The organism is Streptomyces spinoverrucosus, assembly GCF_006539505.1.
In the GTDB taxonomy this organism is placed as follows: domain Bacteria; phylum Actinomycetota; class Actinomycetes; order Streptomycetales; family Streptomycetaceae; genus Streptomyces; species Streptomyces spinoverrucosus.
The window spans coordinates 1-48,959 of record NZ_BJND01000010.1 but is presented as its reverse complement, the minus strand read 5'-3'; the positions used below and the strand labels follow the sequence as shown (position 1 = coordinate 48,959).

The 48,959-nt window shown below is 71.3% G+C and carries 42 protein-coding genes and 1 pseudogene; 26 read left to right on the top strand and 17 right to left on the bottom strand.

Annotation, left to right across the window (positions count from 1 at the left end):
* Positions 1-94 precede the first annotated feature (94 nt).
* Positions 95-436 (top strand): hypothetical protein, encoded by a 342-nt coding sequence (locus SSP24_RS08165; protein ID WP_141308371.1) that lies wholly within the window; start codon positions 95-97, stop codon positions 434-436.
* Positions 437-504: 68 nt separating this feature from the next.
* Here SSP24_RS08165 and SSP24_RS08160 read toward each other — a convergent pair whose 3' ends face one another.
* Positions 505-1,245 (bottom strand): GntR family transcriptional regulator, encoded by a 741-nt coding sequence (locus tag SSP24_RS08160; protein ID WP_141308369.1) that lies wholly within the window; start codon positions 1,243-1,245, stop codon positions 505-507.
* A gap of 226 nt (positions 1,246-1,471) precedes the next feature.
* On the opposite strand from SSP24_RS08160, the gene SSP24_RS08155 reads away from it, so the two are divergent.
* The 6 genes from SSP24_RS08155 (at position 1,472) to dacB (ending at position 8,504) form a co-directional block, all read left to right on the top strand.
* The gene (locus tag SSP24_RS08155) at positions 1,472-2,629 is read left to right on the top strand and encodes an ABC transporter substrate-binding protein (RefSeq protein WP_141308366.1); all 1,158 of its coding nucleotides are present in this window, start codon (positions 1,472-1,474) and stop codon (positions 2,627-2,629) included.
* Positions 2,626-3,522, top strand: a complete 897-nt coding sequence (locus tag SSP24_RS08150; protein ID WP_141308364.1) for an ABC transporter permease — start codon at positions 2,626-2,628, stop codon at positions 3,520-3,522. The genes SSP24_RS08155 and SSP24_RS08150 overlap by 4 nt, the downstream gene beginning before the upstream one ends.
* Positions 3,510-4,322, top strand: a complete 813-nt coding sequence (locus SSP24_RS08145) for an ABC transporter permease (protein WP_141308362.1) — start codon at positions 3,510-3,512, stop codon at positions 4,320-4,322. Before SSP24_RS08150 ends, SSP24_RS08145 begins: the two co-directional genes overlap by 13 nt.
* Positions 4,323-4,324: 2 nt before the next feature.
* Positions 4,325-5,401: an ABC transporter ATP-binding protein gene (locus SSP24_RS08140; protein ID WP_141308360.1), complete on the top strand. Its 1,077-nt coding sequence runs from the start codon at positions 4,325-4,327 to the stop codon at positions 5,399-5,401.
* A 40-nt stretch (positions 5,402-5,441) separates the two neighbouring features.
* Positions 5,442-6,923: an HAD-IA family hydrolase gene (locus tag SSP24_RS08135; protein WP_141308358.1), complete on the top strand. Its 1,482-nt coding sequence runs from the start codon at positions 5,442-5,444 to the stop codon at positions 6,921-6,923.
* Positions 6,924-7,223: 300 nt separating this feature from the next.
* Complete coding sequence (gene dacB / locus SSP24_RS08130) at positions 7,224-8,504, top strand: D-alanyl-D-alanine carboxypeptidase/D-alanyl-D-alanine endopeptidase (protein WP_141308356.1); 1,281 nt, start codon at positions 7,224-7,226, stop codon at positions 8,502-8,504.
* 132 nt (positions 8,505-8,636) lie between these two features.
* Here the strand turns inward: dacB and SSP24_RS08125 are convergent, their stop codons facing one another.
* The 3 genes from SSP24_RS08125 to SSP24_RS08115 are packed head-to-tail and all read right to left on the bottom strand — an operon-like array spanning position 8,637 to position 11,337.
* A complete protein-coding gene (locus tag SSP24_RS08125; protein WP_141308354.1) occupies positions 8,637-9,509 on the bottom strand; it encodes a metal ABC transporter permease in 873 nt (290 codons plus the stop codon).
* Entirely contained in the window at positions 9,506-10,384 is an 879-nt protein-coding gene (locus tag SSP24_RS08120; RefSeq protein WP_229864874.1) for a metal ABC transporter ATP-binding protein, read from the bottom strand. The genes SSP24_RS08125 and SSP24_RS08120 overlap by 4 nt, the downstream gene beginning before the upstream one ends.
* An 11-nt stretch (positions 10,385-10,395) precedes the next feature.
* The gene (locus SSP24_RS08115) at positions 10,396-11,337 is read right to left on the bottom strand and encodes a metal ABC transporter solute-binding protein, Zn/Mn family (RefSeq protein WP_141308352.1); all 942 of its coding nucleotides are present in this window, start codon (positions 11,335-11,337) and stop codon (positions 10,396-10,398) included.
* Positions 11,338-11,602: 265 nt separating this feature from the next.
* Here SSP24_RS08115 and SSP24_RS08110 point away from each other — a divergent pair, with 265 nt between their 5' ends.
* The 5 genes from SSP24_RS08110 to SSP24_RS08090 all read left to right on the top strand — a co-directional run bounded on the left by SSP24_RS08110 (position 11,603) and on the right by SSP24_RS08090 (position 16,390).
* Positions 11,603-11,917: a DUF1490 family protein gene (locus tag SSP24_RS08110; protein ID WP_229864875.1), complete on the top strand. Its 315-nt coding sequence runs from the start codon at positions 11,603-11,605 to the stop codon at positions 11,915-11,917.
* 12 nt (positions 11,918-11,929) lie between these two features.
* The gene (locus tag SSP24_RS08105; RefSeq protein WP_141308350.1) at positions 11,930-14,146 is read left to right on the top strand and encodes a heavy metal translocating P-type ATPase; all 2,217 of its coding nucleotides are present in this window, start codon (positions 11,930-11,932) and stop codon (positions 14,144-14,146) included.
* A 142-nt stretch (positions 14,147-14,288) separates the two neighbouring features.
* Positions 14,289-14,789 carry a Fur family transcriptional regulator gene (locus SSP24_RS08100; protein ID WP_141308348.1) on the top strand — a complete coding sequence of 167 codons (501 nt, stop codon included), beginning with the start codon at positions 14,289-14,291 and terminating at the stop codon, positions 14,787-14,789.
* A gap of 42 nt (positions 14,790-14,831) precedes the next feature.
* Positions 14,832-15,245 carry a YciI family protein gene (locus tag SSP24_RS08095; protein ID WP_141308346.1) on the top strand — a complete coding sequence of 138 codons (414 nt, stop codon included), beginning with the start codon at positions 14,832-14,834 and terminating at the stop codon, positions 15,243-15,245.
* Complete coding sequence (locus SSP24_RS08090; RefSeq protein WP_141308343.1) at positions 15,245-16,390, top strand: RNA polymerase sigma factor; 1,146 nt, start codon at positions 15,245-15,247, stop codon at positions 16,388-16,390. Before SSP24_RS08095 ends, SSP24_RS08090 begins: the two co-directional genes overlap by 1 nt.
* Positions 16,391-16,445: 55 nt before the next feature.
* Here the strand turns inward: SSP24_RS08090 and crcB (SSP24_RS08085) are convergent, their stop codons facing one another.
* From crcB (SSP24_RS08085) to crcB (SSP24_RS08075), 3 genes are read right to left on the bottom strand one after another with little or no spacing between them, the layout of a single operon-like run.
* A complete protein-coding gene (gene crcB / locus SSP24_RS08085; RefSeq protein ID WP_141308341.1) occupies positions 16,446-16,820 on the bottom strand; it encodes a fluoride efflux transporter CrcB in 375 nt (124 codons plus the stop codon).
* Entirely contained in the window at positions 16,817-17,164 is a 348-nt protein-coding gene (locus SSP24_RS08080) for a DUF190 domain-containing protein (protein WP_141308339.1), read from the bottom strand. Before SSP24_RS08080 ends, crcB (SSP24_RS08085) begins: the two co-directional genes overlap by 4 nt.
* On the bottom strand, positions 17,161-17,646 hold the full coding sequence (crcB, locus tag SSP24_RS08075) for a fluoride efflux transporter CrcB (RefSeq protein ID WP_141308337.1): 486 nt from the start codon (positions 17,644-17,646) through the stop codon (positions 17,161-17,163). The genes SSP24_RS08080 and crcB (SSP24_RS08075) overlap by 4 nt, the downstream gene beginning before the upstream one ends.
* Positions 17,647-17,995: 349 nt before the next feature.
* Between crcB (SSP24_RS08075) and SSP24_RS08070 the strand changes: the two genes are divergently transcribed.
* From SSP24_RS08070 to SSP24_RS08055, 4 genes are all read left to right on the top strand, one after another.
* Entirely contained in the window at positions 17,996-19,264 is a 1,269-nt protein-coding gene (locus SSP24_RS08070) for an EfeM/EfeO family lipoprotein (RefSeq protein ID WP_141308335.1), read from the top strand.
* Positions 19,261-20,484, top strand: coding sequence for an iron uptake transporter deferrochelatase/peroxidase subunit (gene efeB, locus SSP24_RS08065; RefSeq protein ID WP_141308333.1), 1,224 nt, complete (start codon positions 19,261-19,263; stop codon positions 20,482-20,484). Before SSP24_RS08070 ends, efeB begins: the two co-directional genes overlap by 4 nt.
* 183 nt (positions 20,485-20,667) lie before the next feature.
* A complete protein-coding gene (locus SSP24_RS08060) occupies positions 20,668-22,539 on the top strand; it encodes a phospholipase C (protein WP_167529537.1) in 1,872 nt (623 codons plus the stop codon).
* Positions 22,540-22,820: 281 nt separating this feature from the next.
* Positions 22,821-23,825, top strand: coding sequence for a substrate-binding domain-containing protein (locus SSP24_RS08055; protein ID WP_141308331.1), 1,005 nt, complete (start codon positions 22,821-22,823; stop codon positions 23,823-23,825).
* Positions 23,826-23,831: 6 nt separating this feature from the next.
* On the opposite strand, the gene SSP24_RS08050 is transcribed toward SSP24_RS08055, so the two are convergent.
* Positions 23,832-24,836, bottom strand: a complete 1,005-nt coding sequence (locus tag SSP24_RS08050; RefSeq protein ID WP_141308329.1) for a LacI family DNA-binding transcriptional regulator — start codon at positions 24,834-24,836, stop codon at positions 23,832-23,834.
* A gap of 248 nt (positions 24,837-25,084) precedes the next feature.
* Between SSP24_RS08050 and SSP24_RS08045 the strand changes: the two are divergent.
* From SSP24_RS08045 to SSP24_RS08030, 4 genes and pseudogenes are all read left to right on the top strand, one after another.
* A pseudogene (locus SSP24_RS08045) lies at positions 25,085-25,720 on the top strand (TIM barrel protein); the annotation flags it as partial.
* A 9-nt stretch (positions 25,721-25,729) separates the two neighbouring features.
* Positions 25,730-27,154, top strand: a complete 1,425-nt coding sequence (locus SSP24_RS08040) for a sugar porter family MFS transporter (protein ID WP_141308325.1) — start codon at positions 25,730-25,732, stop codon at positions 27,152-27,154.
* Positions 27,155-27,195: 41 nt separating this feature from the next.
* Positions 27,196-28,215, top strand: a complete 1,020-nt coding sequence (locus SSP24_RS08035; protein WP_141308323.1) for a Gfo/Idh/MocA family oxidoreductase — start codon at positions 27,196-27,198, stop codon at positions 28,213-28,215.
* On the top strand, positions 28,212-29,081 hold the full coding sequence (locus tag SSP24_RS08030) for a sugar phosphate isomerase/epimerase family protein (RefSeq protein WP_141308321.1): 870 nt from the start codon (positions 28,212-28,214) through the stop codon (positions 29,079-29,081). The genes SSP24_RS08035 and SSP24_RS08030 overlap by 4 nt, the downstream gene beginning before the upstream one ends.
* A 15-nt stretch (positions 29,082-29,096) precedes the next feature.
* Here the strand turns inward: SSP24_RS08030 and SSP24_RS43935 are convergent, their stop codons facing one another.
* On the bottom strand, positions 29,097-32,234 hold the full coding sequence (locus SSP24_RS43935) for a SpoIIE family protein phosphatase (protein ID WP_244951791.1): 3,138 nt from the start codon (positions 32,232-32,234) through the stop codon (positions 29,097-29,099).
* Between the two features lie 160 nt (positions 32,235-32,394).
* On the opposite strand from SSP24_RS43935, the gene SSP24_RS08010 reads away from it, so the two are divergent.
* Together SSP24_RS08010 and SSP24_RS08005 are read left to right on the top strand one after the other, a co-directional pair.
* Complete coding sequence (locus SSP24_RS08010) at positions 32,395-34,461, top strand: SpoIIE family protein phosphatase (protein WP_141308318.1); 2,067 nt, start codon at positions 32,395-32,397, stop codon at positions 34,459-34,461.
* 47 nt (positions 34,462-34,508) lie between these two features.
* Positions 34,509-35,435, top strand: coding sequence for a polysaccharide pyruvyl transferase family protein (locus tag SSP24_RS08005; RefSeq protein WP_141308316.1), 927 nt, complete (start codon positions 34,509-34,511; stop codon positions 35,433-35,435).
* A 167-nt stretch (positions 35,436-35,602) separates the two neighbouring features.
* Here the strand turns inward: SSP24_RS08005 and SSP24_RS45110 are convergent, their stop codons facing one another.
* The 3 genes from SSP24_RS45110 to SSP24_RS07995 form a co-directional block, all read right to left on the bottom strand.
* Entirely contained in the window at positions 35,603-35,800 is a 198-nt protein-coding gene (locus SSP24_RS45110) for an HAD hydrolase-like protein (RefSeq protein ID WP_308793813.1), read from the bottom strand.
* Between the two features lie 20 nt (positions 35,801-35,820).
* On the bottom strand, positions 35,821-36,015 hold the full coding sequence (locus SSP24_RS45105) for an HAD family hydrolase (RefSeq protein WP_308439602.1): 195 nt from the start codon (positions 36,013-36,015) through the stop codon (positions 35,821-35,823).
* A 744-nt stretch (positions 36,016-36,759) separates the two neighbouring features.
* Positions 36,760-37,761 carry a glycosyltransferase family 2 protein gene (locus SSP24_RS07995; protein ID WP_141308314.1) on the bottom strand — a complete coding sequence of 334 codons (1,002 nt, stop codon included), beginning with the start codon at positions 37,759-37,761 and terminating at the stop codon, positions 36,760-36,762.
* Between the two features lie 93 nt (positions 37,762-37,854).
* Here SSP24_RS07995 and SSP24_RS07990 point away from each other — a divergent pair, with 93 nt between their 5' ends.
* Complete coding sequence (locus SSP24_RS07990) at positions 37,855-38,730, top strand: polysaccharide deacetylase family protein (protein WP_141308312.1); 876 nt, start codon at positions 37,855-37,857, stop codon at positions 38,728-38,730.
* A gap of 42 nt (positions 38,731-38,772) precedes the next feature.
* Positions 38,773-39,213, top strand: a complete 441-nt coding sequence (locus SSP24_RS07985) for an SRPBCC family protein (RefSeq protein ID WP_141308310.1) — start codon at positions 38,773-38,775, stop codon at positions 39,211-39,213.
* 11 nt (positions 39,214-39,224) lie between these two features.
* On the opposite strand, the gene SSP24_RS07980 is transcribed toward SSP24_RS07985, so the two are convergent.
* From SSP24_RS07980 to SSP24_RS07960, 5 genes are all read right to left on the bottom strand, one after another.
* Positions 39,225-40,379 carry an XdhC family protein gene (locus SSP24_RS07980; protein WP_141308309.1) on the bottom strand — a complete coding sequence of 385 codons (1,155 nt, stop codon included), beginning with the start codon at positions 40,377-40,379 and terminating at the stop codon, positions 39,225-39,227.
* Between the two features lie 45 nt (positions 40,380-40,424).
* Positions 40,425-41,882 (bottom strand): NCS2 family permease, encoded by a 1,458-nt coding sequence (locus tag SSP24_RS07975; protein ID WP_141308307.1) that lies wholly within the window; start codon positions 41,880-41,882, stop codon positions 40,425-40,427.
* A 183-nt stretch (positions 41,883-42,065) separates the two neighbouring features.
* On the bottom strand, positions 42,066-44,450 hold the full coding sequence (locus tag SSP24_RS07970; RefSeq protein WP_141308305.1) for a xanthine dehydrogenase family protein molybdopterin-binding subunit: 2,385 nt from the start codon (positions 44,448-44,450) through the stop codon (positions 42,066-42,068).
* A 2-nt stretch (positions 44,451-44,452) separates the two neighbouring features.
* Complete coding sequence (locus SSP24_RS07965) at positions 44,453-45,025, bottom strand: (2Fe-2S)-binding protein (protein ID WP_141308303.1); 573 nt, start codon at positions 45,023-45,025, stop codon at positions 44,453-44,455.
* Positions 45,025-45,915, bottom strand: coding sequence for an FAD binding domain-containing protein (locus SSP24_RS07960; RefSeq protein WP_141308301.1), 891 nt, complete (start codon positions 45,913-45,915; stop codon positions 45,025-45,027). The genes SSP24_RS07965 and SSP24_RS07960 overlap by 1 nt, the downstream gene beginning before the upstream one ends.
* A 366-nt stretch (positions 45,916-46,281) precedes the next feature.
* On the opposite strand from SSP24_RS07960, the gene SSP24_RS07955 reads away from it, so the two are divergent.
* Entirely contained in the window at positions 46,282-47,955 is a 1,674-nt protein-coding gene (locus SSP24_RS07955) for a PucR family transcriptional regulator (protein ID WP_141308299.1), read from the top strand.
* 143 nt (positions 47,956-48,098) lie between these two features.
* Complete coding sequence (locus tag SSP24_RS07950; protein ID WP_141308296.1) at positions 48,099-48,866, top strand: hypothetical protein; 768 nt, start codon at positions 48,099-48,101, stop codon at positions 48,864-48,866.
* Positions 48,867-48,959 lie beyond the last annotated feature (93 nt).

Below are 48,959 nucleotides of genomic sequence, written 5' to 3'. Positions count from 1 at the left end.
CACCGGCCTTCGACCTGCACCACCCCGATATCGCCCAACTCGAGCACAAAGGCGCGGCGGCGCGGAGCGTAAGCGGCCCGGGCAAGGAACTGCGGTGAGCCGTCCGTCCCCTGACGATCCAGTCCAGGGTGGGCTGCGCCGGCTCGACGGCTACCTCTATTGGCAGGCCGAACTGGCCGAAGCACGCAAGGAAGCCACGGCATTCTGCGACAGGCTGCCCTGGCTCACCGCCGGCGAGCGCCGCGATCTCGAAGAGGAGTACACCCGCGCCCGCGTGGACATGGCCAAGGCCGCCATCCGCCGCATCGCCGACCGGCGCACCGAACTGCGCGCCGAGTACGAGGCCCGCTACCAGCACCTGCGCCGACGCACCATCGCACTCACCCTCGGCACGGCATCTTGCATCCTCACGGTGTGGGAACTGCTACGTCAGTGACCAGTACGCACCTCCTCCCCCTCCTACATGCCGGTGATCCTGTCCCACCATCACCACCGACGGCCTTGCTACTCCGCCGTGTTGCGCGCCAGCGCGTTGTTCCCGGTCGAGTTGTGCACGCTGAAGCTCACGGCGTCCGAGCGGTAGCGGTCGTCCGACCACTCCACCGGGCGCCCTTCGCGGGTGGTCGTGACCCGGCGGACCCTGAGCAACGGGCTCGTACGGCGGATGCCAAGCAGTTGGGCGTCCTGGGCGCCGGCCGCGACCGCGTCGATGACGTGCTCGCCGTAGGCGAAGACCAAGCCGGTGTCGTCGTAGAGGCGCTGAGTCACGGAGGGGCAGTCCGGCTCGATGGCTTCGACTGCCGGGGAGATCCAGTCCGCGTACACCGTGCGTTCCAGCAGCACCGGTTCCCCGTCCAGGCCCCGCACCCGCAGGACGCTCAACACGGGCGTGCCCTTGCCCAGTTGCAGACGTACGGCGTCCTCGGCCGTCGCCGGCCGGTATTCCTGCGCGATCACCTGCCCCGTTGCCTCGCGGCCCATCGCCCGCGCCCACTGGGCGAAGCTGCGCAGTTCGGCGAAGCTCTGGCTGCGGCGGCTGGCCAGCACCACCCGGCGCGCGCCCTGGCGGGAGCCGATGAGGCCCTCGGCGGTGAGGGCCGCGACGGCCTGGCGGACCGTGCCGCGTGAGACGCCGTAGTGGGCCGCGAGCTCGGTCTCGGAGGGCAGCCGGTTGCCGACGGTGTACTCCTCGCGGTCGATCGCCCGCCGCAGTTCGTCGGCGATCTGCTCGTGTCGCGCCGTCATGCTTCCCCTCTGAGTCGGCCGCTGTGCACAGCGTGAGCAGCCTAGTCGAGATCCGGCAGGTCGCTGTGCCGGGTGGGAGTGCACAGCAAATCTAGGGAAAACCTTGTGCCGGAGTTCACGGGCCGGACATCTGCGGCGGGCCTACTTGGGGCCGACTTGTTCAGACAAGTTCTTCAGACAAGTTCTCCACGCCTTCTGATCCCTCGTGCGTCCCCCTGGAGCAGCCGTGTCCGTGTCCCTGCCGAGAACAGCCGTCCTTGGCGGTTCCCTCGCCGTCGTCGCCGCGCTCGCCCTGAGCGCCTGCGGCGCCGCTCCCGACAACGCGTCCACCACCGCCGACGGCAAGAGCGCCGCGACCGCCACCTCCGCCGCCGACTTCGGCGGCATGGACAAGCTGGTCGCCGCGGCGAAGAAGGAGGGCACGCTGCACGCCATCGCGCTGCCCCGCGACTGGGCCAACTACGGCGCCCTCATCGACGGATTCGAGAAGAAGTACGGCATCAAGGTCGAGGTCGAGAACCCGGACGGCTCCAGCCAGGACGAGATCAACGCCGTGACCTCGCGCAAGGGCCAGGACCGCGCCCCAGACGTCCTGGACCTCGGCAGCTCCTTCGCACTGAGCGCGGCCCAGCAGGGGCTGCTCGCGCCGTACAAGGTGCAGGGCTTCGCCGACATCCCCGAGGGGCAGAAGGACGCGCAGGGCCGTTGGTACAACGACTACGGCGGCTACATCTCCATCGGCTGCGACGCCAAGCGGGTCAAGCAGTGCCCGACCACCTTCGCCGACCTGCTCAAGCCGCAGTACAAGGGCCAGGTCGCCCTCAACGGCAACCCCACCAAGTCGGGTTCGGCCTTCGCCGGCGTGTACGCGGCGTCGCTGGCGAGCGGCGGCTCCTTCGACGACATCCAGCCCGGCCTCGACTTCTTCGCCAAGCTGAAGAAGAACGGCAACTACACGCCCGTCGAGTCCACCCCGGCCACCGTCGAGAAGGGCGAGACGCCCATCAGCATCGACTGGGACTACCTCAACGCCGGGTACGCCGACGAGTTCAACTCCAAGGGGCTGGACTGGAAAGTGACGGTGCCGAGCGACGGCAAGTTCGCCCAGTACTACTCCCAGGCCATCAACAAGGACGCCCCGCACCCGGCGGCGGCCCGTCTGTGGGAGGAGTACCTCTACAGCTCCGAGGGCCAGAACCTGTGGCTCAAGGGCTACGCCCGCCCGGCCCTGATGGCGGCGATGGAGAAGGCCGGCACTCTCGACAAGGCGGCCGCCGCCAAGCTGCCGAAGGTCTCCGGTACGCCCGCCTTCCCGACCGAGGCCCAGCAGAACAAGGCCAAGACGGTCCTCGCGGAGGGCTGGGGGAAGGCCGTCGCCGGATGACCGCCACCCTCCCGAGGGCCGGTGCGGTGCCCGTCGCTTCGGTGAAGCGACGGGGCCGCGCCCCCGGGCTCCTCGCCGTCCTTCCGCTGCTCGTCTTCACGGCGATCGCCTTCGGTCTGCCCGCGCTGGCCATGCTGAACGGTGCCTTCACCGTCAAGGACCAGGCCACCGGGGCGGCCTCGTACACCGCGCAGAACATGACGGCCTCGCTGCAGGGGCCGTATCTGATCGCCCTGCTCGGCAGTGTGAAGCTGTCCGCCGTATCGGCCGGGATCGCCACGGTGCTCGGGCTGCTCCTGGCTCAGGCCGTGGTGACCTCCCGGTTCCGGGCGCTGCGCGAGGCCGTGCTCACCGCCTCCGGGGTGCTCGCCAACTTCGGCGGCGTCCCGCTCGCCTTCGCCTTCGTCGCCACGCTCGGCAACTCCGGCGTCCTCACCCAGCACCTCGGCCTGAAGGACAAGGGCTGGGATCTGTACGGCTTCTCCGGTCTGACCTTGGTCTACCTGTATTTTCTCATCCCGCTGATGGTCCTCACCATCACCCCCGCCCTGGAGGGCCTTCGCGTCCAGTGGCGGGAGGCCGCCCAGAACAACGGTGCCAGCCAGGCCCAGTACTGGCGGCACGTGGCCCTGCCGGTGCTCACGCCGTCCCTGCTCGGCGGGTTCGTGCTGCTCTTCGGCAGCGCCTTCGCCGCGTACGCCACGGCCGCCGCCATGGTCGGCAGCTCCGTCCCGCTGGTCACCCTGCAGATCGCCGACGCACTCTCCGGGAACGTCCTCGTCGGACAGGAGAACGTGGCGCTGGCCCTCAGCCTGGACATGGTGCTGGTCGCGGGCCTGGTGATGGCGGTCTACCTGCCCCTGCAACGACGGAGCGCGCGATGGCTCGCCTGAACCTGTGGCGGTGGGGCGTGCTCGGCCTCGCCGGACTGTACTTCCTCGTCCCGCTCGCCGCGTCCGTGGTGTTCTCGGTCGACGTGAACGGCCGGATCACCTTCGACGCCTACAGCAGCATCGTCGGCACCGGCGGCTTCGTCACCAGCCTGCTGCTCTCGCTCGAACTGGCCGTCGCCACGATCGCCGTCGTGCTGCTGCTGATGGTCCCCGCGACGGTCGCGCTGCGGCTCGGCGCGTCCAGGCTGCGGCCGGTCGTCGAGGTCGTCTGCTCACTGCCGCTGGTCGTGCCGCCGATCGCGTTCGTCGCCGGGATCAGTACGGTGCTGAAGTGGGGGCCCGAGTACCTGTCCCGCACCCCGTTCTTCCAGACGATCGTGGCGATCCAGAACCCCGACTTCCCCGTGGTCCTCGTGCTCGCCTACGTCGTCATGGCCCTGCCCTTCGTTTACCGGGCCCTGGACGCCGGGCTGCGCGCCATCGACGTACGCACCCTCGTCGAGGCGGCCCGCAGCTGCGGCGCGAGCCGGTCGCAGGCGCTGTTCCAGGCCGTTCTGCCCAATCTGCGCGGGGCCCTGCTGAACGCCTCCTTCCTCACGCTGGCGTTGGTCCTCGGCGAGTACACCGTCGCCCAGCTGCTCGGCTTCCAGCCGTTCGCCGTGTGGATCGTGAACATCAGCGGCTCCCAGGCGCAGATGTCCGTCGCCGTCGCCGTGCTCAGCCTGCTCGTCACCTGGGCACTGCTTCTCGCGCTCACCGTGTTCGGCGGGCGCTCCCGAACCGTTTCGTCCCGGGGATGAACATGACCGCCACCACCCTTGAGAAGGCAGCCGTCACGGACCAGGCCGCCGCCACCGTCGAATTCCGGGCGCTGCGCCGGGAGTTCGGGCCGACCGTCGCCCTCGACGGACTCGACCTGAGCGTGCGCCCCGGTGAGTTCCTCGCCCTGCTCGGCCCGTCCGGCTGCGGCAAGACCACCGCCCTGCGCATGCTCGCTGGGTTCGAACAGCCGGACTCCGGCGAGGTATTGGTGGACGGCCAGGACATCACCCGTGTCCCGGCCCACCGCCGTGACGCCGGGATGGTCTTCCAGTCGTACAGCCTCTTCCCGCACCTCAGCGCCCTCGACAACGTCGCCTTCGGACTCCGCATGCGCAAGGTGCGTACGGCCGAACGGCGTTCCCGGGCCGCCGAGTTGCTCGACCTGGTGGGCCTGGGCGACAAGGGCGACCGCTTCCCGCACCAGCTCTCCGGCGGGCAGCAGCAGCGCATCGCCCTCGCCCGCGCGCTCGCCCTGCGCCCACGCGTGCTGCTGCTCGACGAACCGCTGTCGGCGCTGGACGCCAAGGTGCGCCTCACCTTGCGCGAGGAGATCCGCCGCCTCCAGCAGGAACTCGGCATCACCACCCTGTTCGTCACGCACGACCAGGAGGAGGCCCTGTCCATGGCCGACCGGGTCGCGGTCATGCGCGCCGGGCGGCTCGAACAGTGCGCTCCTCCTGCCGAGTTGTACGGCCGTCCCGCCACCGCCTTCGTCGCCGAGTTCGTCGGCACGATGAGCCGGATCCGCGGGCGACTGCACGGCACGACGGTCGAGGTGCTCGGGCAGCGGCTCCCGGTCGACGGGGAGGTACCGGTGACGGCGGAGGTGGACGTGCTGGTGCGGCCCGAAGCGGTCGTCGTGACGGCGGACGAGCGCGGCGACGCCCGCGTGGTCACCGCGGCCTTCCTCGGCGCGGCCACCCGCCTCACCGTACGGCTCGCGGACGGCACCGAGGTCAAGGCCGACCTGACCACCCACGAGGCCGCCGCGCTCGGCGCCGGGACCGCCGTACGCGTATCGCTGCCGGAGCGTCCGGTACTGGTGGCCGAACGCTGAGCCTCCTCGCATCGGAACCCCCCACGTGAAAGAGAGAACCGTGACTCGACTCCCGCTCCAGGCTGTCCTGTTCGACATGGACGGCACGCTCGTCGACACCGAGCGGCTGTGGTGGGAGGCGGTGGAAAAGGTCGCCGGGCGAGCGCTGACCGAGGTGGACCAGCCGGAGGTGCTCGGCCGGCCGGTCGAGCACACCGCCGCGTGGCTGGCCGCGGCCACCGGCCGGTCGGCCACCGAGCTCGCCGCGGCGCTGCACCGGGAGTTCACCGACCGCGTCCGCACCGGCATCGTCCCCCGCCCCGGCGCCCTGGACCTCCTCGACGCCCTCACCCGCGACGGCATCCCGACCGCCCTGGTCACCGCCTCTCCCCGAGCCGTCGCGGACACCGTCCTCGCCGCCCTCGGCACCCACCGCTTCGCGGTCTCCGTCACCGCCGACGACACCCAGCGCACCAAGCCCGCCCCCGACCCCTACCTCGCCGCCTGCCACGCTCTCGGCGCCGACCCCGCCCGCTGCGTGGCCGTCGAGGACACCCCGACCGGCGTCACCTCCGCCGAGGCCGCCGGGTGCGCGGTCCTCGCGGTGCCCTCCTTGGCGCCGATCGCCACGGCGCCCGGGCGGACGGTGGTGGACAGCCTCGAAGGGGTCACTCCGGAGCGGCTGTGCGCGATGCTGCCCCGCGAGCTGCGCGTGCTGAGCTGGAACCTCTGGCTCGGCGGGACGAAGGTGGACGACCACCGGGCCAAGCAGCTCAAGGTCATCCTGGACACCGAGGCCGATGTCGTGGGCCTGCAGGAAACAGGCGGCACCGCGGCCCGGGAACTCGCCGAGGCCCTCTCCTGGCACCATCACACGGCGGGCGAGAACCTCGGCATCATCAGCCGCCACCCGATCACCGCCGGCCTCGGCGACCCCGACGTCGGCTTCTACGGCGCGGCCGGCGCCCGCATCCGTATCGGCGAGGCCTATGAGGTCGATGTCTGGACAGCCCACCTGCACTACACGCCGTACGGCCCCTATGAAGCTACTTTCGACGGGCTCCCGGCAGCCGAACTGATCGCCCACGAGGAGCTCCGGCTCGCACAGATGCGGGACACCCTGCGATGGATCGCCCAAGCGGCCGACGCCACCACGCCCGTGATTCTCACCGGCGACTTCAACACCCCCTCGCACCTCGACTGGCCGGACGTGCAATGGCCGGTGACGAAGGCCGCCGAGGAGGCCGGCCTGCGCGACTCCTACCGCGAGGCCCACCCCGCCCCGGCCGCCGCCCCCGGCCACACCTGGTCCCCCATCCACCCCGAACACGAAGACGGCAGCGGCCGCCCCGAACCCCAGGACCGCATCGACTACGTCCTGCACAACGGACAGGGCCTCAAAGTCCTCGACTCACGCACCGTCGTCAGCGGCACCCCGCGCCCGTGGCCCGACGTCGCCGACAACGACTGGCCCTCGGACCACGCCGCGGTACTCACCACCTTCACCCTGCAGCAGCAGCGTGCGTCGTCACGCCGCGGGTGAAGCGTTCATCCATGCACGCGGCCCTCAAGGGCGCGGAACATTCCGGCACATCACCTGACGGGAGTTCAGGGGCCGAGCATTCTCGCGCAGTGCACCATTCCTTGCCCGAAGGCGCAGAGGTCTTCGCCGTCGTCTTGACGCATTCCTTCACAAGTACTTGGCAGTAGCCCCGCCCACCCTTGGTACTTTCATCTTCAAGATCTTGCACCTCGCTCGTCCACCGAACCCAATACCGAGGCTCCCCACGTGCCCAGAACCTCAACTTCCGCCGTCGGCGGACGTCACCGCAAGCCCAAAGCGATGAGCCCGGCGGTCCGGCGAACGCTCGTGATCGCGACAACCGGCCCCATCGCGGGGGCGATCCTGGCCTCCCCGTCGGCCTTCGCCGCCGACAAGGCCGTCTCCAAGACCTCCGTCGCCGAACTCGACCCCGCCGAGCAGAAGATCGCCGACAACCTGAACGCCCGCAGCCAGGACCCGCGCCTCGGCAGCACGCTCGGCGGTGTCGTGATCGACGCCAAGACCGACAAGGTCGTCTGGGGCCACAACGCGACCACCGCGCTGATGCCCGCGTCCAACACCAAACTCGCGACCGCCACCGCCGCGTTGACCGTGCTCGGCCCCGATCACCGGTTCACCACCAAGGTCGTCTACGGCGACGGCACACTCACCCTCGTCGGCGGCGGGGACCGCACCCTCACCACCGACGACCTCGACGCGCTCGCCAAGACCGCCGTCGCGGGGCTGAACAACGCGGGTCTCACGTCGGTGAAGGTCCAAGTCGACGACAGCCTCTTCCCCGAGCCCACACTCGCCACCGGCTGGAACACCGGCTACTACCCGAACGAGATCGCGCCGGTGCGGTCCCTCGTGGTGGACGGACACGCCGTCACGGACACCGCCCTGGACGCGGGACAGGTCTTCGCCAAGCTCCTCACCGACCGGGGTGTCACCGTCACCGGCGACGTCACCCGAGGCGTGGCCGGGGCAGGCAACGTCCCCGTGGCTCAGCACCAGTCCGACAAGCTGTCCAAAATCGTGAAGCACATGCTCAAGGTGAGCGACAACAACATCGCCGAGACGCTGCTGCGAATGACCGCGCTCGGCGCCGGCCGCCCGGCCACGTTCGAGGACGGGACGGCGGTCGTACGGGCCGTACTCGGCCAGAGGTACGGCGTGTCGCTGGACCACTTCGAGATGTACGACGGCAGCGGGCTGTCCCGCTCCAACCGGATCCCGGCCCAGACCCTGGCCGACATCCTCGACCTGACCACCGACCCCCGCTACCGCCAGACCCTGAAGTACATCGCGGACGGCCTGCCCGTCGCGGGCGAGGCGGGGGCGACCCTTGGGCCCGAGTGGGGCCGCTTCGACACTCCCGACTCCCAGTGCGCCGTCGGCAAGGTCAAGGCCAAGACCGGCACCCTCACCGGCGCCATCGCGCTGAGCGGCATGACGAAGGCACAGGACGGGCACTGGAAGGTCTTCTCCTTCGTCGAGAACGGCTCCACCGCCAACGGGAACGACATCAAGGACGCCCTGGACGGCCTCGCCGCCACGGTCAACGGCTGCTGGGCGTGACCCGAGACGCGTTGCTGTGAGGACGGCGACCTGCAGCGCATCGGCCCGCAGGCCGACCGGTCATCGGCGAGGCAGCCGACGGCGCCGGGGATTCGGCCTGCAGGCCGACCCCGGCCGCCCGTAGCCGTGTTGCTAGCTCGATGACCTCCTTGCCCCCCACTGCCGGGCCCGGTACGTGCCCGCTGCCCGGCAGACCAGGTAGATCGTGAACGAGATGGTGGTGACGTACGGGCTGATGGGGATGCTGCTGCCCAGGGCGAGCAGGATCCCGCCCTCGATCGAGGCGACCGCGAAGACCACGCTCAGCACGGGCAACAGCACCGGCGACGCGGTCACCCGGGCCGCGGCGGCCGCGGGTGTGACGACCAGGGTGAGGACCAGCAGCGCCCCCACGATCTGCACGGACAGCGCGACCGCGAGGCCCAGCACGAGCATGAAGGCGAACGACAGCACACGGACCGGCACCCCGCGTGCCTCGGCCACCTCCGGGTCGGCGCTGGAGAACGCGAGCGGCCGCCACATGACCGCCAGCGCGGCCAGCACCACGGCTGACGTACCGAGCAGCCAGGACGTCTGCGGGGTGTCCACGGCGACGATCTGCCCGGTGAGGATGCCGAACTTGTTCGCCGCCCGGCCCTCGTACAGGGCGAGGAAGAGCACACCAAGGCCGAGGCCGAACGGCATGATCGTGCCGATCACCGAGTTGCGGTCCCGGGCGCGTGAGCCGAGCAGGCCGATCGTGCCGGCCGCGATCAGCGATCCGACGATCGAGCCCGCCACGATGTTCACCCCCAGCAGCAGCGCGGCCGAGGCCCCGGCGAACGACAGCTCACTGATGCCGTGTACCGCGAACGGCAGGTCCCGCATGATCACGAAGACCCCGACCAGCCCACCGACCAGGCCGAGCGCGGCGCCGGCGATGAGGGAGTTGCGGACCAGGGCGAGCAGTTCGCCGTAGTTGTCGAAGTTGAAGATCTGCTGCCAGATCCCCTCGGCGAGGGTCATGGCCGTACTCCGTGCGGCAGTTCGGGGTGATGCGGCGGCTCGGCCACCTCGTCGGGCACGCCCACCACCGTGATCCGGTCCCGGACGCGGATGACGTCGACCTGCGTGCCGTACAACCGCGACAGCGACTCGGAGGTCAGCACCTCGTCCGGCGTGCCGACGCGGTGGCCGCCGCGGGCGAGGTACAGCACGCGGTCCACCAGGCCCAGTACGGGGTTGATCTCGTGGGTCACGAACACCACCGCCGTGCCGTGGGAGCGGCGCCGGGCGTCCACCAGTTCCGTCACGGCCCGCTGGTGGTGCAGGTCGAGGGAGAGCAGTGGCTCGTCGCACAGCAGGATCCGCGGGTCGGTGGCCAGCGCCTGCCCGATGCGCACGCGCTGCCGTTCGCCGCCGGAGAGCAGGCCGAGGGGTACGTCCCCGAACGCGGCGGCACCGACCGACGCGAGCACCTCGTCGACCCGTTGCCGTACGGCGCCGGTGCGCAGCCGGGGTCCGAAGCCGTGTCCGTCGATGCCGAAGCGGACCAGGTCCCGGGCGCGCAGCATCGCGTGCGCGGACAGCGTCGCCTGCTGTGGGACGTAGCCGATGTGCCGACTGCCCTTGCGGGGCGGGTGGCCCAGGACCGTCAGCGTGCCGGCGGACAGCTGCCGTTGGCCGAGCAGGGCGCGTACGAAGCTGGTCTTGCCCGATCCGTTGGGCCCGAGCACGGCCAAGAATTCGCCCGGTTGTACGTCGAGATCGAGGTCGTGCCACAGCACGCGCTCGCCGTAGGAGAGGGCCGCTCCGCGCAGGCTGATCACCGGGCCGTCGGTGCCACGGTCGTCGTCGGTCGTCCCGCGGTCGCGGGTGCGGGCGTGGGGCACGGCGGCCATGGTGGACCGCCTCACTTGGCCAGCGCGCTCGCGAGCGCGTCGACGTTGGCGGTCATCCAGCCGATGTAGTCCTTGCCCTCGGGCAGGGTTTCGGTCACGGGGACGACGGGAATTCCGGCGGACTTGGCCGCCTGCTCGGCCTTCTCGGTCTGCGGGCCGGTGGTCTGCTCGTTGTAGACCAGCGCCTTGACCTTGTTGTCGGTGAACAGCGCCAGCGTGGCCTGCAGGGTCCTCGGGGAGACGTCGTCGCCCTCCTCGATGGCCTCGCTGAACTCCTCCGGCGTCGCGTTCTTCAGGCCGCTGGCCTCGATCATGTACAGCGGCACGGGTTCGGTGACGGCCACCTCCTCGCCGCCGTGGTCGGCCTTGATCTGCGCTTCCTTCTCCTGAAGCGGCTTCAGTCGCGCCTTGAAGGCGTTGGCGTTCTTGGTGAAGGTCCCGGCGTCGTCCGGGTCGGCCTTGCCCAGGGCGGTGGCGATGCTGTCGGCGAGCTTGGCCACGGTGGGGAAGTCGTACCAGACGTGCTCGTTGAGTTCGCCGCCCGCCGGGGCGGTCTTCCCGGAGATCTTGACCGCGTTGATGACCTCGGCGGACGAGTTGTCGCTGCTCTTCAGCATGCGGTCGATGAAGTCGTCGTAGCCGCCGCCGTTTTCGATGACGACCTTCGCCTTGGACAGCTCCAACTGGTTCCGGGTGTTCGCCTCGTAGGAGTGCGGGTCCTGCTCGGGGTTGCTGATGATCGAGGTGACCTTCACCTGCCCGCCGCCGATCTGTTCGGCCATGTCGCCGTAGACGTTCGTCGAGGCCACCACCGGAATGGCGGACGAGGAGACGGGGGTCTGTGAGGCGTCGGCGTCACTGCCGGAGCCCGACGAACTGCCGCAGCCCGCCAGGGTGATCAGGCAGACGCCGGTTATGAGCGGCACCGAACGCCGGGACAAGGACGCACGCATGGGGATCCTCCGCGATGAAGTGAGTTGTCCGCCGAGCTCAGCCTGTCCCGGCTTGGCCCACGCTAGATGGAAACGGATGTCAAGACCGTCTTCCAGCCATCCGATATGGAAATCCTTACCAAGAACCTAACTCTGGTCGCCTCGGCCTGCGCGGTCACGACGGCTGCCGCGATTCTGCGCAACGGCTGATGCGCGACGCCCATCACGGGACGAGAATGGACTTACCGCGTCGAAGACGGAGGAATCCGCTCCGCGGAAGGAGATCATGATGCATCCCGCCGCTTTCGCCAGTGCGGTCGTGGGCCGCGTCACGCACTACGCCTTGTCCGGAGCCGCGGGCGCGCTGGTGCTGCGGGGAGCCGCCAAGGCCGCTCCCAAGGCGAAGCCCGCGGCTCGCAGGCTTCTGGTCAGCGGGATCGCCGGCGGCATCACGACGGGGCGACGGCTGGGTGCGGCCGCCGAAGAGGCCCGTCTGAAGGCAGGGGACCTGCTGGCGGAGGCCAGGGAGCAGTTGGGTGAGGAGGCGCCGCCGCCGTCGGCGGTCGGTGTCGAGGGACACGCCCACGACCACGAGCACTGAGAGGCGGTCGCCATGCCCGACCCTGTGGCCCCTCCCGCCTCCGGCTCCGGCGTGGTGGTGCGCTCCGCCGCCGCCGGGCGCGTACGGCTCCTGGTCCCGTGGCTGCGGGCGCGGCCCGGCTGCGCCGGGATCGTCGACGAGCGGTTCACCGATCTGCCGGGTTTCCGGGCGCTGCGGATCTTCCCGCGTACCGGTGCCGTGATCGTCTGGGTGCAGCCCGACCTGGTCGACGTCAACCGCCTGGTCGCCGCCCTCGACGAGGCGCCGCCGCCGGGGGCGCCCTCCCGGGCCAGCCGGTCCGTGCCCGACTCCTCCACCGGAGAGGTGGCGCGACTGGTGGTCGGCGGCGCGGTACTCGCCCTCGTGGGGCTGCGGCGACTGTTCGGCCGACCCCCGTGGGCGCCGGGGGGCTCGGCCGGTTTCCTCGGCGCGGTCACCGTGTTCACGGGGCTGCCGTTCTTCCGCGGCGCCGCCCGCACGCTCGGCGGCAGACGACACGCGGGCACCGATCTGCTGGTGACGACGGCGACCGTGATCTCGCTCGTGCTGCGGGAGAACGTGGTCGCGCTGATGGTGCTGTGGCTGCTCAACATCGGCGAGTTCCTGCAGGCCATCACCCTGCGCCGGACCCGGCGCGCCATCGAGGAGCTGCTCTCCATCGGCGAGGAGCGCGTCTGGCTGGTCCGCGACGGCGTGGAGGTGGAGGTCGATCTCACCGAGGTCCGGGCCGGGGACGTGGTCGCGGTCTACGAGCACCACCGCATCCCCGTCGACGGCACCGCCGAGTCCGGCGAGGCACTCGTGGACCAGGCGGCCATCACCGGTGAGGCGCTCCCGGTGTACGTGCGGCCGGGCAGCGATGTGTACGCGGGCACCCTCGTCTCCACCGGCTCCCTGACCGTACGGGCCACCTCGGTCGGACAGGACACGGTCGTCGGGCGGATCATCACCCGGGTCGAGGAGGCGCAGGCCGACCGGGCCCCGATCCAGACCGTCGCCACCGCCTTCACCCGCCGCTTCGTACCCGTCTCGTTCGCCCTCGCCGGGATCACCTACGTGCTGACCCGGGATGCCCGGCGGGCGATGACCATGCTGCTGATCGCCTGCCCCTGCGCCGCGGGCCTGGCCACCCCCACCGCCATCAGCGCGGCCATCGGCAACGGCGCCCGCCGGGGCACCCTCATCAAGGGCGGCACCCACCTGGAGGGCGTCGGCCGGGTCACCGCCGTGGTCTTCGACAAGACCGGCACGCTCACGCTCGGCCGCCCCCTGGTCACCAGCGTGGTCACCCTCGACGAGGCGTTCACCGCCGACCAGGTGATGAGCCTCGCGGCCTCCGGCGAACTGCACGCACGGCACCCGCTCGCCGAGGCCATCGTCCGGCGCACCGAGGAACAGCACCTGCACATCCCGATCCACCAGGCCTGCGAGGTCGTCCTCGGGATGGGCGTGCGCGCCGAACTCGACGGCAGCCGCCTGCTGGTGGGCAGCCCCGCCCTGCTGCGCCGCCACGGCATGGAACTCTCCGAGACGGCCCAGGAATGGACGAGCCGGCTGCGCGCCGCAGGCGAGACCGTCATCTGCATCGCCCACGACGACAAGCTCATCGGCATGCTCGGCCTCTCCGACGCCGTACGCGGCGGCGCCGACACCGTCGTCCACCAGCTCACCGAACTCGGGGCCACCCGCATCGTGCTGCTCACCGGCGACGCACCCGAGACCGCCCAGGCCGTCGCCGACACCCTCGGCATCACCGAAGTCCACGCCCACGCCCTGCCCGAGGCCAAACTCCAGCTGATCCGCGACCTCCAGGCAGAGGGACACAGCGTGGCCATGGTCGGCGACGGCACCAACGACGCACCCGCCCTGGCACTCGCCGACGTCGGCATCGTCATGGGCGCCCACTCCTCCCACGTCGCCCTGGAATCCGCCGACATCGCCCTCGCCGGAAACGACCTGCGCCAGGTCGCCGCCGTCGTGGAACTCAGCCGACACACCCTGCGCGTCGTACGGCAGAACTACACACTCTCCATCGGCGTCAACCTCGCCGGCCTCATCGCAGGCGCCGGTGGCTCCATCAACCCAGTCCTCGCCGCCCTGCTGCACAACACCAGCAGCATCGCCGTGGTCGCCAACTCCGCCCGACTGGTGGCGCACACGCCCCACCTGCCGAGCGACACCACCGCGCGACTGCGGGCCGCGCCGCTGGAGGAGCGGCGAGTGCGCTGATCCCACACGTCGGTCGGCCGGGCGATCGGCTTGGCTCGCACATCTGTCCCCTCACATGAGCTATCCTTCATATGGTTATGGATGTCATTTCCAGATGGCCTGCGCGTGCCGAGCCGGCGAGCGCTGATGGGGGTGATCTGCCGTGGGTGGCCGGACGACCCGGCAGCGCAAGGCGGTCCTGAGCGCGCTCGCGGGCTGCCAGGACTTCGTGTCGGCCCAGGAGTTGCACGGCCTGCTGGTCGCCGACGACCACAAGATCGGCCTGACCACCGTCTACCGCGCCCTGCGTGACCTGGAGGCGGAGGGCGGTGTGGACGTCGTACGCGACGAGGTGGGCGGACGGCTCTACCGTCGGCGGCCCGCCGACGGCCACCGCCACTACCTGATCTGCCGCTGTTGCGGCAGCAGCCGGCCGGTGGACTCCGAGGTCGTCGAACGGTGGGCGGACCGGATCGCCGCCGACACCGGGTTCGCCGCGGTGGAGCACACCGTCGAACTCACCGGCCTGTGCACCGACTGCCACACCACCGAAGCCGAAGAGAAAACGCCGCCACGCCGTTGGGAGCCGGGCGTGTGGCAGAGAGCCCAAAAAAAGTCGGACGGCGATGTCGAGAACCCGTATCCGGCTCCGTCCCCGGGGTGAACGCGACCACAATGGGTCGCACCAGCACCGAGGAGAACCACGATGGCCAAGTACCTGCTGCTGAAGCACTACCGCGGCGCCCCGGCTTCGGTCAACGACGTGCCGATGGACCAGTGGACGCCGGAGGAGATCTCGGCGCACATGCAGTACATGCACGACTTCGCGGCACGGCTCGAGAAGACCGGCGAGTACGTCGACGGTCAGGCGCTCGCCCCCGAGGGCACATGGGTCCGGTACGACGGTGAGGGGCGCCCGCCGGTCACCGACGGCCCGTTCGCCGAGACCAAGGACCTCATCGCCGGCTGGATGGTGATCGACGTCGACAGCTACGAGCGCGCCGTCGAGCTGGCCGGGGAGCTGTCGGCCGCCCCCGGAGCGGGCGGCAAGCCGATCCACGAGTGGCTGGAGCTGCGCCCGTTCCTGACCGCAACGCCCAACGTCACCGAGTGCCATTGATGAACGAGGCCCTGCTGAGGAGCCTCACGCCGAGCGTGCTCGCCGTCCTCGTCCGCCGCGGAGCCGACTTCGCGGCGGCCGAGGACGCCGTTCAGGACGCGCTGATCGAGGCACTGCGCGTCTGGCCGGCCGACCCGCCGCGGGACGCGAAGGGCTGGCTGGTCACCGTGGCCTGGCGCAAGTTCCTCGACGCGACCCGGGCGGACGCCGCCCGCCGCCGGCGTGAGGACCTCGTCGACGAGGAGCCGGCGCCCGGGCCCGCGCCCTCGGTGGACGACACGCTCCAGCTCTACTTCCTGTGCGCCCACCCGTCGCTGACGCCGTCGTCCGCGGTCGCGCTCACGCTGCGCGCCGTCGGCGGGCTGACCACCCGCCAGATCGCCCAGGCCTACCTGGTGCCCGAGGCGACGATGGCGCAGCGCATCAGCCGGGCCAAGCGCACCGTCTCCGGCGTACGGTTCGACCGGCCCGGCGACGTCGCCACCGTGCTGCGCGTCCTCTACCTGGTCTTCAACGAGGGCTACTCCGGTGACGTCGACCTAGCCGCCGAGGCCATCCGGCTCACCCGGCAGCTCGCGGCCGCGATCGACCATCCCGAGGTGTCCGGACTGCTCGCCCTCATGCTGCTCCACCACGCCCGGCGTGCCGCCCGGACCGCGTCCGACGGCAGTCTGGTGCCGCTCGCCGAGCAGGACCGCGGCCGGTGGGACACGCGGCTGATCGCCGAAGGCGTCGCGATCCTTCAGACCGCCCTCGCCCGCGACCGGCTGGGTGAGTTCCAGGCCCAGGCCGCCATCGCGGCACTCCACGCCGACGCGCCCACCGCCGAGGAGACCGACTGGGTGCAGATCGTCGAGTGGTACGACGAGCTCGCGCGCCTCACCGACAACCCAGTCGTGCGGCTCAACCGCGCAGTTGCCGTCGGCGAGGCGGACGGACCGCGCGCCGGCCTGGCGGCGCTCGCCGCGCTGGACGCCTCCCTGCCCCGCCACGCCGCGGTGGCGGCGTACCTCCACGAACGCGACGGCGACCTGGCGACGGCGGCACGGCTGTACGCCGAGGCGGCCCACAAGGCACCCAACCTCGCCGAGCGCGACCACCTGACACGCCAGGCCGCCCGCCTCAACGCCCGCCGAAGTCGCTGACGGGTCATAGGCGGCCGGAGTTGAACCGTGAACCCCTGGATCCTCGCCCGCCCTCTCAGGCCCACAACGCCTCGGCGACGGTCACCCCGACGAACGCCGCGCCCAGCCCCGCCACCACGCTCGCGACCACATTCGCGGCGGCGTAGAACTTCGCCCCGTCCTCGGCCAGCCGCAGCGTCTCGTAGGAGAACGTGGAATACGTCGTCAGCGCCCCGCAGAACCCGGTGCCGATCAGCAACTGCACCTGCGAGGACGCGGCCCCCGCCAGTACCGCGCCGGACACCAGGCCGAGCACCAGGCAGCCGGCGACGTTCACGGTGAAGGTGCCCCACGGGAACACCGTGTCGTGGCGTCTCTGCACCGCCCGGTCGGTCAGATACCGCAGCGGCGCGCCGACCATCCCGCCGACGACCACGAGCAGCCAGTTCACGCGTCCTGCCCCCTGCCGACGTACCGGATGACCTCGCAGTCGTCGAGGATCACCAGCCCCTCCCCCACCAGCTCGTCCAGCTCCGGCAGGAAGGCCCGCACCCGCTCCTCGGTGTCCACGATCACGATCGCCACCGGCAGGTCCTCGCTCATCGACAACAGCCGCGAGGTGTGGATCAGCGACGAGGCGCCGAATCCCTCGATGCCCCGGAAGACGCTGGCGCCCGCCAGTCCGGCCCGGTGTGCACGGTGCACGATCTCCGTGTAGAGGGGCTTGTGGTGCCAGACGTCGTTCTCCCCGATGAAGACCGTCACCCGCATGGCCGTGCCCGTCAGCCTCATCATCGCTGCCTCCAGGTCAGAACGCGGCGCGTCGCCGCCACCGCAAGCCACACCGCCGCGAGCGCGGCCAGGACCGTCGCGGCCAGATACGCCAGCCCCGTTCGCGCCTCACCCGCGTCCACCAGCCGCTGAATGTCGATGGCATAGGTGGAGAACGTCGTGAAGCCACCCAGGACGCCGGTGCCGAAGAACGGCCGCACCAGCCGGTGCGCCGCCCACACGTCGGTGATCACCACCATCAAGACGCCGATCACCGCGCAGCCGACCGCGTTGACCCACAGGGTGGTCCAGGGGAACCCTCCGGCCGCCACGGGCCAGAGCAGAGCGGCCCCGTACCGGGCGGCGGCCCCGATCCCGCCGCCGAGCGCCACCACCGCCACAATCGGTGCCTGGGCCCGCCAGGACCGCTGCCGCTGGGCGGGAACACGCAGGTCGACGTCGGGATCCGTGGGCTCCTCCACCATCCGGGCATCCGGGGTTGTCATGAACGTACGTCTCCTACTCGCCATGGCGCCGGGCACGCGGGCGCATCGTCGCAAGCAGGGACCGTTGGCGGCACCAGTGCCGCGGTTCGGGTACGGCGGGCCCCACCGCCGCGCCGTGCACAGCGATCGCACGGCCGCAGCCAGGATAACGCCGACCGACGACACCGCACACGTGGAGCCCGGCGACCGGCGACACGCCCCCGCCTCAGGCGTGCGGCGGTGAGTGAACTGCGGGCGAAATCTCGCTCTGCCTCTGGTCAGCAGCTGGTCAGGAACGCGGTTTACCGGGTCGGGCGCTGCTTAGCATCGGCTGCACCGCCTCGTTCGTACACCTGTCTGGAGGCCGGGCGTGCCCGAAACCGCCCTCGACACCGAAGCCGAACCCGAACCCGAATCCGGTCCCGTACCGCCCGGCCCCGCCGCCCTGCGGCGCCCCATGCTGCTCGCGGGCGGCGCCCTGCTGGCCGCGGGAGCGGTCACGGTGGGCGTGCTGACAGTCGGCGGCTCCGGTGGGAGCGGGCACAGTGCGGATGCGGCGGGCGGTCCGCGTCACACCACCGTCGAGGTCGGCCCCTCCGGCTGCGGGCGTGGCTGGCGGCACGCGGAGCCCGGCCGTCAGGTCTTCGACCTGCGCAACACCTCCAGTACGGCGGCCGAGGTGTACCTGACCGACGCGAAGACGGGCGCGGTCTACGGCGAGGTCGAGGGGCTCGCCCCGGGCACGGTCCGCGCGATGCGGGTGACCCTGGGCAACGGCTCGTACGCCTTCAAGTGCCTGCCCGACGACGCGGACGCCGTCACCGGCCCCACCGTGCGCGTCACCGGCGGCGGGTCCGTGAAGAGCGGTCCGGCCGCCGTCCCGGTGACCCAGCAGGACCTCATCCCGCCCACGCTCGCCTACCAGAAGTGGATCCAGGCCCGCACGGTCGAGCTGGTGCAGAAGACCGACGCGCTGCGCGACGCCGTCGACCGGGGGGACCTCGCCGCTGCCCGGGCCGCCTGGCTGCCCGCGCACCTGGTGTACGAACGGATGGGCGCCGCCTACGGCACCTTCGGCGACGCCGACGCGGTGATCAACGGGACCACCGCCGGGCTCCAGGACGGAGTGCGCGACAAGGACTTCACCGGGTTCCACCGGGTCGAGTACGGGCTGTGGCACGGCGAGTCGGCGAGCAGCCTGCGCGGTCCGGCCGACCGGCTCGCCCGGGCCGTCCGGGCGCTGCGTGACAGCTGGCCCGACCAGCGGATGGACCCGGCCGACGTCGGCCTGCGGGCGCACGAAATCCTGGAGAACACCCTGCAGTTCGAACTCACCGGCCGCACCGACTACGGCAGCGGCACCAACCTCGCCACCGCCCGCGCCAACCTCGACGGCACCCGCGTCCTCCTCGGGTACCTGCGCCCACTGCTGAGGACCCGCGCCACCGGCCTGCCCGGCATCGACTCCTGGCTGGACCGCACACAGCGCACGCTCGACAGCTTCCAGCACGACGGCCACTGGACGCCGCTCGCCGAACTCACCCGCGCGCAGCGGGAGAAGGCCGACTCGGACCTGGGCGAACTCGTCGAGCGGCTCGCCGACGTGGCCGCACTCACCGACGTACGGAGGACCGCGTGAGCCGCGTCAACGAAGTGGGCCGCCGTGGCTTCCTGGCGAGCGCGGCCGCCGTGGCCGGTGCCGGGCTCGTGGCCGCCGACCACGGCGCGGCCTCCGCCGCCGCGCAGGCCCACGAGAGCGCGAGCGTGTCCTTCCACGGCCGCCACCAGGCCGGGATCACCACGCCCGCCCAGCGGGCCTCGGCGTTCGTGTCCTTCGACGTCACGGCCGAGAACCGACGCGAACTGGCCGACCTGCTGCGGACGATCACCGACCGGGCCCGTTTCCTCACCGCCGGCGGCAGCCCGGACCCCTTGGGCATCACCGCCCCGCCCAGCGACTCCGGCACCCTCGGCCCGGACGTGCCCGCCGACGGGCTGACCGTCACGGTCGGCGCCGGTGCCTCCCTCTTCGACGACCGCTACGGCCTCGCGTCCCGCACCCCGCGCCAGCTCACCACGATGCCGTCGTTCCCCGACGACGACCTGGACGCCGCCTGGTGCCACGGCGACCTGAGTGTGCAGTTCTGCGCCGCGAGCCCGGACGCGGTGCTGCACGCGCTGCGCGATGTGGCCCGGCACACCCGCGGCGGCATGCAGGTGCGCTGGCGGATGGACGGCTTCGTCAGCCCGCCCCGCCCGTCCGGCACTCCGCGCAATCACATGGGCTTCAAGGACGGCACCGCCAATCCGGATGTGCGCGATGCGCGTGAGATGGACCGTCTGGTGTGGGTGGGCGAGGGCAGCGGCGAGCCCGACTGGGCGACCGGCGGCAGTTACCAGGTCGTACGGCTGATCCGGATGCTGGTGGAGTTCTGGGACCGGGTGTCGATCACGGAGCAGGAGCGGATGTTCGGCCGGGCCCGGGACACCGGCGCGCCCCTGGACGGGCGGCACGAGACCGACGCCCCGCGGTACGCGCAGGATCCGCAAGGGGACGTGATCCCGCTGGACAGCCACATCCGGATGGCCAATCCCCGTACGCCCGACACCGCCGACCAGCGCATCCTGCGCCGTGCCTACAACTACGACCGGGGCATGGACAGCAACGGCAACCTCGACATGGGCCTGCTGTTCTGCTGCTACCAGCAGGACCTCGCCCGGCAGTTCGAGACGGTGCAGAAGCGGCTGGCCGGGGAGCCGCTGGTCGACTACATCACGCCGTTCGGCGGCGGCTACTTCTTCGCCCTGCCGGGAGTACGGGACGACACCGACTGGCTGGGCCGGGTCTTGCTGGCCTGATCTCGCCAGTCAGTACCGGTCAAATACTGGCCAAAAGACCATGGGTGTTTCCTGACCGAACGTTCGCTCGACCTTCGTTGTCCCTCGCACGGGCCGCCGCCACGATGGCCGAAGATCCGGCCGTAAGGGCCAACACATGACAAAGCACCGACACTTCACCGCTTCCTCGGAAGGCGAAACAGCATGAGCGGCACAGCAAGAACTCGGGTGGCGCGCATAGGCGCCCTGCTCGGCGCGGCGGCACTGGCGACGGCGGGCGGAGTCGTCCCCGCGTCGGCGGCCCCGGCGGGGGGCGGCCACGGTCACTCCGGCACGCACACCGCGACGCCGATCAAGCACCTGGTGGTGATCTACGACGAGAACGTCTCGTTCGACCACTACTTCGCCACCTACCCCGAGGCGGCCAACACCGACGGCACCAAGTTCAAGGCGGCACGGCACACCCCGAAGACCGACAACCTCCTCAACGCCGGGCTCCTGACGAAGAATCCGAACCTCTACGCGCCCAAGCGGCTGGCCGGTTCGCAGACCATGACCTGCGACCAGAACCACTCCTACGGCCCCGAGCAGTACGCGGCCAACGGCGGCAAGGCCGACAAGTACGTCGAGAACACCGAGGTCAACAAGTGCAGCGGGCTCTTCGGTGAGCCCGGCCTGGTGATGGACTACTACGACGGCAACACCGTCACCGGCCTGTGGAACTACGCCCAGCACTACGCGCTCAACGACCGCTCGTTCAGCTCTGTCTACGGCCCCTCCACGCCCGGCGCCCTCAACCTGGTCTCCGGCCAGACCCACGGCGTCGTCTCCGTGGACCCGGCCTCGGGCACGGAGAACCCGAAGCAGACGTCGACCCCGGACTCGTACACGGTGATCTCCCCGGACGCCAAGGGCGTCGGCACGGTCATCAACGACCCGGACCCGGCCTACGACGACTGCTCGGACAAGGACCACACCGCCACCAACGCGCTCGCGGCGATGCGGGGCAAGAACATCGGTGACCTGCTCAACACCAAGGGCGTGAGCTGGGGTTGGTTCCAGGGCGGCTTCCGCCCCAGCACCCCTTGGGACGGCAAGCAGGGCCACTACGCCCAGTGCGCCGGCACCACCCACACCAACGTGGGCGGCGCGGCGGTGGAGGACTACAGCCCGCACCACTCGCCGTTCCAGTACTACAAGTCGACGTCCAACCCGCACCACCTGGCCCCGAAGAACATCGCGGAGATCGGGCACAACGGCCGGGCCAACCACAACTACGACCTGACCGACTTCGACGCCGCGCTCAAGGCCGGCAACCTGCCGGCGGTGAGCTTCCTGAAAGCCGCCGAGTACCAGGACGGTCACGCCGGGTACTCCGACCCGGTCGACGAGCAGCACTTCCTGGTCAAGGAGATCAACGCGCTGCAGCAGTCCCCGGAGTGGAAGTCCACCGCGGTCGTGGTCGCCTACGACGACTCCGACGGCTGGTACGACCACGTCACCTCGAAGGTCCTGAACGGCTCCAAGGACACCACCGTCGGCTCCAACGGCAAGGCCCTCGACAGCTCGACGTGCCAGGCAGGCCCCGCCGCCGCGGGCGGCTACGCGGATCGCTGCGGCCCCGGCACGCGCCAGCCGCTGCTGGTGATCTCCCCGTACAGCAAGGTCAACTCGGTCGACCACACCGCCACCGAGCAGGCGTCCATCACCAGGTTCATCGAGGACAACTGGCACACCGGCCGCATCGGCGACGCCAGCTTCGACAAGCGCTCCGGCCCCCTCTCCCACATGTTCGACTTCCGGCACCCCAACAACAAGCAGGTGCTGCTCAACGCGGACGGCTCGGTCAAGTCCGTGAAGCGGATCCCGCACTACTCCCGGACGGCCACGTCCGCAGCCACCCACGCCGCGTATCCGCCCTACCTCCAGGACCTCAGGGCGCAGAACGTCGCCGACAGCAGCCCCGCCACCCCGGCGCTGCCGATCGTCGTCGCCGGTACCGTCACCGCGGGCGCCGCCGCGACCGTGTTCGCCGTGTACCGCCGCAGGACGCAGAAGATCCAGCGACAGCACTGACCCCACGTACCCGAGGCCCGGCCACCGTGCGCGACCGGTGGCCGGGCCTTCGTGCGTGCGCGCACCTTGTTCAAACGTCCTGACAAACACATTGACATCCCCTGGGGGCGGCCCCATAGTACGTGCTACTAGAGCGCGCTAATAAAGCGCTCTAGTACCTGCGAGGCACCGCGCGAGGCATCGTTCGGCCGGACGACCCGCCCCCACCCCGCACGGGGCTGCCATCCCCTCCTCCCCCCTCACTCCCTCCTTCGATCCACTCCTCACGAGGTGCAAGGGACATGCACAGAAACCACAGAGCCGCCGCCCTGACCGCCACCCTCCTGGCGGGCGCCCTGTTCGCCGCAGGATGTTCCAGCGGCTCCGGCGGCAAGAAGTCCGAGGAAGCCGCGGCGGACGCGACCGTGGGCAAGGCGGACACGCCCCGTATGACGGTGGCGATGATCACGCACGCCGCCCCCGGTGACACCTTCTGGGACCTGATCCGCAAGGGCGCCACGGCGGCCGCCGCGAAGGACAACATCAAGCTCGTCTACTCCAGCGACCCCAACGCCGGAAACCAGGCCAACCTCGTGCAGAACGCGATCGACCAGAAGGTCGACGGCATCGCGCTCACCGCGGCCAAGCCGGACGCCATGAAGGCGGTGGTGGCCAAGGCCACGGCAGCCGGTATCCCGGTCGTCGGCTTCAACTCCGGCCTGGACGACTGGAGGCAGCTCGGCATGCTGGAGTACTTCGGCCAGGACGAGAACATCGCGGGTGAGGCGTTCGGGGAGCGGCTCAACCAGCTCGGCGCCAAGCACGCCCTGTGTGTGATCCAGGAGCAGGGGCAGGTCGCTCTGGAGGCACGGTGCGCCGGTCTGAAGAAGGGGTTCAAGGGCACGACCGAGACCCTCTACGTCAACGGCACCGACATGCCGACCGTGAAGTCCACGCTCACCGCCAAGCTCCAGCGGGACTCCTCCATCGACCAGGTGGTCACCCTCGGTGCCCCCTTCGCGCTCACGGCCGTGCAGTCGGTGAAGGACTCGGGGAGCAAGGCCAAGGTGGCCACCTTCGACCTCAACAAGGACCTGGTGCAGGCCGTCCAGGACGGGTCCGTGGAGTTCGCGGTCGACCAGCAGCCGTATCTGCAGGGCTACCTCGCCGTCGACGGGCTGTGGCTGTACCGGACCAACGGCAACGTCAGCGGCGGCGGCACCGCCCCGGTGCTCACCGGACCGGCCTTCGTCACCAAGGAGAACGTCGACTCCGTCGCGAAGTTCGCCGCCAACGGCACCCGCTGAACACGCTCAGCCCGCCGCCCCTTGAGGCGGCGGGCCGGTGGTGCCCCGCACCACCAGCTTCGGGTCCAGTACCGCCTCCCGCGGCTGCAGTTGGGGATCCTCAAGCCGTTCCACCGCGAACCGCACCGCGTGCTCGGCCATCAGCACCGCGTCCTGGCGGACGGTGGTCAGTCCGATCGGCATCACATGGGAGAGGTGGCTGTCGTCGTAGCCGACGACGGACAGGTCCCGCGGGACCTCGACGCCGGCCCGCACCAGGGCCATCAGCACGCCCATCGCGCACCGGTCGTTGCCCGCGAGGACCGCGGTCGGCAGGGGCAGGCCCCGGTCGCGCTCCGCCAGCAGCAGACGGCCGGTCTCGATGCCGGACTGCTCGGTGTGCTCGCCGGGGATCACCCGGATCTCCGGCTCCAGTCCGTGCCGGCGCATCGCGGCCCGGTAGGAGCGCCGCCGCTCGGCCGAGCCGGGCCCCCGGCCGCCGTCGATGTGCACGATCCTGCGGTGCCCGAGTTCGACCAGGTAGTCCATGGCCTGCCGCACGCCCTTGCTCTCGGCGCTGTGCACGAAGTCCACGCGGGCGCGCGGCACTCGGCGGCTGACCGACACGGTGACGGCGCGCTGGCCGAGTGCGTCGAGGTAGGCGGGGTCCGCCTCGGGGCCGAGCAGGATCAGCGCCTCGCAGCGGTGCCCGAGCAGCGCCTCGATCGCCTTGGCCTCGCTGCGCCCCTCGGCCGCCGCGGAGAGCAGGACGTCGTAGCCGAGGCGTTCGGCCTCGGGGTAGATGCCCTCGATCAGGTCGGTGTGGAAGGTCTGGTGCACGGTGAACATCACGCCGAGTGTGCGGCTGCGGCCGCGGGCGAGCAGCCGGGCAGCACTGTCGGGGCGGTAGCCGATCTCCTCGGCGACGCGCAGCACCCGCTCGCGGGTCTCCTGACTCGCGCCCGGCTGGTTGCGGAACACGATCGAGACCAGCGCCCGGGACACACCCGCCCGGTCGGCGACATCGGCCATCGTGGGCCGCTGCCTGCCCGTTGCATCCACCTGTGGACCCACCCCCAAGGTATTGACATGACATTTGGACAGGGGTCATCGTACTCGCACTAGAGCGCGCTAGTAGAGCGCGACAGCAAGCTTTACGAGGAGAACCGCAGGAACTCGGAACTCCCCCTCCTCCCTCCCCCGAAGGACACTCCATGGCAACGGCGCCATCCCCCCTCCGCACCACCGCGGGCAGGCTCCTCGACGAACTCGCCCAGGAGCTGACGGCCGCGGCGGGCGCCCACCACCTGGTCCTGGTCCCGCCGATGAACCGCGACAAGAAGACCGGCGCGTTCACCGAGCCGCCCGAGCTGACCGCCGAGCAGTGGGCCGGTCTCGGCCGGGCCGCCGACCGGCTGGGCAGGCTGCTCCTCGACGAGTACGACGTACGCCTCGTCGTCCATCCGCACGCCGACAGCCACATCCAGGCCCAGCCGGAGATCGAGCGGCTGCTGAACGAGTCCGACAGCCGGTACACGAATATGTGCCTGGACACCGGGCATGTCGCGTACGGCGGCGGGGACAACCTCGATCTGATCCGCCGCTTCGGCGAGCGCGTCGGCTATGTGCACATCAAGCAGATGGACCCGGCCGTGCTCGCCCAGGTCGCCGCCGAGGACCTGTCCTTCGGGGAGGCCGTCAAGCGCGGCGTGTGCGTCTCGCCCCCGGCGGGCGTACCCGACCCGGCCGACGTGGTGGCGGAACTGGCGGGGCTCAACGCCGAGTTGTTCGTCATCGTCGAGCAGGACCTGTACCCGTGCGCCCTGGACGTACCGCTCCCCATCGTCGTACGCACCCGTGAGCACCTGGCCGGCTGCGGCCTCACCGGGACGCGGCGCCCGAACCTCGACCGGTAGGAGGCGGCGATGGACCTCAAGGACGACACCACACCGGCTCCCGCACCGGTCGCCGGCCAGGCCCCTGCCGCGGTCTCCCGGCGGCTGCGGATGATCACCGTCATCGCCACCTTCGGCGGTCTGCTCTTCGGCTACGACACCGGTGTCATCAACGGCGCCCTGCCCTACATGACCGACGACCTGGGCCTGACCCCGGTCACCGAGGGCATGGTCACCAGCTCGCTGCTGCTCGGTGCCGCGCTCGGCGCGGTCGCCGGGGGCCGGTTGTCGGACGCGCGCGGACGGCGCCGTACGATCCTCACCCTCGCCGTGCTGTTCTTCGTCGGCGCGCTCGGCTGCACCCTGGCGCCGACCACCGCCGTCATGGTCGTCGCCCGGTTCGTGCTCGGCCTCGCGGTCGGCGGCGCGTCGGTGACCGTGCCGGTGTACCTCGCGGAGATCTCGCCGGCCGAGCGGCGCGGCGCACTGGTCACCCGTAACGAACTGATGATCGTCAGCGGGCAGTTGCTCGCCTTCACCTCCAACGCGATCATCGCCCAGGTGGGCGGCGAGTCCGGCGGAGTGTGGCGCTGGATGCTGGTGATCGCCACGTTGCCGGCCGTGGTGCTGTGGTTCGGCATGCTGGTGATGCCGGAGAGCCCGCGCTGGCTGGCCTCGCAGAGCCGCTTCGGCGAGGCACTCGACGTACTCAAGCAGGTGCGGTCGCGGGCCCGGGCCGAGGTCGAGCTGAGTGAGGTGTCCGCGCTCGCCGTACGGGACGAGCGGGAGAAGCTCGGCGGCTGGAAGGACATGAAGGCCGTGCCGTGGGTGCGCCGGCTGATGTTCATCGGCTTCGGCATCGCGATCGTGCAGCAGATCACCGGCGTCAACACGATCATGTACTACGGCACCCAGATCCTCACCGACGCCGGATTCACCGCCGACAGCGCCCTGACGGCGAACATCGCCAACGGTGTGATCTCGGTGCTGGCCACCTTCGTCGGGATCTGGCTGCTGGGCCGGGTGCCCCGCCGTCCGATGCTGATGACCGGTCAGCTCGGCACGACCACGGCCCTGCTGCTGATCGGCGTGTTCGCGTTGACCCTGCCGTCCGGCGAGATCCGGGCCTACGCCGTGCTCGCCATGACCGTCACCTTCCTCGCCTTCCAGCAGGGCGCGATCTCGCCGGTGACGTGGCTGATGCTCTCGGAGATCTTCCCGATGCGGATGCGCGGCTTCGGGATGGGGGTCGCGGCCGTGGTGCTGTGGCTGACCAACTTCGTGATCGGGCTGGTCTTTCCGTCCCTGGTCTCCGGGATCGGCATCGCGGGCACCTTCTTCCTGTTCGTGGCCGCGGGCGTGCTGTCCCTCACCTTCGTGAAGCTCTACGTCCCCGAGACCAAGGGCCGCACTCTCGAAACGCTCGAAGCCGAACTCCGGGCGCGCTACTCCTGAATCCCGCTCCTCCTGAATCCCATGCCATGGAGGCAACGACCATGACCGTACGTGTAGGTGTCATCGGCGCCGGAATGATCGGCCAGGACCACATACGGCGCCTCACCGAGGTCGTCACCGGGGCCGCCGTCACCGCCGTGACCGACATCGACGCGGCGCGCGCCGCCGAGGTGGCCGCCCGTGTCGGCGCCGCCGCGCTGCCCACGGGCGCCGATCTCATCGCCTCCCCGGACGTGGACGCCGTCCTCGTCACCTCGTGGGGGCCCACGCACGCCGAGCACGTCCTGAACGCGATCGCGGCCGGTAAGCCCGTCTTCTGCGAGAAACCCCTCGCCACCACCGCCGAGGACTGTCTGCGCGTCGTCGACGCCGAGCGCGCCCACGGCCGCCGCCTCGTCCAGGTCGGCTTCATGCGTGGCTTCGACCCCGGGTACCGCCAGATGAAGGAGGTCATCGCCGCCGGCGCCATCGGCACCCCGCTGATCGTGCACTGCGCGCACCGCAACCCGACGGTGCCGGAGTCGTACACCTCCGTCATGGCCGCGCAGGACACCGCCGTGCACGAGATCGACGTACTGCGCTGGCTGCTGGACGACGAGATCGTCACCGCCCAGGTGATCACGCCGCGCGCCACCGGCAAGCGGTTCGCGCACCTGAAGGACCCCCAGCTGATGTACTTCGAGACGGCGAGCGGCGTCCGCATCGGCCTGGAGGTCTTCGTCAACTGCCAGTACGGCTACGACATCCAGTGCGAGACCGTCGGCGAGGAGGGCCTCGTCAGGCTGCCCGACCCGGCCGCCGTGGGAGTCCGCAGCGCCGGTCGGCACGGCACCGCCGTTCTGCAGGACTGGAAGGGGCGGTTCGCGGACGCCTTCGACACCGAGTTCCGCGAGTGGATCAACGCCGTCGCGGCCGGCGCCGAGCCCACCGGGCCCTCCGCGTGGGACGGCTATGCCGCCACCGTCATCACCGACGCCGCCGTCCGCTCCCTGGAGACCGACGGCCAGGTCGTCACCGTCGACATGAAGCCCCGCCCGGCGTTCTACGGAGGAACCGCATGAAGATCGCCCTCGACCCGTACATGTTCCGCACCCTGCCGCTCGACGACATGGTGCGCACCGTGGCCGAACTCGGCTATGAATACATCGAGTTGTCTCCGCGCGACGACTTCATGCCGTTCTTCCTGCATCCGCGGGCGGACGACGAGCGTGTCGCCGCGTTCAAGCGGTCGCTGCGGACGCACGGCGTGCGGCTGTCCTCCGTACTGCCGCTGTACAAGTGGTCCTCGCCCGACGAGACGGAGCGGCAGGCCGCGGTCCGCTACTGGAAGCGGATGATCGAGATCACGGCCGAGCTCGAATGCCCGCTGATGAACTCCGAGTTCAACGGGCGTCCCGAGCGGGCCGCGGAGAGCGAGGCGGCGTTCTGGCGGTCGATGGAGGAGCTGCTGCCGGTGTTCGAGCGGGAAGGCATCGCTCTGAACCTGGAGGCCCACCCGGACGACTTCTGCGAGGAGAACACTCCCGCGGTCGATCTGGTCCGCGCGATCAACAAGCCCTGGGTGAACTACCTCTACTGCGCGCCGCACACCTTCCACCTCTCCGGTCCCTCGGAGGTCGGCGCGGACATCGCGGCGATGATGCGCTACGCCGGTGACAAGCTGAAGCACGTGCACATCGCGGACTCCTTCAACCACAAGGGGTCGTCCGGTCTGCGCTACATCCTCAATCCGCCCGGCACCCCGGCCCGTATCCACCAGCACCTCGACATCGGCCAGGGCGAGGTGGACTGGGACGCCTTCTTCGGCACCCTGCGCGAGCTGGGCTTCGACGGCGTGGCCACGGCCTGTGTCTTCGCCTGGGAGGAACGGGCGCGTGAGTCGTCGGCGTTCATGCTGAACCGCATCACCAAGGAACTGGCGGGGTGACGCCGGGCGAGGGGGTCACGGGATCTCCTGTTCCGCCCAGATGATCTTCCCGTCGGATGTGTAGCGGGCGCCCCAGCGGTGGGCGAGCTGGGCCACGAGGAACAGGCCGCGGCCGCCCTCGTCCGTGCTGCGGGCGTGCCTCAGCCGCGGTGCGGTGCTGCTGGCGTCGGCGACCTCGCAGGTCAGCCGGGAGTCGCGGAGCAGGCGCAGGTGGATGGGCGGAGCGGCGTAGCGGATCGCGTTGGTGACCAGTTCACTCACGATCAGCTCCGTGGTCATGGCCAGCTCCTCGAACCCCCAGGCCTCGACCTGACGGGTCGCCCTTGCCCGAACGTCGGCGACAGCGGCGGGGTCCACGGGTACGTCCCAGGAGACGACGTGGTCGGCCCCCAGGGCGTGCGTGCGCGTCAGGAGCAGGGCGATGTCATCGGGTTGAGGCACAGACACAAGCCGCTGCACCGCGGCCGCGCAGAGGGGGGCGAGGTCGGAGTCGTCGGGGGCTCGTGGGGGGTGCGCGTCGGGGGTTTGGTCTTGCCGGGGGTGCTCAGTGGGGTCGGGGGCTTGATCCTGCCGGGGATGCGCGTCGGGGTCGGGGGCCGAATCCTGCGGGGAGTGCGCCGTGAGGTCGTGGGCCGGGCCCTGTCCGGAGTGCGCGGCGAGGTCGGAGTCCTGACCCCGCCCAGCCTGCCCCGCAAGCCCAGACTCCCCACCCCGCTCGACCTCCGCCGCACGGCCGGAATCCACGCCCCGCCCACTGTCCGCCGCAAACCCGGAGTCCGGACCCCGCCCAGCCTCTGCCGCACGGCCGGAATCCACGCCCCGCCCGCTCTCCGCCGCAAGGCCGGAGCCCTGACCCCGCCCAGCCTGCCCCACAAGCCCGGACTCCCGACCCCGCTCGACCTCCGCCGCACGGCCGGAATCCACGCCCCGCCCACTCTGCGCCGCACGTCCGGTCCCCCCGGCACTCGCTCCCGCGTCGCCGCCCCGGCCCCCTTCAGCCTGCACGACACGGTCACCGCCCTCGCCCGCTTCAGCGTGCCCCGCACGGTCGCCGCCCTCGCCCGCCCCGGCCCGCGCCGCACGATCGCCGCCCTCGCCCGCCCCGGCCCGCGCCGCGAGGTCACCGCCCCGATCCCCTTCAGCCCGCGCCACACGGTCCCCGTCCCCACCCCCACCTCCGAGGCCCTGGGACAACGCCTCCCCCAGCCGGGTCATGCCGCGTTCCATGTCGTGGTCGGCGCCCAGGATGAGGCCGTCGGTGTAGAGACCGAACAGGCTGTTCTCGGCGAGTTCGATCTCGGTGGACTCGAACGCCACCCCGCCCAGCCCGAGCGGCGGACCGGCCGGCGGTTCCGGGAAGGAGACCTGCCCGTCGGGGGCGACGACGACCGGGGGCGGATGCCCGGCGCGGGCCATTGTGCACCGCCTGTTGACCGGGTCGTAGACGGCGTACAGACAGGTCGCGCCAAGGAAGGCGGTGGTGCTCTCGTCGGTCTTCTCCTCGCTCAGCCGCAGCACCAGGTCGTCGAGGTGGGCCAGCAGGTCGGCCGGCGGCAGCTCCATGTCGGCCAGGGTCTGCACCGCCGTACGCAGCCGACCCATCGCCGCGGCCGCGGTGATGCCGTGGCCGACGACATCGCCGACGACGAGGCCCACCCGGGCACCGGACAGCGGGATGACGTCGAACCAGTCGCCGCCGACACCGCCTCTCGGGTCGGCCGGCAGATAGTAGGAGGCCACCTCCAGCGCCGTACCGCCCGACAGGGCCTGGGGCAGCAGGCTGCGTTGCAGGGTGACCGCCGCCGTGTGCTCCCGGGTGTAGCGGCGGGCGTTGTCCACGCACAGCGCCGCCCGGGCCACCAGCTCCCGGGCCAGCAGGACGTCGTCGGGCTGGAAGGGCACGGGGTTGAGCGACCGCATGAACGTGGTGATGCCCAGCGCGGTGTTCCGCGCCCGCATCGGCACGGCGATGAGGGTGTGCAGTCCGTACTCGCGGATGCTTCTGGCCCGCGCGGGCTCCTCGGCCATCCACCATTCGTCGGACGGGTCGAGGACCGGGATGAGGACCGGATCGCCGGTCATGATCAGATTCACGTCGTGCGGCGGCGGGACGAAGTCCACCCTGTCCCCGACCTGCGCCACGGCCTCCGGGCAGCCTTCGCGCACCGAACTCATTCCGGCGCGGCGCATGACCGGCTTGGCGGACGCCGGTCCTGCGTCGGTCAGCCACGCCCCGTGCCCCTCGGTGCTGAGGACCGGCTCCAGGAGATCGACGACGACGAAGTCCGCGAAGCGGGGGACGGCGAAGTCGGCCAGTTCCTGCGCCGTGCGCATCACGTCGAGTGTCCGGCCGATGCTGGTCCCGGCGTCGTTGACCAGCGACAGCAACTGGCGGGCGTTCCACCGCTCGGTGACGTCCAGGACCATGTAGCAGATACCGGTGATGGAGTCGGCGGCGTCCACCAGCGGGAAGAACGACGTGGAGTAGGCGTGCTGGCGGTGCGGGTCGGCCCAGCTCCAGCCGACGTACTCGTAGTCGGTGACGGGGACTCCGGTCGCCAGCACCTTGCGCATCAGACCTTCGATGGTCTCCGCCTGCAACCCGGGCAGCAGTTCGCTCAGCCGGCGGCCCAGCCGCTGCTCCCGGGGCACACCGCCGAAGCGTTCCAGGGTGTCGTTCAGCCACACGTAGCGCAGGTCCAGGTCCATCACCGCCATGCCGACCGGCGAGCGGGTCAGAAAGCCGTCGAGGACGGACTGGTCCACCGCCCACTGCGGGCGCTGCTCCCGTGCCGACACCAGGAAGCACTCCTGCGAGCCGATCCGGAAGCAGGCGGACACCCGCAGGTCGACGACGATCCGGTGGCCGTCGCGGTGCCGTAGCGGGATGTGACCGCTCCAGCCCATTCCGGCGCGGCACCGGTCGGCGATGCCGGCCGTGCGTACCGGATCCTCGGGCACCGCCAGCAGCCGTCCGGCGGAGCCGCCGACGACCTCCGCCGCCGGGTGCCCGAGGAGTTCCTCGGCCGCGCGGGTCCAGCCGATCACCACGCCGTCGGCGGAGAGCACCGCCACCGCGTCGGTGGACGCGTCGAAGAGATCGCGCGCTCCGGCCGGCGGCGGCGGTTCGGAACCGTGTCGCGCAGAGTCCATTGGTCCCCATCCTTTACAGGACCATGTTCCTGCTTGTCCGTGCGATGTGCACGGCCCCGGCGGCCCCACCGCTCCCGGACTGGGCAAGGCAGTGGGCCGGGGGCAGCATGGGAAGGGCACGTCGTCACTTCCGCCGGCCGGTGGAGGAGGAGGATCAGGGATGACAGCCGAATCCTTCCAGCCAGACGGGGATGACTACGACTCCAAGACGCCCAGACCGACCGGCCTGCTGGACGTGCTGAGCGTGGCCGCGGTGGTGGTCGACGCCGAGGGGCGCATCGTGTTCTGGACCCCGCAGGCCCAGGAGCTGTTCGGCTACACCGCGGAGGAGGCGCTGGGCACGTACGCGGCGCGGCTGTTCGTCCACCCCGAGAACCTGCCGGCCGTGATCAAGCTGTTCGCGGAGGTGCTGGAGACCGGCCGGAGCTGGGCCGGCACCTTCCCGATCCGGCACAAGGACGGCAGCACCCGCCTGACGGAGTTCCGCAACATGCGGCTGCTGGACGATCTCGGTGATGTCTACGCCCTGGGCCTCGCCGCCGACCACAACCTGCTCCAGCGCGTCGAGACCGACCTCGCCCTGTGCGAACGGCTGATCAACCAGTCCCCGATCGGCCTGGCCCTGATGGACCCGGACTTGCGCTACCTCCTGGTCAACCCGGCACTGGAGCGGATCGACGGCGTGCCCGCCGAGGACCACATCGGCCGGCATCTGCGGGAGACCCTGCACCTGCCGGACATCGACACCATCGAGGCCTGCCTGCGTCAGGTGCTCACCACCGGCACCCCGCTGCTCGACCAGTACCACGTGGGCCGCCCGCCGACCGATCCCGAGCACGAGCACGCCTGGTCCCTGTCGTTCTACCGGCTGGAGGACCCCGGCGGGCGGATCCTGGGCGCGGCCACCTCCGTCGTCGATGTCACCGAACGGCACCGCGCGGCCGCCGAGGCCGACCGGGCCCGGCGGCGCCTCGCCCTCATCGCCGACGCCTCGACCCGGGTCGGCACCACGCTGGAGGTGGAGCAGACCGCGCGCGAACTGGCCGACATCGCCGCCTCCGAGCTGGCCGACGTGGTCGCCGTGGACGTCCTGGACTCCGCGCTGGCCTGCCGCAGTTCCCGCCGGCCGGACAACGGGCCGGAGCTGTTCCGCGCGCTCGCCCTCAAGGCGGCCCACCCGACGGTGGCGCTGCGCGCCGCCGACGCGCCCGGGGATGTCGCCGCCTACGAGGGCGACCGCCTGGTCACGCTGTGCGTGCACACCGGCCGGCCGGTTCTGGTACGGCATGTCGGCGACCACGATCTGCCGCGGATCGCCCGGGACGACGAGGCGGGCGCGCTGCTGGCGCAGGCCGGTATCCACTCGTATCTGGCGGTGCCGCTGATCGCGCACGGCGAGGTGCTCGGCGCGCTCGACCTCAAGCGCACCCGCAATCCGCTGCCGTTCGACCAGGACGACGTCGTGCTGGCCAGTGAGCTGGCCAGCCGTGCCGCCGTGGCCATCGACAACGCGCGCTGGTTCCAGAGCGTGCGCAACACCTCCCTCACCCTCCAGCGCAGCCTGCTGCCCGACCACGCGCCGCACCACACCGGCCTGGAGCTCGCCTCCCGCTACCAGCCCGCGCAGGCCACCAGCGAGGTCGGCGGCGACTGGTACGACGTGATCGGACTGACCGACGACAAGACCGCCCTGGTCGTCGGTGACGTCATGGGCAACGGTATCGACGCCGCCGCCACCATGGGCCGGCTGCGTACGGCGACCGTCGCCTACGCGGACCTCGATCTCGAACCCGGTGCCGTGCTCCAGCACCTCGACAAGATCACCTGCGATCTGGAGCACTACATCGTCACGTGCGTGTACGCGGTGTACGACCCGAGCACCAGACTGTGCCGCATCGCCAACGCGGGCCATATGCCGCCCGCGCTGGCCCGCCCCGGACAGGCCCCCAAACTGCTCGACCTGCCCACCGGGGCCCCACTCGGCATCGGCGGCATTCCCTTCGAACCCAGCACGGTCGAGCTGGAGCCCGGCGACCTGCTGGTCCTCTACACCGACGGCCTCGTCGAGACCCGCCACCACCCCATCGACGACCGCCTGAACACCCTCCTCACCTTCCTCGACGAACCCCACCGGCCACTCGAAGAGACCTGCGACCTGCTGCTGTACGGCCTGCGTCACCCGGAGGACCACGACGACGTCGCCCTCCTCGTGGCGCGCGCCTTGTAGGCGGTACGGCGATTGGCCGCCGGGGGCGCAGGGCACCCGTCGGCATCATGGAGCAACCGCGGCGGATCCTGCTCACCGGGTGGTTCAGCTTCCGGGACGGGGAGGTGACCGCCGGGGACGTGCTGGCCCTGCGGCGGGTGGCGGACGTACTGGAGCGGGCCGGGCTGGCGTACGACGTCGCCTGGAGTCCGGGGTTCCGGCCGGGGGCGCTGCATCTGGAGAGCGTGCGGGCGGAGGCGTACTCCCATCTGGTGTTCGTGTGCGGGCCGGTGCACGGGCCGCAGGTCGAGGAGTTGCACCGGCGGTTCGCGCACTGTGTGCGGATCGCCGTCGGTACGTCCGTCGTCGATCCCGCGGGCCCGGCGGCCGCCGGTTTCCACGAGGTACTGGCGCGGGACGCCCCGGGGATCGAGCCGCTGGTGGACCTGTCGGCCCGCGCGCCCGCCGTCCCGGCCCGGCCGGTGGTCGGGGTGATCCTCACCCACGGTCAGCACGAGTACGCGGGGCGGCGGCGGCACGCGGAGGTCGCCGACGCCGTCACCCGGTGGCTGGCCGGGAAGGACTGTGCGCGGCTGGAGCTGGAGACCCGGCTCGACGCCCACGACTGGCGGCTGAGCGCGACGCCCGCCCAGCTGTCGTCGGTGCTCGACCGCCTCGACCTCGTCGTCACGGACCGGCTGCACGGGCTGGTCCTGGCGTTGCGGGCGGGCACTCCGGCGCTGGCCGTCGACCCGGTCACAGGCGGCGCGAAGGTGACCGCGCAGGCACGCGCCTGCGGCTGGCCCGCGCTGATCGCGGCCGAACGGCTCGACGCGCGCGAGCTGGAACGGTGGTGGGACTGGTGCCTGACCACGGGCCGCGGCGCCGCCCTCCGAACTCGGGACCGCTTCCGAGACGGCACCGGCGTACGGGACAGCGCGGAGTCACTGACGGCGGCGCTGGGGGTCACGGGGGGCCGGGAACGGCGTGCGTGAGCCCGAGTGGCGTTCACGCGGCCCGCCCCCGCACATAACGCGGGCGAGGTCCGAAGGGCAAACGCCCGGGCAGCGACCGGGACGTGACCCGTGGCGAGGCGCCGTTGTCGCGTCCGGTCGGCCTCGTCGCCGGCCTTCGGGGCTGACCGGCGAACACGGGCGGTTGGTCACCTGGACATACGGAACACCGGCCTGCCGGACAGCAGGGCCCGTACCGCCGTGCCCAGGTCCGGGGCGGTGTGCGCGGTGGTTGCCTGGGGGCGGACGGTCGAGACGAGGATCCCGTGGGCGCCTGCCCGGCGGGCGGCCTCCATGTGGGCGTCGGTGTCGCCGATCACGGCGCAGTCGGCGGGGGCCGTGCACAGGCGTCCGGCGGCCCAGAGGATCAGGCCCGGCTCGGGTGGGCGGCAGTGGCAGCCGTCGTCGTGAGGAAGCCGGTACGCACACCATGGAAGCGCAACAGCGCGAGCGCCTCGTAGACGCCGGCGACGGGGCGGACACGGTCGGGGTCGGCGTTGCCGGGGACGTCCTCGACGAGGATTCCGTCCCGGTCGAGGAGCACGGCACGGATCCGACTCATGGCACCGCCTCCCGCCGGGCCGGTGCGGCTCGGGTCACGACGCCACGTCCGGCCGGACTGGTGCAGATCCGGGTCACGGCGCCACCTCCCACCAGACGGACGCGGCTCGGGCCACGACGCCACGTCCGGCCGGGCCGGTGCGGATCCGGGTCACGGCTCCGCCTCCCACCGGGCAGGTGCGGATCGGCCACGACCACCCCAGCCAAACCAACGCGGACCCGGGACGCCGCCACCCACCACCAGACCACCCTGCACCCAGCTCACAGCGCCACCTCCCACCAGGCCGACGCGGCTCGGGCCACGACGCCACCCCACCAGACCAGCGCGGACCCGGGACCGCGCCACCCACCACCAGACCACCCCGCACCCGGGTCACAGCGCCACCTCCCACCAGGCCGATGCGGCTCGGGTCACGACGCCACGTCCGCCGGGCCGGTGCAGATCCGGGTCACGGCTCCGCCTCCCACCGGGCAGGTGCGGATCGGGTCACGACGCCACCCCCGCCAAACCAGCGCGGATCCGGGACGGCGGCCCCCCCCACCAAGCCACCCCACACCCGGGCCACGGCGCCACCCCCACCAGACCGACACGGCTCGGGCCACAACGCCACGTCCGGCCGGGCCGGTGCGGATCCAGGTCACGACGCACCTCCCACCAGGCCGACGCGGCTCGGGCCACGACACGCCCCCCAAACCAGCGCGGATCCGGGACGGCGCCCCCCCACCAACCCACCCCACACCCAGCTCACAACGCCACCTCCCGCCACGCCGGCGCGTACCGGTGGCGTCGCAGGCCGTTCAGCCAGTGCCAGCTGGCTGTCGGGGGAATGAGCACGCTGGTCACCAGCAGGGTGGTCACCTCGTCCCGGGTGCGTGGGCCCGGTGCGATGCGTGCCCAGGCGAACTCCGCGGTACCCGCGGCCCAGACCGACGCGGCGACGGCGGCGGCCGTACGACGCCCAGCCCCCGCGAGCACACACGCCGCCGCGCCCGCCGCCGTCACCGCGAGGTGGACGCGGATCCGACCGCGCGGCGCGGCCGCCTTGGACCACCACCCGGGGCCGTGCAACCGCAGCATGAGCGCGTCGTCGGCATGCCCGCGCTGGGCGGTCACCGAGGCCCAGCGGCCCACGGGGTGCACCGGGTGCCGTGTGGTGCGCCGCCCCTGCCGGATGCCCCACCCGGCGTCGAGAAGCCGCAGCGCCAGGTCGACGTCCTCCCGGTGGGCGTGCAGGAAGCGTTCGTCGAAGCCTCGGACCTGCTTGAGGGCGTCGGTGCGGTAGGCCATGTCGACGGTGCCCCAGCGGGCCCGCGCGCGGGCCACCGTCTCGCGCTCCCAGTCGGTGGGGCGGCGGCGCCCGGGCAGCGGTACGGCGATCACAGCCTGCACACCCGCCGTGTCGGGGCTCGCGGCCGCCAGGTCCTGGGTCAGCTGCTCGCACCAGTGCGGGCCGACCTGCACGTCGTCGTCCAGGAAGGCGACCCAGGGCGAGGCGACCGCGCGCAGGCCGGTGTTGCGGGCGGCGGCGGGGCCGCGGCCGCCGCCGTGCAGCACGGTCGTACGGTCCTGAAGATCGCCGAGGACGTCCAGGGGATGCTCCAGCGAGCCCGGGTCCGGGACGGGCCGGTCGTCGACCAGGACGATCTCGCGCGGCTGGGGGCCGGTCGCGGCGGCCAGCGCGGCGAGGCAGTCGGCGAGGGTGTCACGGACCAGCGTAGGGATCACCACGGCGTAGGCGGTGGTCATGTGTCCCCGGGTGCCAGAGTGCGGGCGCCTCAAACACTCGGAGGCTCCGGGCCGCTATAAACCCCGTCTATACACTCGGTGTATAGTCTCGGCATGCCTCTCCGACCAGGACTCCGACGCAGAATCAGACCACGCAGCACCAGACCGCTCTCGCCGGCCCAGCCGTCCAAGCCGTCCAAGCCGTCCAAGCCGTCCCGGAAGACGGAAAGACGGGGGACCGCGTTCCGCCCCGCCGCGACTTTGCTCGCGGCCCTCTCCCTGCCGCTAGCCCTGACCGGCTGCACGAGCCTCGACACCACCGCCCCCAGCGCGGTCCGCGCCCAGGCCGCGTCCGGCGAGAGGGCCGCCGCCTTCGGCAGCGTCGACTGCCGGCGCGCCAAGTGCATCGCGCTCACCTTCGACGCAGGACCCAGCGAGAACTCCCCGCGCCTGCTCGACATCCTGAAGGAGAAGCAGGTCCCGGCGACCTTCTTCCTGCTCGGCAAGCGGCACATCGAGAAGTACCCGGAGCTGGTCCGGCGGATGGCCGACGAGGGCCACGAGATAGCCAGCCACACCTGGGACCACAAGATCCTCACCCGGCTGAAGCCGGACGAGATCCGCGAGGAACTTCAGCGGCCCAACGAGGAGATCGAGCGCCTCACGGGCCGCCGCCCCACCCTCATGCGCCCGCCCCAGGGCCGTACGAACGACACCGTGCACGACATCTGCCGCGAACTCGGTCTCGCCGAGGTCCTGTGGAGCGTCACCGCCAAGGACTACACGACCAACGACTCCGCACTGATCCGGCAGCGCGTCCTCGACCAGGCGGGCCGGGACGGCATCATCCTGCTGCACGACATCTACAAGGGGACCGTGCCGGCGGTACCCGGCATCATCGACGCCCTGAAGGAGCGCGGCTACGTGTTCGTGACGGTCCCTCAGCTGCTGGCACCAGGGAAGGCCGAACCGGGCAAGGTCTACCGCTAGCGCCCTCAGAAAGGTTTACGGATGGCGCCCTAAGATCGCCCCGTGGCCACCTTCCTCCTCGAACGCACGGCTCCCCTGTCCCCGCCCGAGGCCTGGCGCCGGCTCACGGACTGGCCCCGGCACGGTGATGTCGTCCCGCTGACCCGCGTCACCGTGCTCACCCCCGAACCGACCCACGAGGGCACGGTGTTCGTGGCCCGCTCCGGCCTCGGTCCGCTGGCGTTCGACGACCGGATGGAGGTCACCGTCTGGCAGCCGCCGACCGACGACGCCCCCGGCCGGTGCCGTCTGGACAAACGCGGCCGGGTCGTGCGCGGCTGGGCGGAGATCGAGGTCCGCCCGGGTCCGGGCGGCCGCGCCCATGTGGTCTGGCGTGAGGAACTCCGCGTACGCCTGCTGCCGCCCTTCCTCGACGGCGCCCTGGAACGCGCGGCCCGCTCGGTGTTCGGACGGGCGGCGAACCGCCTCCTCCGAGGACGGTGACCCAGCCCGGTTCAGGCCACCGACCCGATCCGCCCCGCCGGTGCCGACGGCGTGTCGTGGTGGATCGGGGTGTGCGCACCGGTCAGCGAAACCCCGCTGCCGCCCCGCCGGTTGGCCACGATCTCGGCGGCGATGGACAGTGCCGTCTCCTCCGGCGTACGGGCGCCCAGGTCCAGGCCGATGGGCGAGCGCAGGCGGGCCAGCTCCAGGTCGGTGACGCCGACGTCGCGCAGCCGCCGGTTGCGGTCGAGGTGGGTGCGGCGGGAGCCCATGGCGCCGACGTACGCCACCGGCAGCCGCAGCGCCAGCTTCAGCAGGGGTACGTCGAACTTGGCGTCGTGGGTCAGCACGCACAGGACCGTGCGGGCGTCGACGTCGGTGCGCTCCAGGTACTCATGGGGCCACTCGACGACGATCTCGTCGGCCTCGGGGAAACGGGCCCGCGTCGCGAAGACGGGGCGGGCGTCGCACACCGTGACGTGGTAGCCGAGGAATTTGCCGACGCGGACCAGCGCCGAGGCGAAGTCGATCGCGCCGAAGACGATCATGCGGGGGGCGGGGACCGACGACTCGACCAGCACCGTCAGCGGCGCTCCGCACCGGGAGCCCTGCTCTCCGATCTCCAGGGTGCCGGTGCGCCCGGCGTCCAGGAAGGCGCCCGCCTCGGCCGCGACGGTGCGGTCCAGCTCGGGATGGGCGCCGAAGCCGCCGTCGTACGACCCGTCGGGGCGGACCAGCAGCGCGCGGCCGCCCGTCAGTTCGGCCGGGCCGGAGACGATCCGGGCCAGCGCGGCGGGCTCGCGCCGGGACGCGGCGGCCACCGCGGACGCCACCACCGGCCGGACGGGGTCGCCCGCCCGGACCGGGGTGACCAGGATGTCGATGACGCCGCCGCAGGTCAGTCCGACCGCGAAGGCGTCCTCGTCGCTGTAGCCGAAGCGCTCCAGGACCGTCTCCCCGTCCCGCAACGCCTGCTGGCACAGCTCGTACACCGCGCCCTCCACACAGCCGCCGGAGACCGAGCCGATGGCCGTGCCGTCGGCGTCCACCGCGAGGGCGGCGCCGGGCTGGCGCGGGGCGCTGCCGCTCACGGCCACCACGGTGGCCACGGCGAAGTCGCGTCCCTGCTCGACCCACCGGTGCAGCTCGTCGGCGATGTCCAGCATCTCTCGGTCTCCTTAACAGCGGTTGTGTGAAGGGCAGCCGGGCGCCTAGTGGACGCCCATCCAGCTCTCGATGGGGTTGAGTGCGAAGAACACGACGAAGATCACCGCCAGCGCCCACATGAAGGCACCGATCTCCCGCGCCTTGCCCTGCGCGATCCTGATGGCGACGTACGAGATGACGCCGGCGGCGACTCCCGCGGTGATCGAGTACGTGAACGGCATGATCACGACGGTCAGGAAGACCGGGATCGCGGTGGCGCGGTCGGACCAGTCCACGTGCCGGGCGTTCATCATCATCATGGCGCCGATCACCACCAGGGCGGCGGCCGCGACCTCGCCCGGCACGATCGCCGTCAGCGGCGTGAAGAACAGACAGGCGGCGAAGAACAGCCCGGTGATCACCGAGGACAGGCCGGTCCGGGCACCCTCGCCCACGCCGGTCGCCGACTCCACGAACACGGTCTGGCCGGAGGCGCCGGAGACGCCGCCGATCGCGCCGCCCGCGCCGTCGATGAACAGCGCCTTGGACAGGCCCGGCATCCGGCCCCGGTCGTCGGCCAGCTTGGCCTCGGTGCCGACGCCGATGATGGTCGCCATCGCGTCGAAGAATCCGGCGAGCACCAGCGTGAAGACGATCATGCCGACGGTCATCGCACCGACCTCGCCCCAGCCGCCGAACTCGACGTTGCCGAAGATCGAGAAGTCGGGCATCGAGACCGCGCTGCCGTTGAGTTCGGGAGCGCCCCCGGCCCACTGCTTGGGGTCGATGACGTCGAGGCCGTTGAGGATCAGGGCGAGGATCGTGCCGCCGACGATGCCGATCAGGATGGCGCCGGGGATGCCGCGCGCCTGGAGCATGAAGATGGCGAGGAGGGTCACGGCGAAGAGCAGCACCGGCCAGCCTGCCAGCTCGCCCGCCGGGCCCAGGGTGACCGGGGTGCCTTCGCCCTGGTGCACGAAACCGGCCTTGTAGAAGCCGATCAGCGCCACGAACAGGCCGATGCCCATGGTGATCGCGTGCTTCAGCGGCAGCGGGATCGCATTCATGATCAGTTCACGCAGGCCGGTGACGACCAGCAGCATGATGACCACGCCGTAGATCACGCACATGCCCATCGCCTGGGCCCAGGTCATCTGGGGAGCGACCTGGGAGGCGAGTACGCCGGAGACGGACAGGCCCGCGGCGAGCGCGAGGGGCACCTTGCCGACGAAACCCATCAGCAGCGTGGTGAGGGCCGCCGCGAACGCGGTCGCCGTGATCAGGGCCTGCTGGCCGAGCGTGTTCCCGGCCGCGTCCTTGCCGGACAGGATCAGGGGGTTGAGCAGGAGGATGTACGCCATCGCCATGAAGGTGGTGACGCCGCCGCGCACCTCACGCGCGACCGTGGATCCTCGGTGGGATATGTGGAAGTACCGGTCGAGCCACGACCTGCCGGCGGGGAGGCGGGTTCCTTTACCCGCGTCTTCGGCAGTGGTCGTGGGCTCCAGTGACTGCTGGGTCATGTGGGCCTACTCCCAAGGTTCACAGGGGCACCCGTATGGGGAACCGCAGATGCGGCTACGGGATTTGGGAAGGTGCTTCGGCCGCACGACCCGGGGGACGGCCCGAGACGAACGATCTGGTTGCTCCGGGCGGCGCGGAGTGTGTGACGTTCCGTGCGCCGCCCGGAGGGACTTGCGGGTTCCTTACGCCGTGCCGGTGAGGTGTTCCGGCCGTACGGGCGTCCGGTTCAGCTCCAGCCCCGTCGCGTTCCGGATCGCCGCGAGGACGGCCGGGGTCGACGACAGGGTGGGGGCCTCGCCGATGCCGCGCAGCCCGTAGGGTGCGTGGTCGTCGGCGAGTTCGAGCACGTCGACGGGGATGGTCGGCGTGTCGAGAATCGTGGGGATCAGATAGTCCGTGAAGGAGGGGTTCTTCACCTTCGCGGTCTTCGGGTCGACGACGATCTCCTCCATGACCGCCACACCGAGACCCTGGGTCGTACCGCCCTGGATCTGGCCGATGACGGACAGCGGGTTGAGCGCCTTGCCGACGTCCTGGGCGCAGGCCAGCTCGATCACCTTGACCAGGCCCAGCTCGGTGTCGACCTCGACGACGGCGCGGTGCGCGGCGAAGGAGTACTGGACGTGGCCGTTGCCCTGGCCGGTGCGCAGGTCGAAGGCCTCGGTCGGCCGGTGCCGCCACTCCTCCTCGACCTCGACGGCCTCGTTCTCCAGCACGTCCACCAGGTCGGCCAGCACCTCGCCGCCGTCGGTGACGACCTTGCCGCCCTCCAGCAGCAGCTCGGCGGTGGCCCAGGCCGGGTGGTAGGAGCCGAACTTGCGCCGCCCGAGGTCCAGCACCTTCTCACGGACCAGCTCACAGGCGTTCTTGACGGCGCCACCGGTGACGTACGTCTGCCGCGAGGCCGACGTCGAACCGGCGCTGCCCACCTGGGTGTCGGCCGGGTGGATGGTCACCTGCGTGACGCCCAGCTCGGTGCGGGCGATCTGCGCGTGGACGGTGACACCGCCCTGGCCGACCTCCGCCATGGCCGTGTGCACGGTGGCGACGGGCTCGCCGCCCACGACCTCCATACGGACGCGCGCAGTCGAGTAGTCGTCGAAACCCTCGGAGAAGCCGACGTTCTTGATGCCGACCGCGTAGCCCACACCGCGTACGACGCCTTCTCCGTGCGTGGTGTTGGACAGACCGCCCGGCAGCTGCCGTACGTCGGCGCCCTCGCTGCTCTCCCACTGGCGCTCCGGCGGCATCGGCATCGCCTTGACGCGGCGCAGCAGTTCGGCGACCGGCGCCGGGGAGTCGACCGGCTGCCCGGTCGGCATGATGGTCCCCTGCTCCATGGCGTTCAGCTGCCGGAACTCCACCGGGTCCATGCCGAGTTGCTCGGCCACCTTGTCCATCTGCGCCTCGTAGGCGAAGCACGCCTGGACCGCGCCGAAGCCGCGCATGGCGCCGCAAGGCGGGTTGTTGGTGTAGAGGGCGAAGGCCTCGATGTCCACATCGTCGACCACGTACGGGCCGACGCTCAGCGACGCGGCGTTGCCGACGACCGCCGGGGAGGCGGAGGCGTAGGCGCCGCCGTCCAGGACGATCCGGCACTTCAGGTGCGTGAGCTTGCCGTCCCTGGTGGCGCCGTGCTCGTAGTACAGCTTGGCCGGGTGGCGGTGGACGTGCCCGAAGAAGGACTCGAACCGGTTGTAGACGATCTTCACGGGCTTGCCGGTGCGCAGCGCCAGCAGACAGGCGTGGATCTGCATCGACAGGTCCTCACGACCGCCGAAAGCGCCGCCGACACCGGCCAGCGTCATCCGCACCTTCTCCTCGGGCAGGCCGAGCACGGGCGCGATCTGGCGCAGGTCGGAGTGCAGCCACTGGGTGGCGATGTACAGGTGGACGCCACCGTCCTCCTCCGGCACCGCCAGACCCGACTCGGGGCCGAGGAAGGCCTGGTCCTGCATGCCGAAGGTGTACTCGCCCTCGACGATCACGTCGGCGCGCTTACGGGCCTCCTCCACGTCGCCGCGGACGATCGGCTGGCGGTGCACGATGTTCGGGTGCGGGACGTGACCGAAGTGGTGGTCGTCGCGGTTGTCGTGGACGAGGACCGCGTCCGGCGCGGTCGCGGAGGCCTCGTCGGTGATGACCGGCAGTTCGCGGTAGTCGACCTTGATCTTGGCCGCGGCGCGGCGGGCGGTCTCCGGGTGGTCGGCGGCGACGATCGCCACCGGCTCACCGTGGTGACGTACCTTGCCGTGCGCGAGGACCGGAGTGTCCTGGATCTCCAGACCGTAGTTCTTCACGTCGGTCGGCAGGTCGTCGTAGGTCATGACCGCGTAGACGCCCGGCAGGGCGAGGGCCTCGCTCGTGTCGATGGACACGATCTCGGCGTGGGCGACCGTCGATCTGAGGATCTGGCCCCAGAGCATGTCCTCGTGCCACATGTCGGACGAGTAGGCGAACTCGCCGGTGACCTTCAGGGTGCCGTCCGGGCGGAGCGTGGACTCGCCGATGCCGCCCTTGGTACGGGTGCCCTGGGTGATCTTCGTAGGAGCGCCGTTGGCCGGCATGGTCAGACCCCCTCGGACTGGCGGGCGGCGGCCAGGCGGACCGCGTCCATGATCTTCTCGTAGCCGGTGCAGCGGCACAGGTTGCCCGACAGCGCCTCGCGGATGTCCGCGTCGGTCGGGTTCGGGTTGTGCTCCAGCATCTCGTCGGCGGCGACCAGCAGCCCCGGCGTGCAGAAGCCGCACTGCACGGCTCCGGCGTCGATGAACGCCTGCTGGATCGGGGAGAGCTCGCTGCCCTCGCCGGTCTGCGAGTCGGTGCCCTTGGCCTGCCACTGCTGAGCGTCCTGCAGCGACGTACCGCACGCGCCCGTCCCGCAGGACCGCTGCTTGGCGTAGTCCGCGAGCCCCTCGACGGTGACGACCTCGCGGCCCTCCACCTGACCCGCCGCCACCAGGCACGAACAGACGGGCACCCCGTCCAGCCGAACCGTGCACGACCCGCACTCGCCCTGCTCACAGGCGTTCTTGGACCCCGGAAGCCCGAGCCGCTCGCGCAGCACGTACAGCAGGGACTCGCCCTCCCATACGTCGTCGGCTTCCTGCGGACGACCGTTGACAGTGAAGTTGACGCGCATCACGCAGCTCCCTCGGTGGTGCGGCGGGCGCCGCGGTACGACTCCCAGGTCCAGGTCAGCGTGCGGCGGGCCATGACGCCCACCGCGTGGCGGCGGTAGCTCGCCGTCCCCCGGACGTCGTCGATCGGGTTGCAGGCGGCGGAGCACAGCTGCGCGAACTGCTTGGCGACCGACGGGGTGATGATCTTTCCGTTGTCCCAGAAGCCGCCCTCCTCCAGAGCGGCGTTCAGGAACTCCTCCGCGGCCTTGGCCCGGACGGGCGTCGGGGCGGCCGAACCGATCCCCGTCCGCACGGTCCGCGTCTCGGGGTGCAGCGCGAGGCCGAAGGCGCACACGGCGATGACCATGGCGTTGCGCGTGCCGACCTTCGAGTACTGCTGGGGCCCGTCCGCCTTCTTGATGTGCACGGCGCGGATCAGCTCGTCCGGCGCGAGCGCGTTGCGCTTGACGCCGGTGTAGAACTCGTCGATCGGGATGCGCCGGGAGCCCCGTACGGACTCCACCTCGACCTCGGCGCCGGCGGCGAGGAGGGCGGGGTGGGCGTCACCGGCCGGGGAGGCGGTGCCGAGGTTGCCGCCGACGCCGCCGCGGTTGCGGATCTGCGGGGAGGCGACGGTGTGCGAGGCGAGCGCCAGGCCCGGCAGCTCGGCGCGCAGGTGCTCCATGATGCTGGAGTACGGGACGGAGGCGCCCAGCCGCACGGAGTCCTCGCCGACCTCCCACTCGGAGAGATCGCCGATGCGGTTGAGGTCCATGAGGTACTCGGGCCGGCGGTGGTCGAAGTTGATCTCGACCATCACATCGGTGCCACCCGCAATCGGCACAGCGGTGGGGTGCTCTGCCTTCGCGGCGAGCGCCTCCTCCCAGCTGGCGGGGCGAAGGAAGTCCATGACCGGCTCTCTTCTTCGTCTCGTGGGTCGTACAGATTGAGCCAATCCGTGTGCGGCGGGCCCGGCTCGTTCATGTGCTGTTAACGCGGATTGACGTCAGTACACAGCGCCGTCCTCCAACGGGGTCAGTCACCGAAACCATGAAGGAGTTGGCTGGCCAGGGCAGTCATCTTGTAGATTCGTATGAACGGAGGTCATCAGTAACCTCCTGGTTTTCCTGGGGAAACGTCCGGCACAGCCCGCGTGACCTGGGACACAGCACGGGAGACGGCGAGCACCGCTCAACCGGCCACCGCACGGGCCACTCACCCACGGACCCGTCAAGATCCATCGTAGTTTTCGAGACAAAGAACGGCGGCGACGAGAATGCGGCTGCGCGCACTGCTGGACACCGACGCGCTGGGCCTCAAGCTGCTCGGCGGCGAGGACGAGCTGGACCGCACCGTGCGGGGCGTGATGACCACCGACCTGCGGGACCCCAGCCGCTACCTCTCCGGCGGTGAGCTGGTGCTGACCGGCCTGGCCTGGCGCCGGGACGCGGCCGACTCCGAGCCTTTCGTACGGACCCTGGTGCAGGCCGGCGTGGTGGCCCTCGCGGCCGGTGAGGCGGAACTGGGCGACGTACCGGACGACCTGGTCGTGGCGTGCGCCCGCCACCGCCTGCCCCTCTTCGCGGTGCACGAGTCGGTGGCCTTCGCGACGATCACCGAGCACGTCGTACGACAGGTCTCCGGCGAACGCGCGGGCGACCTCGCCGCCGTCGTGGACCGGCACCGCCGGATGATGACCTCGGGCCCGGCGGGCGGCGGCCCGGACGTCGTACTCGACCTCCTCGGCTCGGACCTGGACCTGCGCGCCTGGGTCCTCTCCCCCACCGGCCGCCTCATCGCGGGCCCCAAGATCGGCGGCCCGGCGCTGCCTCCCGAGGCGTGCGCGAAGCTGGCGGCCGAACACCTGGCGGCCGCCCGCACCGGCCGCCGCGGCCCGCACCGCCTGATCCTCGGCACCACGACGTACTCCCTCTTCCCCATCCGCAGCAGCGGCCGCTCCCCGCAGGCCTCCCGGGACGTCCGCGAGACGGTCCTGTCCGACTGGCTGCTGGCCGTGGAGGCGGACGCCGGTGACTGGGCGGAGGAGCGCCTGGACCTGCTGCACGGCGTCACCCAGCTGATCGCGGTCGAACGCGACCGCCGCGACGCGGCCCGCACGGTCCGCCGCCGGCTGGCCCAGGAGATCCTGGAACTCGTCCAGACGGGCGCCGCCCCCGCCGAGATCGCGGCCCGCCTGCGCGTCGCCGCCCCGGTCCTGCTGCCCGGCCTCGGCGCGGCCCCCCACTGGCAGGTGGTCGTGGCCCGCGTCGAGTGGGACGACGCCGAGATCGAGGCGGGCCCGGTGGCTCAGTCACTCCTTGAGGAGATCCTGGTCGACCCAATGGCCACCGGACCCGAACCCTCCGACCGCATCGCCGTGGCCCACACCGGCGACGAGGCGATCGCCCTGGTCCCCCTCCCGGCCGTCTCCACCGAGCACGACGGCTCGGAAACGGGCGTCCTCGCGGACGCACTCCTCACCTCGATCCGGACCCCCCTCTCCTCGGGACTGGACGACGACGGCCGCGTCACGCTCGGCGTCAGCGCGGCGGTCCACTCGGCGGAGGGCCTGCGCGGCGCCCTGGAGGAGGCCCGCCACGCCCGCCGGGTGGCGGCGGCCCGCCCCGGCCGCGTCTGCGCGGCCGGCCACCAGGAACTGGCCTCCCACGTCCTGCTCCTCCCCTTCGTCCCCGACGACGTACGCCGAGCCTTCACCGCCCGCCTCCTGGACCCCCTGCGCGACTACGACCGCCGCCACCGCGCCGAGCTGATCCCCACCCTCGAAGCGTTCCTCGAATGCGACGGCTCCTGGACCCGCTGCGCCTCCCGCCTCCACCTGCACGTCAACACGCTGCGTTACCGGGTGGGCCGGATCGAGCAGTTGACGAGCCGCGACCTGTCACGCCTGGAGGACAAGCTGGACTTCTTCCTGGCCCTGCGCATGAGCTGAAACCCAACGGACCGCGAAGTCCCACGACTTTGTGAAATCCTTCACCCGCCCCCTTGGCCGGGCAGCTGAATTGGTGCTGAAATGCGGCCACCACTCAACAGCTCAATGGCGTGCTCGGGGAGGGCAACGTGGCGCATACCGCCATGTCTGGTACCGGAACGACCGCAGACGACGATCCCCTCCAGACCGCGGTATGGCGGTTGCGCTCACGGGCCTGCTGGGCCGACGCGGCGGCCCTGCTGCCCCCGACCACACCGGCGGCGGCCCTGCAACGCGCGGCGCTGCTGGTCGAACGCTGCCTGTACACCGAGCAGGGCTGGGAGGACGCCGAGGACGCCCTGCGCACGGCCGAGGCACTGGCCCACACCGACGAGGAAAGGGGAGCGGCCGCCTGCGAACGCGGCCAACTCGCCTACGCGGCAACCCTGCACACGGTCCGCGACCGCGCAGACGAGGCCCGAGCGGCCCTGGGCCGAGCAGCGGCCCTAATCCCTCCCGGCGCCCCCGGCCGCCCCCTACTGGACTTCCGCCGAGGCCTCTTGGCAGAAAACCTGGCCCGCTCCCCCCAGGCCGCCCTCGCCGCCTACCGCCGCGCCCACGCAGGCGCCACCGCCCACGACAACGCCCTCCTCCTCTCCTTCACCTGGCGCCACCTCGCCGGACTGGCCCTCAGAGAAGGCGAGTTGGCAGAGGCCCGCCACGGCTTCACCGAGTCCCTCCGCATCCGCGAGGAGCTGGGCTACCTGGTCGGCACGGCCCCCGCTCTGGCCTCCCTGGCAGACACAGAACCCGAACCGGAGGCCTCCCGCCTACGAGAGGAGGCCCGCCGCCTCTACCGCCTCCTGGGCGGCGTCCCCACATGGCTAGCAGCCCACCTGACCCCACCGACCCCGGGAGCGGCAACGGCGTAGAGGCCGGGGACGTCACGCAACCCGGCACGACGGGGCGCCGCTGCGCCCACCCGTGCCGCCCCAGCGGCACGACTGCCCGCAGCTGCGCGCGCC

Coding starts and splice junctions, on each gene's coding strand:
- SSP24_RS08005 (WP_141308316.1), top strand. CDS start 34,509: ATGGAGCAACCGCGGCGGATCCTGCTCACCGGGTGGTTCAGCTTCCGG.
- crcB (WP_141308337.1), bottom strand. CDS start 17,646: ATGACAACCCCGGATGCCCGGATGGTGGAGGAGCCCACGGATCCCGAC.
- SSP24_RS08055 (WP_141308331.1), top strand. CDS start 22,821: ATGCACAGAAACCACAGAGCCGCCGCCCTGACCGCCACCCTCCTGGCG.
- SSP24_RS07980 (WP_141308309.1), bottom strand. CDS start 40,379: ATGCTGGACATCGCCGACGAGCTGCACCGGTGGGTCGAGCAGGGACGC.
- SSP24_RS08035 (WP_141308323.1), top strand. CDS start 27,196: ATGACCGTACGTGTAGGTGTCATCGGCGCCGGAATGATCGGCCAGGAC.
- SSP24_RS07995 (WP_141308314.1), bottom strand. CDS start 37,761: ATGACCACCGCCTACGCCGTGGTGATCCCTACGCTGGTCCGTGACACC.
- SSP24_RS43935 (WP_244951791.1), bottom strand. CDS start 32,234: ATGGACTCTGCGCGACACGGTTCCGAACCGCCGCCGCCGGCCGGAGCG.
- SSP24_RS08010 (WP_141308318.1), top strand. CDS start 32,395: ATGACAGCCGAATCCTTCCAGCCAGACGGGGATGACTACGACTCCAAG.
- SSP24_RS07950 (WP_141308296.1), top strand. CDS start 48,099: ATGTCTGGTACCGGAACGACCGCAGACGACGATCCCCTCCAGACCGCG.
- SSP24_RS08090 (WP_141308343.1), top strand. CDS start 15,245: ATGAACGAGGCCCTGCTGAGGAGCCTCACGCCGAGCGTGCTCGCCGTC.
- SSP24_RS07960 (WP_141308301.1), bottom strand. CDS start 45,915: ATGGACTTCCTTCGCCCCGCCAGCTGGGAGGAGGCGCTCGCCGCGAAG.
- SSP24_RS08145 (WP_141308362.1), top strand. CDS start 3,510: ATGGCTCGCCTGAACCTGTGGCGGTGGGGCGTGCTCGGCCTCGCCGGA.
- SSP24_RS08030 (WP_141308321.1), top strand. CDS start 28,212: ATGAAGATCGCCCTCGACCCGTACATGTTCCGCACCCTGCCGCTCGAC.
- SSP24_RS45105 (WP_308439602.1), bottom strand. CDS start 36,015: ATGAGTCGGATCCGTGCCGTGCTCCTCGACCGGGACGGAATCCTCGTC.
- dacB (WP_141308356.1), top strand. CDS start 7,224: ATGAGCCCGGCGGTCCGGCGAACGCTCGTGATCGCGACAACCGGCCCC.
- SSP24_RS07975 (WP_141308307.1), bottom strand. CDS start 41,882: ATGACCCAGCAGTCACTGGAGCCCACGACCACTGCCGAAGACGCGGGT.
- SSP24_RS08040 (WP_141308325.1), top strand. CDS start 25,730: ATGGACCTCAAGGACGACACCACACCGGCTCCCGCACCGGTCGCCGGC.
- SSP24_RS08050 (WP_141308329.1), bottom strand. CDS start 24,836: ATGGCCGATGTCGCCGACCGGGCGGGTGTGTCCCGGGCGCTGGTCTCG.
- SSP24_RS07990 (WP_141308312.1), top strand. CDS start 37,855: ATGCCTCTCCGACCAGGACTCCGACGCAGAATCAGACCACGCAGCACC.
- SSP24_RS08115 (WP_141308352.1), bottom strand. CDS start 11,337: ATGCGTGCGTCCTTGTCCCGGCGTTCGGTGCCGCTCATAACCGGCGTC.
- SSP24_RS07970 (WP_141308305.1), bottom strand. CDS start 44,450: ATGCCGGCCAACGGCGCTCCTACGAAGATCACCCAGGGCACCCGTACC.
- SSP24_RS08095 (WP_141308346.1), top strand. CDS start 14,832: ATGGCCAAGTACCTGCTGCTGAAGCACTACCGCGGCGCCCCGGCTTCG.
- SSP24_RS08125 (WP_141308354.1), bottom strand. CDS start 9,509: ATGACCCTCGCCGAGGGGATCTGGCAGCAGATCTTCAACTTCGACAAC.
- SSP24_RS07955 (WP_141308299.1), top strand. CDS start 46,282: ATGCGGCTGCGCGCACTGCTGGACACCGACGCGCTGGGCCTCAAGCTG.
- SSP24_RS08060 (WP_167529537.1), top strand. CDS start 20,668: ATGAGCGGCACAGCAAGAACTCGGGTGGCGCGCATAGGCGCCCTGCTC.
- SSP24_RS08120 (WP_229864874.1), bottom strand. CDS start 10,384: ATGGCCGCCGTGCCCCACGCCCGCACCCGCGACCGCGGGACGACCGAC.
- SSP24_RS08105 (WP_141308350.1), top strand. CDS start 11,930: ATGCCCGACCCTGTGGCCCCTCCCGCCTCCGGCTCCGGCGTGGTGGTG.
- SSP24_RS08110 (WP_229864875.1), top strand. CDS start 11,603: ATGATGCATCCCGCCGCTTTCGCCAGTGCGGTCGTGGGCCGCGTCACG.
- SSP24_RS08160 (WP_141308369.1), bottom strand. CDS start 1,245: ATGACGGCGCGACACGAGCAGATCGCCGACGAACTGCGGCGGGCGATC.
- SSP24_RS08150 (WP_141308364.1), top strand. CDS start 2,626: ATGACCGCCACCCTCCCGAGGGCCGGTGCGGTGCCCGTCGCTTCGGTG.
- SSP24_RS08140 (WP_141308360.1), top strand. CDS start 4,325: ATGACCGCCACCACCCTTGAGAAGGCAGCCGTCACGGACCAGGCCGCC.
- SSP24_RS08080 (WP_141308339.1), bottom strand. CDS start 17,164: ATGATGAGGCTGACGGGCACGGCCATGCGGGTGACGGTCTTCATCGGG.
- SSP24_RS07965 (WP_141308303.1), bottom strand. CDS start 45,025: ATGCGCGTCAACTTCACTGTCAACGGTCGTCCGCAGGAAGCCGACGAC.